Below are 57341 nucleotides of genomic sequence, written 5' to 3'. Positions count from 1 at the left end.
GTGAAACAAAAGGCCCCGCAAGACACGGGCGAGCCGGAAATGCCAGGGTTAGCCCGAACCCCGTCCGGGCATCCGCACGGGCTAACGTGCCGCGGCGGCCTTCCAGCGCCGGGTGACACTGCCCTGCCCGTCCGCGCTCTCGAGGTAGACGTCGAATCCCCAGAGGCGAGCAACGTGCTTGAGCACGTCTGCCGTGCCCTCGTCGAGCGGCCGGGCATGGTGCTGGGTGTGGCGCAGCGTCAGCGAACGGTCGCCGCGCAGGTTCACATTCCAGACCTGGATGTCCGGCTCGCGGCTGCCGATGTCGTACTGGCGCGAGAGCGCTTCACGCAGCTCGCGATACCCGCTGTCGTCGTGGATGGCCGCGACCTCGATGGTCGGTTCGCGATCGTCGTCGCGCACCGCGAACAGCCTGAAATCGCGCATCACCTGCGGACTGAGGAACTGGCCGACAAAACTCTCGTCCTTGAAGTTGCGCATGGCGTAGTCCAGCGTCTTCTGCCAGTCGCTGCCGGCGATGTCGGGAAACCAGCGGCGGTCTTCCTCGGTCGGCTTCTCGCAGATGCGCTTGAGGTCGCTGTACATCGCAAACCCCAGCGCATACGGATTGATGCCGCTGTAGCCCGGGTGCCCCACCGGCGGCTGGTAGACCACGCTGGTGTGCGACTTGAGCCATTCGAGCATGAAGCCGTCGCCCAGCAGGCCGCGGTCGTACAGGGTGTTGAGCAGGGTGTAGTGCCAGAAGGTCGCCCAGCCTTCGTTCATCACCTGCGTCTGGCGCTGCGGATAGAAGTACTGCGCGATCTTGCGCACGATACGGATCACCTCGCGCTGCCAGGGCTCGAGCAGCGCCGCGTTCTTTTCGATGAAGTACAGCAGGTTCTCTTGCGGCTCGGCCGGAAAGCGCTTGCTGGCCTCGGCACCGGCCGGGTCTTCGGTGCGCCGCGGCAGCGTGCGCCACAGGTCGTTGACCTGCTGCTGCAGGTAGGCCAGACGCTCGGCACGGCGGTCGGCCTCGTCGGCCAGCGTGCGTTTCTGCGGCCGGCGATAACGATCGACGCCGTAGTTCATCAGTACATGGCACGAATCGAGCAGATCCTCGACCGCCTCGACGCCATGGCGCTCCTCGCATTCGGCCACATAGGCGCGGGCATAGACCAGATAGTCGATGATGGCCGAGGCATCGGTCCACATGCGAAAGAGGTAGTTGCCCTTGAAGAAACTGTTGTGCCCATATGCCGCATGCGCGATCACCAGCGCCTGCATGGGCATGCTGTTTTCCTCCATCAGGTAGGAAATGCAGGGGTCGGAATTGATGACGATCTCGTAGGCCAGGCCCATGTGGCCGCGGCGGTAGTTCTTTTCGGTGGCGATGAACTGCTTGCCGTACGACCAGTGACGGTAGAACACCGGCATGCCGACGCTGGCGTAGGCATCCATCATCTGCTCGGCGCTGATGATCTCGAGCTGGTTGGCATAGGTGTCGAGCCCGTAGGCATCGGCCGTCCGGGCGATCTCGGCGTGGTACTCGGCAATCAGGTCGAACGTCCAGTCGGACGGGCTGGGCAAGGGCTGTGCGGCCCGGTTCGCCAGCAGTTCCTTGAGCGCGGGGCGTGTGGTCATGCTTTCACCCCTTCCTTCTTGAACAGATCGCGGAACACCGGATAGATGTCGCCCGCACTCGAGACCTTGCGCATGGCGAAGTTGGGCTGCGCGCCTTGAAGCCGTGCGTACTCCTGCCACAGGTTCTGCTCGACGTCGGCCACCTGCACATAAGCGAAATAACGCACCAGCGGCAGCAGCGACTGCTCGAGCAGCTCGCGGCAGCGGCCGCTGTCCTGGAACCAGTTGTCGCCGTCGCTGGCCTGTGCGCCGTAGATGTTCCACTGGTCGCTCGGGTATCGCGCCTTGATCACCTCGTGCATGAGCACCAGCGCGCTGGAGGCCACCGTGCCGCCGGTCTCGGTGGCATGGAAGAACTCGTCCTCGCTGACCTCCTGCGCCTGCGTGTGATGGCGGATGAAGACCAGCTCGATGCGTTCGTAGTGTTTCGTGAGGAACAGGTACAGCAGCATGAAGAAGCGCTTGGACATGTCCTTGCGTGCCTCGTCCATCGAGCCGGAGATATCCATCAGGCAGAACATCACCGCCTTGGCACTGGGAACCGCCACCTGCGTGCGGCTGCGGTAGCGCAGGTCGATGGGATCGAGGTAAGGCACATGGCGCGCGGTCCGGCGCACGCGGGCGATCTCTTCGCGCAGGAGCAGGATCTCGGCCTCGTCCTCGGCGCGCAGCGGCCGGCGGGCGGTGCACTCGGCCAGGGCCAGTTCGAGCTGGCGCAGCGTGCGCCTGTCCTCGCCGCCCAGCGCGATGCGACGCGCCAGCGCGCCCCGCATGGAACGCACCACATGCAGGTTGTTGGGCGTGCCCTCGCTGCTGATGCCCGAGCGCTGCGAACGCCACTCGGGCACCTCGGCCAGTTGGGTGCGCAGCAGATTGGGCAGGGCCAGGTCCTCGAAGAAGACCTGCATGAACTCCTCGCGCGTCAGGCGGAAGACAAAGTCGTCCTCGCCCTCGCCGCTGTCGCTGGCCTGCCCGCTGCCCGAGCCGCCACCGCTGCCTCCGCCCTTGGGCCGCTCGATGCGGTCACCCCGCACGAACTCGCGGTTGCCCGGATGCACCATCTCGCGACGGCCGCCCGAGGCGTGGCCAAAGGCCGGTTCCGAAACATCGCGGCGCGGCAGCGTCACGTCCTCGCCTTGTGCCAGGTCGCGGATGCCGCGGCCGCTGACGGCCCGTCGCACCGCTTCCTGCACCTGGGTTCGGTAACGCCGAAGGAACCGCTCGCGGTTGCCGATCGACTTGTTCTTGCCCGACAGTCGCCTGTCGATGATTTGCTGCAGTACGGCCAAGGTCCAGCCTCCAAGCCAGTTCAGCCCTATGAAAAAGCAGGGCCGGGAAAACGGTCGGCTCGAGAAATTGCAGGCCCTCTTCAGGAGCTCTTGCGCACACGCAGGTACCACTCGCACAGCAGGCGGACCTGCTTGGGTGTGTAACCTTTCTCGACCATGCGGGTCACGAAGTCTTCGTGCTTTTTCTGCTCGTCGGCGCTGCTCTTGGCATTGAAGCTGATGACGGGCAGCAGCTCCTCGGTGTTCGAGAACATCTTCTTCTCGATCACGCTGCGCAGCTTCTCGTAGCTGGTCCACAGCGGGTTCTTGCCCGAATTGCCGGCCCGCGCACGCAGCACGAAATTCACGATCTCGTTTCGGAAATCCTTGGGATTGCTGATTCCGGCCGGTTTCTCGATCTTCTCGAGCTCGCCGTTGAGCGAACCGCGGTCGAAGATCTCGCCGGTGTCGACGTCACGGTATTCCTGATCCTGGATCCAGTAATCGGCATACGTCACGTAACGGTCGAAGATGTTCTGCCCATATTCCGAGTAACTTTCGAGATAGGCGGTCTGGATTTCCTTGCCGATGAACTCGGCATACCGCGGCGCCAGCATCTCCTTGATGTAGCCGATGTACTTCTGTTCGATTTCCGGAGGGAACTGTTCGCGTTCGATCTGCTGCTCGAGCACGTACATCAGGTGCACGGGATTGGCGGCGACCTCGGCCGAGTCGAAATTGAAGACCTTGGAGATGATCTTGAAGGCAAACCGCGTGGAGACCCCGCTCATGCCTTCGTCCACGCCCGCGTAGTCGCGGTACTCCTGGATGGAACGGGCCTTGGGGTCGGTGTCCTTGAGGCTCTCGCCGTCGTACACCTGCAGCTTGCTGAAGATGCTCGAGTTCTCGGGCTCCTTGAGCCGGGTCAGCGCCGAGAACTGCGCCATCATGCGCAAGGTCCCGGGGGCGCAGGGAGCCTGAGACAGCGAGGAGTTGCGCACCAGCTTGTCGTAGATCTTGATTTCCTCGGTCACGCGCAGGCAGTACGGCACCTTGACGATGTAGATGCGGTCGAGGAAAGCCTCGTTGTTCTTGTTGTTGCGGAACGCCTTCCACTCGCTTTCGTTGCTGTGCGCGAGCACCACGCCGTCGAAGGGAATCGCACCGAACCCCTCGGTGCCCTTGAAGTTGCCCTCTTGCGTGGCGGTGAGCAGCGGATGCAGGACCTTGATGGGCGCCTTGAACATCTCGACGAATTCGAGCAGCCCCTGATTCGCCAGGCACAGGCCGCCCGAATAGCTGTAGGCGTCCGGATCATCTTGCGCATACGACTCGAGCTTGCGGATATCGACCTTGCCCACCAGCGAGGAGATGTCCTGGTTGTTCTCGTCGCCCGGCTCGGTCTTGGCCACGGCGATCTGCCGCAACACCGACGGATAGCGCCGGACCACCTTGAACTGGCGGATGTCGCCGCCGTATTCCTCGAGCCGCTTGACGGCCCAGGGCGACAGGATGCGCTGCAGGTAGCGCTGCGGAATGCCGTATTCCTTTTCGAGGATCGGGCCGTCCTCGGTGGCATCGAACAGGCCCAGCGGCGATTCGTTGACGGGCGAACCCTGGATCGCATAGAACGGCACGCGTTCGATGAGCTGCTTGAGACGCTCGGCGATCGAGCTCTTGCCGCCCCCGACAGGGCCGAGCAGATAGAGGATCTGTTTCTTTTCTTCGAGTCCCTGCGCCGCATGCCGGAAATACGAGACCACCTGTTCGATGGCGTCTTCCATGCCGTAGAACTCGCGGAACGCCGGGTAGATCTTGATCACCTTGTTGGCGAACAGGCGCGAGAGCCGGGAGTCGTTGCGTGTATCGAGCAGCTCGGGCTGTCCGATGGCTTCGAGCATGCGCTCGGCGGCCGTGGCATACGCCTTGGGATCGCGCTTGCACAGGTCGAGATACTCCTGCAAGGACATGACATCCTCGCGGGTGCGTTCATAACGGGCTGCGAAGTTTCCGATGACATCCATAGAAAGACCTTCCGCGTACTACCATGACGAACAGCACCTGATCCCGCCGGGGCCGGACCAGTTGCCAGCATGCGCCGCCCCGCCAAAAACGAAGCAGCAATTGCACAGTGAGCTTGGAACCATCCTACACCTGCTTGTGGATTCCCGCATGCCGCATCCAACCAAAAGCAAGCAAGTTCACAACAGATGCGCAGAAGGACTACAGCCCCTCGGCGCGTGCTGCGCACGCGGGGTTCAGACTCATGCATGTCCCTAAGCACAAGACATGCCTGAAGCGGTAAAAGTTCAGTGCTTCGTCGAAAAATTCCGTGCGGCGAAGGCCATTGACGCATCGAAGCCACAGGCCGTTGGGCCCGCATGGTTTTTGGCTGGCGTCAGGCGGTCTTCTCTTCCTCGAGCCCCAGCCGCTGCTTCATCTCGTCGCGGATCTTGAATTTCTGGATCTTGCCGGTGACCGTCATCGGAAAGGCATCGGTGAAGACGATGTGCCGGGGGATCTTGTAGTGGGCGATCTGGCCCTGGCAGAAGGTGCGGATCTCGTCTTCGTCCAGCGTCGCGCCGGGGCGGGCGATGATCCAGGCACACAGTTCCTCGCCGTACTTGCGATCGGGCACGCCCACGACCTGCACGTCCTGCACCTTGGGGTGGCGATAGAGGAACTCCTCGATCTCGCGCGGGTAGATGTTCTCGCCGCCCCGGATGACCATGTCCTTCATCCGCCCGACGATGTTGACGTAGCCCTGCGCGTCCATCACCGCGAGATCGCCCGTGTGCATCCACTGCTCGGCATCGATGGCCTCGCGGGTCTTGGCCTCGTCGCCCCAATAGCCGTGCATGACGGAGTAGCCGCGCGTGCACAGCTCGCCCGACTGCCCGACGGGCACGCACTCGCCGCTTTCCGGGTCGACGATCTTGACTTCGAGGTGGGGCTGCACCGTGCCCACGGTGGCGACACGCTTGTCCAGCGGCGTGTCGGTCGAGCTCTGGCAACTGACGGGGCTGGTTTCGGTCATGCCGTAGGCGATGGTGATCTGCGAGAGATTCATCTCGTTGACCACGCGTTTCATGATCTCGATCGGGCAGGGCGAGCCGGCCATGATGCCGGTGCGCAGGGTCGACAGATCGAACTCGGCGAAACGCGGATGGTCGAGCTCGGCGATGAACATGGTGGGCACGCCGTGCAGTCCGGTGCAGCGCTCGGCCTGCACGGTCTGCAGCACCGCCAGCGGGTCGAAACCGTCGCTGGGATAGACGATGGCCGAGCCGTGCGTGAGGCAGGCCAGGTTGCCCAGCACCATGCCGAAGCAGTGGTACAGGGGCACGGGGATGCAGAGCCGGTCGCCGGGGCCGAGCTTCATGCATTCGCCGATGAAAAACCCGTTGTTGAGGATGTTGCGATGCGTGAGCGCCGCGCCCTTGGGAAAACCGGTGGTGCCGCTGGTGAACTGGATGTTGATGGGATCGTGCGGATCGAGGGAACCGGCAATCCGGGCCACGGCTGCATCCTCGGGATCGCCCTGTGCGAACAGGTCGGAGAAACGCAGCATGCCGGCCTCGTCGTCGCCCTGCCCGGCGACGTCGATCCAGCACACCAGGCGCAGCAGGGGCAGGCGGCGCGCGGCGAGACGGCCCGCCGGGCAGGTGGCCAGTTCGGGTGCGAGCTCGCGCACCATCTCGAGGTAGCGGCTGGTCTTGAAGGCACGCATGGACACCAGCGCCTTGCAGCCCACCTTGTTGAGCGCGTATTCGAGTTCGCTGGTGCGGTAGGCGGGGTTGATGTTGACCAGCACCAGACCGACCTCGGCCGTGGCCAGTTGCAGCAGCACCCATTCGGCATTGTTGTGCGACCAGATGCCCACCCGGTCGCCCGGCTGAAGACCCTGGCGCAGCAAGGCGCTGGCCAGTTGCCGCGCGGCCTGCTGCAGCTGTGCGTAGGTGTAGCGCAGGCCCTGGTGCACGCACACCAGCGCCTCTGCAGCGCCATGGCGCGCGACCATGCCGTCCATGAAAGCACCCAGGGTCTGCTCGATGAGCGGCGGGTGCTGCGCGCCCCGCGCGTAGCTCGACCCGCTGTGGAAATCTTGCGCCTCGAGGGCGGGCGAGGACAAAGTCCGAGGGGTGGCCTGCATGGTGAATGTCTCCTGATCGGTTGGGCGCGCGGGCATGCAGCGGCCCGCCTGGCCTATGGAAACATTCTGGTTAACGTTTACGTCAACGTCAATCCAATACAGGGGGCTCCGGCATCGGTAGATGCCCTAGGCCGACCGATGCACCCCGAGAGGACTGCGGCCCGATCAGGCCAGTCGAATCAGGTCGCCGAGCTGCGTCATGCGCGTGAAGGTCTGGCTGGCGCCGGCAGCCAGCAAGGCCTCGCCGCTGCCCGAGGGCGCATAGGCAAAGACGGTGGCGCCTGCGGCAACGCCCGCCGTCACGCCGGTGACGGTGTCTTCGACCACCGCACATCGGCGGGGATCGACCTGCAGGGCCGCAGCCGCGGCGAGGTACACATCCGGCGCCGGTTTGCTGCGCGGCATTTCGTGGCCGCTGAAGATGCGGCCCTCGAAGAAATGATGCAGACCGACCTTGCGCAGTTGCAGTTCGACCTTGAAGCGATCGGCCCCCGAGGCGCATGCGATGCGCCCCTGGCTGGCGCGATGCAGCGTTTCGACGGCACCGTGGATGTCGGGAATGGCCGTGAGACGCGACTCGAGCTGCAGGTTGCGACGCTCGCGAAAGCCCGTGAGCCAGGCTTCGGTGACCGGCTTGCCGGTGTGATGCTGGATGCGCGCGGACTCGTCCTTGACGGCCTTGCCGACAAAGATCTCGAAACACTGCTCGGCCGTCAGTTTCCAGCCTTCTTCCTCGAGCATGTCGCGCAGAACACCGTTGGTGATGGGCTCGCTGTCGACCAGCACACCATCGCAATCAAAAAGCACCGCATCGAAAGTCAACACCGCTACCTCGCGAATTCAGGAATCCGTCATGTTAAGGCAGGGCGGCCGAAGCGGTGCGATCGAGGCTCAATAACCCGACCCGCGGACGGCCGGAGCCGGCGTGGTGGGATTTGCGCCCGGTGTCGGCACCGGCAGGGGCGGCAGCTCGCGAACACCCGGGGTACCGGGGCCTGCGGGCGGCTGCGGTGCCGGGGAGATCGTGGTGGTCTCGCTGCGGCGGATGATGCCGCCACCCTGCACGCTGCCGCTGGCCGCGCCCTCGCCGCGCACGCGCGATTCGCAATCGGTGCGCTGCTCGGCGGGCAGGCGGGCACAACGCTGCAGTGCGTTGGACTGGTAGTCGGCGCCGCGGTCGTCGAGATTGCCGCGTTTGCCCTCGATGGCCGCAGCGGCGGCCTCGCGGCGTTCGGTCACGCTCAGGCCGGCCCGCTCCTGGGCCGTCGGCACCTGTGTGGAAGGGGTCTGGGCGCGACTCTCGCCCCAGGCCACCAGGCCCGCCATCACGACCACGGTTGCGGCACCCAGCCGCAGCATCTGGCCCAGACGTGCACCCCGGCGGGAGCCGGAACGGGCGTCATCGGGATGTTCATGGGCACGCAAGGCTGCTGCAGACGCGCCGGGTCGGCGCGTTCTTGCCGTACGGGAGTAGGAAGTCATGGCGGGTCTCCGGGTCAATCCAGCAGTTTGGCGTCGAGCACGATCTCGGGCACGCTGGCCAGCGCCTTCGACAGCGGGCAGTTGCGCTTGGCACCGTCGGCCAGCGTCTTGAACTGGGCTTCGTCCAGGCCCGGCACCTTGGCCTCGAAGGTCAAGGTGATGCGGTCGATGACAAAGCCTTCGGCATCCTTGGCCAGGCGCACCTTGGCCTGCGTGTTGGCCCGGTCGACGGCAAAGCCGGCGCCTTCGGCCGCGAAGGCGAAGGCCATGGTGAAGCAGGCGGCATGCGCGGCCCCCAGCAGCTCTTCGGGATTGGTGCCGCTGCGGTCGTCACCGAATCGTGTACCGAAGCCATAGGGCTGGTCCTTGAGGACGCCCGTTTCGGTGCTGATCTGGCCCTTGCCGGTCTTGCCGGCACCCAGCCAGGCAACGGTGGCGATTTTTTCGGACATAGGCTTTCTCCTGAGATGGAATCGATGGACAGGGCTTGCGGACGGCACATGAAGGCACCGGCCCACAGGCCCGAGGACATCCCCAGAATATCGATTGCCTCGCCGCTTGTCTCGCCCGGGACGCCGAGCCGGCGACCTGTCCTACAGCCGGCCGGATCCGTTGTACGGGCACGGGCTCGGAGGCTGTAGGCCAGCCCTGCACGAGCCCGCCGGACCAGGGCCACGGGCACGGCCCGGCAGCGGGCCCACACCGGCCTGTAGCGCGTGAAAGCCGGCCGTCAGGGCTGCGGCACCGGGTCGATGTCGCCATCGACATAAAACCAGCGCCCGTCACGTCGCTCGAAACGGCTGCGTTCGTGCAGCCGCACGGCTCGGCCGGCTTCGCGCCAGCGCGCCACGAACTCGACTTCGGCCTGCGTGGCGCCGAGCGTGCGGTGACGGCGCACCTCCAGCCCCAACCAGCGGATGGACGCATCGAGTGCGAGATCGGCAGGCACATGCGCGCTGTCCCAGGTGGCGCGCAGGTAGTCCTCGCGCAGCAGGACAAAGGCGCTGTAGCGCGAACGCATCAGGCTTTCGGCGTCGGGGGCCGGATGGCCCGCCCAGTCCGCCAGATACGGCGCACAGCAGCCGCCATGGCTCAGCGGCCGGCGGCGGGCGTCGAGGCGTCCGCAGGGACAGGGCTGGGTCAGGGGATCGGCAGGCAGCGCGCGGGAACGGGAAGACATGCCCGCGAGTGTAGCCAGTGCGAACCGTCTCTCAGCGGCGGGCGGCCAGCTCGCGGGCGATGAGCAGCTTCTGGATATCGGAAGTGCCCTCGTAGATCTGGCAGACCCGCACGTCGCGGTAGATGCGTTCGAGCGGAAAGTCCTGGACATAACCGTAGCCGCCCAGCGTCTGGATGGCGGCGCTGCACACCGTCTCGGCCATCTCGGTGGCATACAGCTTGGCCATGGCGGCTTCCTGCAGGCAGGGGCGGCCGGCGTCGCGCAGCGCGGCGGCATGCCAGATGAGCTGGCGCGCGGCTTCGATGCGGGTGGCGCATTCGGCCAGCCGGAAGGACACGGCCTGCTGTTCGTAGATGCTGCGGCCGAAAGCGGTGCGTTCGTGTGCATAGGCCAGCGCAACCTCGAAGGCGCTGCGCGCCATGCCCACGCTCTGCGCGGCGATGCCGATCCGTCCGCCTTCGAGCGCACCCAGCGCGATGCGGTAGCCCTCGCCCTCGGCGCCGATGCGCTGCTCGACCGGGATGCGGCACTGGTCGAACTGGATCAGCGCGGTGTCGGTGGAATGCTGGCCCATCTTGTCTTCGAGGCGGGCCACGGTATAGCCCGGCGTATCGGTGGGCACCAGAAACGCGCTGAGGCCTTTCTTGCCGGCCGCGCGGTCGGTGGCGGCGATGACGATGGCCACCGAGCCGTTGCGGCCGCTGGTGATGAACTGCTTGACGCCCTCGATCACGTAGCTGTCGCCTTCGCGCACGGCGGTGGTGCGCAAGGCCGAGGCATCGCTGCCGGCCTGCGGTTCGGTCAGGCAGAAGGCCCCCAGCATCTCGCCCTGCGCCAGCGGGACGAGCCAGCGTCGCTGCTGCTCGGGGCTGCCGTCGCGCATCAGGATGGCATTGACGGGGCAGTTGGTGACCGAAATGGCCGTGCTGGTGCCGCCGTCGCCCGCGGCGATCTCTTCGAGCACCAGGGCCAGCGTGAGGTAGTCCAGCCCTGCGCCGCCCAGCGATTCGGGCACGCAGATGCCGTAGGCCCCCAGTTCGGCCAGGCCCCGGTGGGCTTCGTGCGGAAAATGGTGTTCGCGGTCCCAGCGCGCGGCATGGGGCCAGAGTTCACGCTGCGCGAAGTCGCGCACGGCGTCGCGGATCTGCTCTTGCTCGGCGGTCAGCAGCATGGCGGGTCTCCTGCCCGGCAGGTGCGGGCCCTGTCGGCCCTGCCCCACCGGTGTCGTGTTGAAGAATAGGCTGCGCGTTCAGGCGTCCAGCAGTTCGAAGGCCATGGCGACGGCTTCGCCGCCGCCGATGCACAACGTGGCCACGCCGCGCCGGCCGCCCCGGGCCCGCAGGGCATGCAGCAGCGTGACGACGATGCGGGCACCGCTGGCCCCGATGGGATGGCCCAGCGCGCAGGCGCCGCCATGGACGTTGACGCGGTCATGGGGCACGTCGAGATCGTGCATGAGGGCCATGGGAACCACGGCAAAGGCTTCGTTGATTTCCCAGAGGTCGACATCGGCGACCTGCCAGCCGGCCTGATCGAGCAGCTTGCGGGTGGCGGCGACCGGGGCGGTGGTGAACCATTCGGGGGCCTGCGCATGCGTGGCATGGGCCACCACACGCGCCAGCGGACGGCTGCCCAGGCGCGCGGCCGTGGACTGGCGCATCATCACCAGGGCGGCAGCCCCATCGTTGATGGACGAACTCGATGCGGCGGTGATGGTGCCGCCGTCCTTCTTGAAGGCGGGCTTGAGGCTGGCGATCTTGTCGAGCCTCGCCTTGGCCGGCCCCTCGTCGCGCGAAACGACGACGTCGCCGGCGCGGGTCTTGAGTGTCACCGGCGCGATCTCGGCATCGAACGCGCCCGAAGCGGCTGCCGCCTGCGCACGGGTCACGCTGGCGGTGGCAAAGGCGTCCTGGGCCTCGCGGGTGAAGCGGTACTGGGCGGCGCAGTCCTCGCCGAAGGTGCCCATGGAGCGGCCGGCCTCGTAGGCGTCCTCGAGGCCGTCGAGCATCATGTGGTCGTAGACCTTGTCGTGCCCCATGCGATAGCCGTTGCGGCCCTTGTTGAGCAGGTAGGGCGCATTGGTCATGCTCTCCATGCCGCCGGCCACCACCACCGAATGGGTGCCGACGGCCAGCAGGTCGTGGGCCAGCATGGCGGCCTTCATGCCGGAGCCGCACATCTTCGAGAGAGTGACCGCACCGGCGCTCTGCGGCAGGCCGCCCTTGAAGCCGGCCTGGCGGGCGGGGGCCTGGCCCTGGCCGGCCATCAGGCAATTGCCGAAGAACAGTTCGTCGACGGACTCGGGCGCGATGCCCGCGCGTGCGACGGCGGCACCGATGGCGACACCGCCGAGATCATGCGCAGCCAGGCCGGCGAAGTCGCCGTTGAATGCGCCCATGGGCGTGCGTGCGGCACCCGTGATGACCACGGGATCGTCGGCGAGCGAGGAAAGGGGAAGTGGGCGGCTCATGTCTGTCTCCTGTTAGAGGTCTGGGAAAAACGCCAGGAGACCGGTCGGCCCCGGCGGTCATGGCCGCCCGCCGGTGTCCGTACCCGAAGGCACGGCAGACCCGCGTGCGGCATGTTTCGCACAGCCTGAGAGGAAACGCGGTGCATCCCCGGCCTGGAGCCCGGGGATGCACCGCGCCGCCCGCGCGGGATCAGGCCGCGCCGTACTTGCTGCGGACCTGGGCCAGCGCCTCGGCCCGGCTGTCGCGCAGTTGCTGCAGCGTGGAAACGGTGAGCTTGAGGTCCTGCAGCAGGCCGTCGTGCACACCGAAGGCCCAGCCATGGATGGTCACGGGCTGGCCGTTGCGCCAGGCGTCTTCGATCACCGTGCTCGTGCACACGTTGGCCACCTGCTCGATCACATTGAGCTCGCAGAGGACGTTGGCCTTCTGGTCTTCGGGCACCAGGGCCAGCAGTTCGGCATGCTGGTCGCGCACGGCTTGGATGTGGCGCAGCCAGTTGTCGGCCAGGCCGATCCGGGCACCCTCGAGCGCGGCCTGCACGCCCGAGCAGCCGTAGTGGCCCACCACCATGATGTGCTCGACCTTGAGGCGCTCGACGGCGAACTGGATGGTCGACAGGGCATTGAGGTCGGAATGCACCACGATGTTGGCGACATTGCGGTGAACGAACACTTCCCCCGGGTCGAGGCCGGTGATCTGGTTGGCGGGTACACGGCTGTCGGAGCAGCCGATCCACATGTAGCGTGGCGTTTGTTGTTTGACGAGACTGGTAAAGAAGCCCGGCCGGTCGTGCTCCACCTGAGCTGCCCAGTCGCGGTTGTGCTGGAACAGGTTGTCGAGTTTGTCGAGAGGATTTGTCATGGGGCGTAATGGTAGCGGCTGCGCGGCACTCCCGCCGGGGCACACCCGCATGCCGGGGTTTCAAGCGGGGCCGACAGGGCGACATCACAGGGTCTGCGCAAAGAGTTCGCGGCCGATCAGCATGCGGCGGATCTCGCTGGTGCCGGCGCCGATCTCGTAGAGCTTGGCATCGCGCCACAGGCGGCCGAGCGGGTATTCGTTGATATAGCCGTTGCCGCCGAAGATCTGGATGCCCTCGCCGGCCATCCAGGTGGCTTTCTCGGCGCACCACAGAATCACGCTGGCGCAGTCCTTGCGCACCTGGCGGACGTGCTCGCTGCCCAAGGCATCCAGATTCTTGCCCACGGTGTAGAGATAGGCCCGGCCGGCCTGCAGCACGGTGTACATGTCGGCCACCTTGCCCTGGATGAGCTGGAACTCGCCGATGCTCTGGCCGAACTGCTTGCGGTCGTGGATGTAGGGCACGATGTTGTCCATGACCGACTGCATGATGCCCACCGGCCCGGCGGCCAGCACCGCCCGCTCGTAGTCCAGTCCGCTCATGAGCACCTTGGCCCCGCCGTTGAGCGTGCCCAGGATGTTTTCGGCGGGCACCTCCACGTCCTGGAAAACCAGTTCGCCCGTGTGGCTGCCGCGCATGCCCAGCTTGTCGAGCTTCTGCGCGACGGAAAAGCCCTTCATGCCCTTCTCGACCAGGAAAGCCGTGACGCCGCGCGCGCCCAGTTCGGGCTCGGTCTTGGCATACACCACGAGGGTGTCGGCATCGGGGCCGTTGGTGATCCAGAACTTGCTGCCGTTGAGCAGGTAGTAGCCGCCCTTGTCCTCGGCCTTGAGCTTCATGCTGATGACGTCGCTGCCGGCGCCCGGTTCGCTCATGGCCAGCGCACCCACGTGTTCGCCGCTGATCAGTTTCGGCAGGTACTTCTGCCTTTGGGCCTCGCTGCCGTTGCGCTTGATCTGGTTGACGCAGAGGTTGCTGTGCGCGCCGTACGACAGGCCGACCGACGCGCTGGCGCGGCTGATCTCTTCCATGGCCACCATGTGCGCCACGTAGCCCATGTCGGCTCCGCCGTAGGCTTCGGGCACGGTGATGCCCAGCACGCCCAGGTCGCCCATCTTGCGCCAGAGGTCCATGGGAAACTGGTCGCTGGCGTCGATCTGTGCGGCGCGCGGCGCGATCTCTTGCTGAGCAAAGGCGCGCACGGCGTCGCGTAGGGCTTCGACGTCCTCGCCGAGCTGAAAGTCGAGTCCGGGCAGGTTCATGGCGTTGTCTCCTGAGGGCCGCTGAGGGCTGTTGTTGCCCCCATTCTATTGACGTTTACGTCAACGTCAATAATCGTGCGCCACCGGCTTGGCGGAAGATCGCAGCAAACAAACCATGAATAATCAAAATACAAGACAACAACAGAGGGTTTGCACGATATTTTTTGTCTATTTATTTATCAACAATAACTATAAACAACCGGAGACCGACTTGAACTTGCTATCCAGAACCAGCGGCGCCCTGGCCGTGCTGACGGCCGCCGTGCTGCTGCCCCTGTCGGCATGCGGCGGCGGCGGCGGCCATGCAGACGACACCGCGGCGCCCCCTCCATCCGTCGCCACGCCGCCCAGCCTGGCGCCGGCCGTGGGCGCGGCGCTGCAGGGATCGTGTGAATCGCTCGGCGGCTACACCTATGCCAACACCCGCATCACGGCAGCCACGACGGTGGCTGCCGGCACGCTCACGGTCGCCGGTCGGGACGTGGCCGCCCATTGCCTGGTGACCGGCGCCATGAACACCCGCGTCGGCCCGATCGATGGCCAGACCTATGCCATCGGCTTCGAGATGCGTCTGCCGCTGGCCTGGAACGGCCGTTTTCTCTACCAGGGCAACGGCGGCACCGACGGCGCGGTGGCCACGGCCGTCGGCGCCGTCGGCAGCGGCGGACCGCTCACGCATGCCCTGCACCAGGGCTTTGCGGTGGTCTCGTCGGATGCCGGACACAACGCGGCACAGAATCCGCTGTTCGGGCTGGATCCACAGGCGCGCATCGACTACGGCTACGGCGCCGTGCTGGCGCTCACGCCCATGGCCAAGTCGCTGATCAAGGCCGCCTACGGCAAGGGCCCCGATCGTTCGTATGCCGGCGGCACCTCGAACGGCGGACGCCATGCGCTGGTGGCCGGCACCCGCCTGCCGCAGGAATACGACGGCATCCTGGCCAGCACACCGGGCTTCAACCTGCCACGCGCCGCCGCTGCGCAGCTCTACACCGCGCAACAGCTGCGCCGCGTGGCCACCGATGAAAACGACCTCGGCACGGCCTTCTCGATGGCCGAGCGCCAGGTGCTGGCGCAGGCCATCCTGCAGCGCTGCGATGCGCTCGACGGCGTGGCAGACGGCCTGGTCCAGGATGTCGAGGGCTGCCGCAGCGCCTTCGACATCCGGCAGCATGTGCCCGTCTGCAGCGGCGCACGGGACGGCAGTTGCCTGAGCGCAGCGCAGATCGATGCGCTGGCCAACCTGTATCGCGGCCCGGTGAACGGCCAGGGCCAGGCGCTCTATGCCACCCAGGCCTTCGATCCGGGCCTGGTGGGCAGCAACTGGGCCAGCTGGAAGTTCGTGTCGTCGGTCGGAAACGCCCGTGACCCGGTGGCCGTGGGCATCATCTTCCAGGTGCCGCCCGACGCCACGGTGGCGACCCGCTCGCGCCAGTTCGCCTTCGATTTCAACTTCGACACCGACTTTGCCCGGCTGTCGGCCACCGATGCGACCTACACCGAAAGTGCGATGTCCTTCATGGTCCCGCCCGGCATGACGCAGCTCGATGCGCTGCGCGACCGTGGCGCCAAGGTGCTGGTGGTGCAGGGTGTGGCCGACGGCGTGTTCTCGTCCGACGACACCCGCAACTGGTACGAAGCCCTGACCCAGGCCTACCGCGGCGATGCGCGGGGCGAAGCGGCGAGTTTTGCGCGCTTTTTCCTGGTTCCGGGGATGAACCACAGCCGGGGCGGCATCGCCACCGACCAGTTCGATGCATTGAGCGCGCTGGTCGACTGGGTCGAGCGCGGCGTGGCGCCCGAGCGCATCGTGGCGGCGGCGCGCGGCGCGGGCAATGCGGGCGGCGTCAACACCGAACTGCCGTCGGACTGGTCGCCCACCCGTACCCGGCCGCTGTGCCCCTACCCCGCCGTGGCCCGCTACAGCGGCCAGGGCGACAGCGAGCAGGCCGAGAACTTTGTCTGCCGCTGAGCAACGGCCACCGGACGCGCCGGCCGTGGGCCGGCGCCGGCGGCTCAGCCGGCGGGCACGGACTGGCGGGCTCGGTCCAGCGCCTCGCGCGCTTCGTCCTCATGGGCCCGCACTTCGCGGATGGTGGCCTGCAGCTCTTCGTGCTGCTGCTCGAGCCGTCCCCTGTGGCGCGAAAGCACGTCGATGAACTTCTCCAGTTGCGGCACCGTGTCGCGCGGGCTGTCGTACATGTCCAGGATTTCCTTGGCCTCGGTCAGACTCAGGCCGAGCCGCTTGGCCCGCAGCGTCAGCCGCAGGCGGGCGCGATCCATGCCGGAATAGACGCGGCTGCGGCCACCCGCCCCTTCGCGCTCGGGCGTGAGCAGGCCCATGTCCTCGTAGAAACGGATGGCCCGGGTGGTGAGGTCGAACTCGCGGGCCAGTTCGCTGATCGTGTAGGTCTGGCTGCTGGCCATGCTGACTCCTGCTGTGACGCCGAGGCCCGCAGCAAAAACGGCGGCCGTGGGGCGAGATCGTGGTGGGGGCACTGACGCGTGACCGACAGCGCATCGGAACGCTCGGCCCTACAATGGGGCACGTCCAATGACGTTGACGTAAACGTCAATAATTCGGCATTCTAATCGGAGCGCGATGTCCGTCCAGGCGTCCCCCGAATAGCTGCACGCCAACACAGAACGACCATGAACGACAACGAAAAAGCACTCGACTACGTCCTGGGCGACACGCTTCCGCAGCCGGGACGTGCCGTCACCGTCGCACCCGGCATCAAGTGGCTGCGCATGGCACTGCCGTTTGCGCTCGACCACGTCAACATCTGGCTGCTGCGCGACGAGACCGTGGACAGCCAGGGCCAGCGGGTGCAGGGCTGGACGGTGGTCGACTGCTGCATCGACAAGCCCGAGCCCCGTGCGCAATGGCAGACGGTGTTCGTGCGGGAGCTCGAAGGCCTGCCCATCATCCGGGTGCTGGTGACCCACATGCACCCCGACCACGTCGGCCTGGCGCACTGGCTGTGCGCACGCTGGCAGGCGCCGCTCTACATGAGCGCCACCGACTATTACACGGCGCGTCTGGGCGTGCAGCAGGCCATCAGCGGCGCGGGCGGCCAGGCCGCGGCCGATTTCTTTGCTTCGCACGGGCTGACCGATCCGCTGGCCCTGCGGCAGATCAGCCAGCGCACCGATTACTACCGGCAACTGGTGCCGGCCGTGCCCGACCAGTTCCGGCGGCTGATGGACGGCCAGTCCCTGGCGCTGGGCCAGGGCCCGAACCGCACCCCCTGGCATCTGGTGAGCGGTTTTGGTCACGCGCCGGAACACATCGCGCTGCATGCGCCGGCGCGCGGCATCCTGATCGCGGGCGACATGGTGCTGCCGCGCATCTCGACCAACGTGAGCGTGTACGACAACGACCCGGAGTCGGATGCGCTGGGCCTGTTTCTCGAGTCCATCGACAAGTTCAAGCCGCTGCCGGCCGATACCCTGGTGCTGCCTTCGCACGGCAAGCCCTTCAAGGGCCTGCACACCCGGATCGAGCAGTTGCACGCCCATCACCGGGACCGCCTGGCCGAGGTGCTCGCGGCCTGCCGCCGGCAGCCGCAAAGCGCGGCCGACGTGTTGAAGGTGCTGTTCTCGCGCGCGCTCGATGCACACCAGGTCACCTTCGCCATGGGCGAATCCATCGCCCACCTGAACTGGCTGATGCACCGTGGCCAGGTCCGGCGGCAGCGCGACGCGGAAGGCGTCCACCGCTTTTCGGCTTGACGGGCGGGCCGAGACCCCGGCTGGGGTGATGGCCCATCGCCCATCGCCTGTCGTTTGTCGTTTGTCGCCCTGGGATCAGTCGCCGCAGGGCAGGCCCTTGCCGCTTGCGTCGTCGGCCGCCGGCGAGGGCTCGAGCCGTTCGAGGTCGCTGTCGTCCTTGAGGCCGACACCGCTCGCCCCCAGACGCGTGGCCTGCTGCAGCAGCCAGGCCAGCTTGTAGGCGGCCTGTGCATACGAAAGGCCTTCGGCGCGGATGTTCGAGATGCAGTTGCGCTGGGCGTCGCTGCAGCCCCGGCGCGGCGCGTGGGTGAGGTAGATGCCCAGGCTGTCGGGCGAACTCAGGCCCGGGCGCTCGCCGATGAGCATCGCCACCTGGCGCGCGCCCCAGGCGGCGCCGACATCGTCGGCCAGTGCCACCCGCGCCTGCACCGCGATGGTCACCGGGGCATACACCGTCTGTGCCGGCAAGGCCAACCGGATGGCATCGAGCAGCGCGGGCGCGTGGCGCTCGATGGCCAGCGACGACAGGCCATCGCCCACCACCAGCGCGACATCGGGCTGCGGCAGCGTCCTCGCGGCGTGGCGCAGCTCGGCCTCGCAGTGCGCATCGAGCAGGCGGCCCAGGTCCGGCCGCCGCAGGTAGGCCGTCCGGTCCGGTGCCTGGCTGTGGACCTGGCGCACGTCCCAACCGGCCTGGTGCAGGCGTTCGCCCAGCGCAGCGGCATCCAGCGGCGCGTGGATGGCGTCGCGCGCCATGGCGTGCGCCCAGCCGAAGGCGAGGGTCTCGGCCGTCGGCAGGGCCACCCCGGCCCGCCCCAGCGCGATGCGGGCCGAGGTATGCCGGCGCAGCGCCGCCCAGGCGTCGGGCACGGTCAGGTCGCCCGGTGCCGGCTGGGACTTTTGCGGTGCATCGTCGCTCATGCAGTGCCCTCGTGTGGCTGACGGGGCCGGCGGCCCAGATCGGGGCCGGCCTGCAGCAAACGCTGGTCGGGCCGCGCCGGCAGCAACTGTCCCTCGGCCCCTGTGATGCGCATGCGCTGCAGCCAGTCCTCGAACTCGGGTGCACGCGCCAGACCCAGGGTCTGCCGCAGAAACAAGGCATCGTGGAACGAGGTGCTCTGGTAGTTCAGCATGATGTCGTCGGCCCCCGGCACGCCGATCACGAAACTCAGGCCGGCCGCGCCCAGCAGCACCAGCAGGTTGTCCATGTCGTCCTGGTCGGCCTCGGCGTGGTTGGTGTAGCACACGTCGCAGCCCAGGGGCAGCCCCAGCAGCTTGCCGCAGAAGTGGTCCTCGAGTCCGGCCCGGACGATCTGCTTGCCGTCGTACAGGTACTCGGGGCCGATGAATCCCACCACCGTATTGACCAGCAGCGGCCGGTAGCGCCGCGCCACGGCATAGGCCCGGGCCTCGCAGGTCTGCTGGTCCACACCGTGGTGGGCGTTGGCAGACAGCGCACTGCCCTGCCCGGTCTCGAAGTACATCACGTTGTCGCCCAGGGTGCCGCGGCCCAGCGCCAGCGCCGCGGCATGGGCCTCGTCGAGCAGGTCCAGGCCGATGCCGAAGGAGCGGTTGGTGGCCTCGGTGCCGCCGATGGACTGGAACACCAGATCGACCGGCACGCCCCGCTCCATCAGTTTGAGGGTATGGGTGACATGGGTGAGCACGCAGCCCTGGGTGGGGATGCCGTGGCCCTCGATCAGCCCGTCGAGCATGCGGTTGAGGTCCCCCAGCACGCTCAGGCTGTCGGAGACCGGATTGATGCCGATGACCGCGTCGCCGGCCCCCAGCATCAGGCCATCGAGGATGGAAGCGGCCACGCCGCGCAGGTCGTCGGCCGGATGGTTGGGCTGCAGCCGCACGGCCAGCCGGCCCGGCAGCCCGATGGTGTTGCGAAAGCGCGTGACCACCCGGCATTTGCGCGCCACGGCAATGAGATCCTGGTTGCGCATGATCTTGCTGACCGCGGCCACCATCTCGGGCGTGAGGCCCGGCGCCAGCGCGGCCAGGGTGTGCGCGTCGGCGGCATCGCCCAGCAGCCATTCCCGAAACCCGCCCACCGTGAGATGGGCCACCGGCGCATGGGCCGCCGCATCGTGGCCGTCGAGGATGAGGCGGGTCACGTCGTCGGCCTCGTAAGGCACCAGCGCTTCGTCGAGAAAGATGCGCAGCGGCAGATCGGCCAGCACATGGCGCGCGGCCATGCGCTGCTGCGCGGTGGCGGCACCGATCCCCGCCAGGTAGTCGCCGGACCGGGCGGGACTGGCCGCGGCCATCACGTGGCGCAGGTCGTCGAACGCAAAGACAAAACCACCGAGCGTGGTGCGGTAGGTCATGGGCAGGCGGGCCGAGGCCCGGGTGGGATGAAACAGGACTGCCGACCAGGCAAGCATATTCCAAGCCAGTCGAGCGCCCTGAACGGGCACGCCCTCAGGTCACGCCGCGTCGGCCGGGCTCCAGTCCGGAATGGGGGTCTGGCGCAGGGCCAGCCGGCGCGCCGCGTAGTCGGGCATGACGGATTCGACCGTGCGCCAGAACAAGGGGCTGTGATCCATCACCCGCAGGTGGCTGAGTTCGTGGGCCACGACGTAATCGATGATCGCCGGATCGAAATGCATCAGCCGCCAGTTGAGGCGGATGCTGCCGTCGCGGCTGGCACTGCCCCACCGGGTGCCGGCGTTGCTGAGCGTGAGACGGGTGCAGCGCACGCCCAGCGGTGCCGAGAAATGCTGCAGCCGCTGCGGGAACAGGATACGGGCCTGCTGCAGGAACCAGGCCTGCGTGAGCGCGCGCCACTGCGGTTCGCCGGCCCCAGACGGCACGTCGAGCCACAGGGTCGAGGCCAGGCCCGGCCCGGCTGCCGCCTGCCAGTGCGCCGTCACCCGCACCCGGCCTTGCCGGAGCTCGCAGGGCTCGGCCGGATCGCCGATGACCGGCCGGCCCCGGCGCACGGACAGGGCCCGGCCCAGGTAGGGCAGCGTGGCACCGTCCTGCCAGATGACCTGCAGCGCCTGCCGCTGGCCCTGGCGCGCACGGGCTTCATCGAGCTTGCGCAGGATCCATCCGGCCTTGTCCTGCAGCACGCGTTCGATGTCGTCGACCGAGACCCAGCGCGGCGCACGCACGCTCAGGCCCTGCGCATCGACCGCCATGCCGATGCTGCGGCGCGCCGCCCGTACCAGCACGTAGCCGACGGTACGGCCGCCCAGCACCGCGGCCCGGTTGGCCTGCGGATGGGCATCGCCTGCAGCGGGAGGCGGCGTCATGGCTCAGCGATAAGCCTCGGCATCCAGGCGATGCATCTCGGCCTCCACCCATTGCTCGACTTCGCGGACGAGCTCATCGGGCTGACGGCCGACGCTGGGAATGGCCGGACCGAAAGAGAACTCGACCACGCCGGGGTACTTGACGAAGCCCCGGGCCGGCCAGCAGCGTCCCGAGGTGATCGCCACGGGGTACACCGGGGTACCCGTCTGGATCGCCAGGCGCGCACCGCCGGATTTGTACTTGCCCTTCTCGCCGCGCTTGATCCGGGTGCCCTCGGGGAACATCAGCACGATGACGCCCTGGTCCAGCAGACGCCGGCCCTGCTTGGCGACCTTGTTGAAGGCCTGGGCGCCCTGCTGACGGTCGATGTGCACCATGTCCAGCCGGCCCAGGGCCCAGCCGAAGAAAGGAATGCGCAGCAGCTCGCGCTTGAACACGAAGGCAACCGGGCGCGACACCAGCAAGGGCATCACGATGGTCTCGTAGGCGGACTGGTGCTTGGCCAGCAGGATGACCGGCTCGCCGCCGCTGGGCAGGTTCTCGAGCCCGGTGACACGGGTCTGGATGCCGAGGATCACCTCGGAGCCCCAGCGCACCATGGCGTTCCAGACGATGGTCAGGCGGTACAGCCGTTCCCCGCGCGTGAAGATGGAGGCCACCATCACGATGAGGGCCCAGGGGATGACCGTGACGATGAGCCACAGCATATGAAGCACGGAACGGATGAACGGCATGATCAGGACAAACGGACGTTGGGGTCAGGACGGGGCCGGGTCTCGACGAGACCCGGCCGGGAAGGGGAAAAGCGGATCAAGAGACGGCCGCCGGAGGGGGCGTGGCGGCCAGCAACACGTCGGCGAAGGCGGCCAGATCGCGGTGCACGGCCACGCCTTCGGGCCAGCCGGCAGGCAGCACGCCGCCGGGCGCCGCGCCGCTGCCTGCCATGCCGCTGAGCACCAGATGGGGCGTGCAGCCTGCCGCCACGGCGGCCTGGATGTCCTCGAGCGAGTCGCCCACCATGGGCACGCCCTGCAGGGGAATGCCGTAGCGCTCGGCCACGCCCAGGGCCAGGCCGGGCCGGGGCTTGCGGCAGTTGCAGGCCTCGGTCGGACTGTGCGGACAGAAGAACACGGCTTCGATGCGCCCGCCGGCCTCGCCCACCAGGCGATGCATGCGGGTGTGGATGGCATGCAGCGTGTCGACACCAAAAAGCCCGCGGCCGAGCCCCGGCTGGTTGGTCACCACCACCACCCGCCAGCCCGCCTGGTTCAGGCGCGCCACGGCTTCGAGCGCGCCCGGCAGCGGCTGCCAGTCGTCGGGCGACTGCACGCCGTTTTCCACATCGGCATTGAGCGTGCCGTCGCTGGCGACGATGATGAGCTGGGCGGAGTTGGCCATGGCGCGGAGGTCCGGTCGGGTTGAGGCGGGCGGCAGCCCGTCAGGCAGCCAGCCGCGACAGATCCGCGACCTGGCTCATGTGCCATTGCAGGCCCGACAGCAGGGCCAGGCGCTGCTGGCGCAGCACCGGATCGTCGGCCATCACCATCACGTTCTGGAAGAACGCATCGACGGCCTGGTGCAGGCTGGCCACGAGCCGGAGCTGCCCGGTGTAGTCGCCGGCCGCCAGCTTGGCTTCGCACTGCGGATAGAGCGTGTTCATCGCCTGCAGCAGGGCGATCTCTTCGGGCGCCTGCAGCAAGGCCAGCGTCGGGCGTGTATCGGCCAGCAGCTCGGCGCCGTTCTTCTTCAGGATGTTGGACACACGCTTGTTGGCTTCGGCCAGCGCGGCGGCTTCGGGCAGTGCGGCAAAGGCACGCACGGCATCGAGGCGCAGTTGCACTTCGGCCAGGCGCTGGGGACGCTGGGCCAGCACGGCTTCGACTTCCTGTGCGCTGTAGCCCTGCTCGCGCAGGCTGCCGGCCAGGCGGTCGTAGATGAATTCGGCCAGTTGCGCACTGGCATCGTTGAAGACGGTATCGGCCGGAATGCGCGAGGCAAACACACCGAAGGCGGTCTGCAGCAACCAGCCCAGTTCGATGGACGAGCGCTGCTCGGCCAGGATGCGGATCACGCCCAGGGCATGGCGGCGCAGCGCGAACGGATCCTTGTCGCCCGTCGGCAGGTTGCCGATGCCGAACATGCCGGCCAGGGTCTCGAGCTTGTCGGCCAGCGCGGCGACCGCACCGACATCGCTGCGCGGCAGGGCGTCGCCGGCAAAACGAGGCTTGTAGTGGTCTTCGATGGCTTCGGCGACCTCGACCGGCAGGCCGTCGTGACGCGCGTAGTAGCCCCCCATGATGCCCTGCAGCTCGGGAAACTCGCCCACCATGTCGGTCAGCAGGTCGGCCTTGGCGAGCTGGCTGGCCAGGTCGGCGCCTGCGGCCAGGGCTTCGTTGTCGAGCTGGGCGCCGATGGCGCGGGCAATCGCGCGCACGCGCTCGACCCGGTCGCCCTGGGTTCCCAGCTTGTTGTGATAGACGACTTTGGCCAGGCCGGGCACACGGTCGGCGAGGGACTTCTTGCGGTCCTGGTCGTAGAAGAACTTGGCGTCGGCCAGACGCGGGCGGATCACCCGCTCGTTGCCGCCGGTCACTGCGCTGGCATCGCCCGGGCTGATGTTGCTGACCACCAGGAACTGGTGGGTCAGGCGGCCCTCCACGTCGAGCAGCGGGAAATACTTCTGGTTGGCCTTCATGGTCAGGATCAGGCATTCCTGGGGCACATCGAGGAATTCCTTCTCGAACTGGCAGACCAGCACGTTGGGACGCTCGACCAGAGCGGTGACTTCGTCGAGCAGCGCATCGTCGTCGATGGGACGCACGCCGCCGCCCACCCGCTCGGCGGCCGCCTGCAGCTGGCGCACGATGTCGGCACGACGTTCGTCGAAGCCGGCAATCACCGCGCCCTGCTCGCGCAACTGCTCGGCGTAGTCGTCGGCGCTGCGCAGCACGATCGGATCGACCAGCGCCTCGAAGCGGTGGCCATGGGTGTGGTTGTTGGCCTTCAGGCCCAGCGCGCCCACGCTGAGCAGCACTTCGGTGCCGTGCACGGCCACCAGGTTGTGCGCCGGACGCACGAAGTTCACGCTGCTCCAGCCGTCGGCCAGCTGGTAGGTCATGACCTTGGGAATGGGCAGCCGGGCGATGGCTTCGTCGAGCGCCTTCTGCAGACCGTCGGACAGCGTCGCGCCCTTGACCGTGTGGTCGTAATAGAGCGCTTCGGCCTTGCCCTCGCCTTCGCGGCGCAGGCCGGCGGCAGCACCGGCGTCGGCACCGATGGCGGCCAGCTTCTTGAGCAGCGCCGCGCTGGGCGCACCCGCCGCGTCGAGGCCCACGGCCACCGGCATGAGTTTCTGCGACACGGCCTTGTCGGCCGCCTGGCTGGCGACTTCGGTGATGTGGGCGGCCAGCCGGCGCGGCGAGGCATAGGCCGTCAGGCGCGAGTCGGCGCCGGTCAGGCCCTGCGCCTTGAGTTGTTCGAACAGCACGCCCGCAAAGGCGTCGCCGAGCTTGCGCAGCGCCTTGGGTGGCAGTTCCTCGACAAAGAGTTCGACCAGCAGATTGGAATCAGTCATGTTGTGATGTCTTCGTGGACCCTGGCGCCTGCAGAGGCAGTCGCGGCCAGGGCCCTGTGGATGCGTGGGACGGGTTCAGGCAGCCTTCTTGCTCTGCTGCTCGGCGGCGCGGGCGATGTCGGCCAGGACTTCATCGGCCCAGGCGCGCGGCGCCATGGGGAAGCCCAGGCGGGCCCGGCTGTCGAGGTAGCTGCGGGCCACGGCGCGCGCGAGGTTGCGGATACGGCCGATGTAGGCGGCCCGCTCGGTGACCGAGATGGCGCCGCGCGCATCCAGCAGGTTGAAGCTGTGGGCGGCCTTGAGCACCTGCTCGTAGGCGGGCAGGGCCAGTTGTTCGCCCATCAGGTGCTGGGCCTGCTTTTCGTGGGCGGCAAAGGCCGTGAACAGGAAGTCCGCATCCGAATGCTCGAAGTTGTAGGTCGACTGTTCGACTTCGTTCTGGTGGTAGACGTCGCCGTAGCTCAGACCGTCGGTCCAGGTCAGGTTGTAGACGTTGTCGACACCCTGCAGGTACATGGCCAGGCGCTCGAGCCCGTAGGTGATCTCGCCGGTGGCAGGCTTGCAGTCGATGCCGCCGACCTGCTGGAAATAGGTGAACTGCGTCACCTCCATGCCGTTGAGCCAGACTTCCCAGCCCAGGCCCCAGGCGCCCAGCGTGGGGTTTTCCCAATCGTCCTCGACAAAACGGATGTCGTTCTTCTTGAGGTCGAAGCCCAGGGCTTCGAGGCTGCCGAGGTAGAGCTCGAGGATGTTGTCGGGTGCGGGCTTGAGCACCACCTGGAACTGGTAGTAGTGCTGCAGGCGGTTGGGGTTCTCGCCGAAACGGCCGTCCTTGGGGCGGCGGCTGGGCTGCACATAGGCGGCTTTCCACGGCTCGGGGCCGATGGCCCGCAGGAAGGTGGCGGTGTGCGAGGTGCCCGCGCCGACCTCCATGTCATAGGGCTGCAACAGCGCGCAGCCCTGGTCGGCCCAGTACGACTGCAGTTTCAGGATGATTTGCTGGAAGGTCAACATGCTTGTGCCGCGCGCGGCACTGGACCACGCCCGTCGGTTCTCGGGTATGAAGGGATCAACGACAAAGCGCCACCCCGGCAACCGGGGACTGGACGCAACAGGCTGATTTTACGGGCGCAGGAGGCGACCGCGGCAGGCCGCGGTCATCCCGACCCGGCCAGAACCCGAAAACCGGCGGCACGACGCCGCACGCAAGCCGCGACGCAGCGGCCTGGCAGGCTTACTTGGCGAACAGGCGGTCGATGTTGGCAAAGGCCTTGATTTCGAGCGCATTGCCGGCCGGATCCAGGAAAAACATCGTGGCCTGCTCGCCCACTTCGCCCTTGAACCGGATGTACGGCTCGATCACGAAGGCCACCTCCCGCTCGCGCAGGCGGGCGGCCATGGCTTCCCAGTCGGCCATGGGCAGCACGATGCCGAAATGGCGCACCGGAACGCCGTGGCCGTCGACCGTGTTGCGCCGGTCCCCGCCGCATTCGCCGGGGGCCAGATGGGCCACGATCTGGTGACCGTAGAAGTTGAAATCGATCCATTCGTCCGAACTGCGGCCTTCCGGGCAGCCCAGCAACTCGCCGTAGAAGGCACGGGCACGGGTCAGGTCATCGACCGGGAAAGCCAGGTGGAAAGGAGACATCAGGGTGGGGTTGGTCTTGATTTCGATCATGGGGACTCCGGGGCGCAGGCAACGCTCTGCCGCGCGGGAAAAGGAAGGAAAGGAAGGCGGAACGCTCGGCGGTGCACAGTGAATGCGGCAGCCGATGCCCGAAGTCTAGAAACATCGAATGAAAAATAAAATCAATATATATTTGTGGCGAGCATCACTTTTATTTGTCATTCATGATCCGCCAACTCAAGACCTTCGTGGCCGTGGCCCAAGAAGGGACGTTTGCCGGCGCGGGCCAGAAGATCGGACTCACGCAGGCCGCCGTGAGCGCCCAGATCCAGCGCCTCGAAGAACACCTGGGCTACAGCCTGTTCGACCGCACCGGCCGCTCGGCCCAGCTCAACCGGCAGGGCCAGGAAGCCTTGATGCAGGCCCAGGAACTGGTGCGCCTGTACGAGGAAATGGGCGACCGGCGGCGCCGTGCCGAACAGCCGGGCGGCACCGTGGCCATCGGCGCCATCGCCTCGGTCCAGACCACCGTGCTGACCGGGGTGCTGGCCGACTTTCACCGGCGCCACGGCAACTACCGCAGCCACATCGTGCCGGGTGTGTCGTTCGGCTTGCTCAACCTGGTCGATGCGGGCGACCTCGACATGGCGATCCTGATCCGCCCCGCGTTCGCGCTGCAGGCCGACCTGCGCTGGACCACGCTGTCGCACGAGCCTTTTCGCCTGCTGGTGCCGCAGGCGTGCAGCGAGCCGGACTGGCGGCAGGCGCTGGAAACGCTGCCCTTCGTCCGCTACGACCGTTCGTCGTTCGGCGGCCGGCTGGTAGAACGTTTCCTGCGCGATGCGCGGCTGACCGTGCGCGAATGCATCGAGATCGACGAGATCGACGCCATGATCGAACTGGTCGCCCGGGGCGTGGGGGCCGCGCTCGTGCCCCAGACGCACAGCCGTACAGACTGGCCAGCCGGGGTGCGCGCCATCGACCTCGGTCCCCGCACCTTCTATCGGGACATCGGCCTGCTGCAACGCGCCAGCCGGCTGCAGCCCGCGCCGGTCCACGATTTCGTGCGGATGGTCGAACAGGCCTTCGGGCGCCAGGCACCGCCGGCCGCGCCGGACTGAGCCGGCCGCCCCATCTTTATCCACAGGACAAAAACCGGCCGCGCCTGTGGATAAGGGCCGCGGCAGCCGGGCGGCAAGCTCGCTACACTCGGCCCTGCCCCGGCGCACCCATTCCTCCATGACACCCAACAACATCGCCTTCCGCGCCATCCTGACGGTCCTGCTCGGGCTGGGCGGTCTGGTGTTCCCCCTGCTGTTCCTGCTGGCTGCGCTGGTCGGATGGGCGCTCGTCGCAGATCTGCGCCGGCCACCGGAGCCCGAATCGGACGCCTGGTTCGTCCGCCGCCATACGGCCACCGCGGCCGATCCGAACTGGAAAAGCTACTACCTGCCCCTGTGCGAATCGCCGGCCGAGACCGCTTTTCTGGAGGCCATGATCGGCGCGTTCGGACTGGTTGCCGACAAGGGGGTTCTGAGAGGCTCGGGGCTGACGCTGGATCTGCAGGTCGTGATGAAACCCTACCGTGTCGATTTTCTGGTCGACGACTGGCTGGTGGTTGAAATCGACGGTGCGGCCTACCACTCGTCGCCGGAAGCCGTGGCCCGGGACCAGGAACGCGATCGCGTGCTCCAGGCGCGCGGCTACCGCGTGTTGCGCATTCCCGCCCGGGTCGTCTTCTCGAACCCCGGCAAGGCCGTGGCGGATGTGCGCTCGGCCCGGGCGGCGGGTCGCAGTCCGGCTGCCACGCCGGGTCCGCGCCCGCAGCCGGCCGAAACGGCGGTGCGCTCGCTGTCCCAGATCTTCGCGTCGATCAACAAGACCGTGGCGGACATCGGCGCGAACGTCTCCCGGCAGGCGGCCGTGCAGCAGGCCGGCAGCGAGGGCAAACGGGCTTTCCATGCCGAACGGACGGCCATCGAATGCGCTTTCCGGAATGCCGAATCCAGGCTCCAGTCAGAGCAGTTCTGCGCGCAGAGCGACGAACACCGCGCGCTGTATCTCCAGGCCCGCGCAGACCTTGAAAAAGCCCTGTCGAGCCGGCCCGACGGAGCCGGCCCCCCGGCCCCGCCCGTGATCGAGATTCTCCCGATCACGGCCCCCCCTTCGCATCCCGATCCCGACATCGACGAGGCCATCCGCCGCGCACATGGCGAGCTGATGGCGCACAGGGCGGCGTTTTTCGCTCAGGCCCGGCAACGGCTCGTTGCCCAGTCCGCGCTGCGGGGCTTCGTCGAAAACGAGCTGCAGCAGATGGGCTGCTCTTCGTGCTGGGCTCACATCGCCTGATTCCGCCAGCAGCCGGGCCTCGCCGCCGCGCGAGACCTTCGGCAGGCCACGGCCGCGTGTAACATGCGGACCTGTGCGGAACAAGCCGCCCCCGGGTCCGCGGGAAGGGTCGAGCCCACTTGCCTGTCTTTTCTTGCCTGTTCACCAGCCTTTGTGCTGCCGGATTTGCGGACCCTCGGCATCCATGCATGGAGGTTCCCCGTGAAACGCATTCCCGCCCGTCCCGATCCCGACCATCTCCGGAAACAGGCCAAACAACTGCTGGCCGACTACCGGCGCGGCCACCCCGAAGCCCTCGACCGCTTCCGCACCCACCTGCCCGCTGCGCGCGGCGCCACGGACAAGACCCTGGCTGCCCTCGATCTGCGCCTGCACGACGCGCAGTCGTGCCTGGCCCGCGAGCATGGATTGGCCCGTTGGACCGACCTGATGGGTTTTGTCGAGGCCCGCCTGGCGCAGGCGGCCGATCCCACCGAGGCTCGCCGCCAGTGGTACCGGCTGGTGTATGCGGGCGATGTGACCGGCGGCATGCAAAGTCCCCAGCCCGCTGTCGCGGCACGCCTGCTGGAATCGTCCGGCCCATCCGCTGATGGGCACGACGACGATCCCTGGCTGGCCTGCGCGACCGGTGACCTCGCACGGCTCGCGCGTGCCGTGGCCGACGACCCGGGCTGGCTGCATCGGGCCGGCGGACCGCTGGCGCTGCCGCCGCTGGTCGCCGTGACGCACTCCAGCCTGCTGCGCCTGCCCGGCTTCCGCGACCGCCTGCGGGCCTGCGCACAATGGCTGCTCGATGCCGGGGCCGATCCCGATGCCGGCATCGGCAGCCGCTGGCCGCCCGACTCCCTGCAGACGCCGTCGGACCAACACCGGCTGTCCGCGCTGTACGGCGCGGCGGGCCGGAACCGGGATGCGCAGCTCACGCAGCGCCTGCTGCAGGCCGGTGCCAATCCAAACGACGGCGAATCGCTGTATCACGCGCTGGAAAGCCCGGCCTGCACGCAACGGCTGCTCGAAGCGGGCGCCCGCATCGCCGGCACCCATGCGCTGTACCGGGTGCTCGATCTGGACCGCCTCGACGTGCTGAATGCGCTGCTGGCCCACGGCGCCGATCCCAACGAGGCCCCGCCCGGCGAATCGGCCGCCACGGCCTGGGGCCACCCGCTGCTGTGGGCCATCCGGCGACGCCGGTCCGCCGCCCACATCGAGGCCTTGCTGAAGGCCGGCGCCGATCCGGCCGTGCGCACGGCAGACGGCACGGATGCGGCCACCCTGGCCCTGAACTTCGGCCTGCCCGAGATCGCCCGCCGGCTCGAGCAGGCCGGGATTCATCCCCAGGACACGCCTGTCCAGCGTTTCCTGGCGGCCTGCGCGCGAGGCGACGAAGCCACTGCCCGCCAATGGCAAGAGCGCCACCCCGACCTGCCGCACAGCCTGTCGCCGCCCCACCTGCGCCTGCTGCCCGAACTGGCTGCGCAGGGATGCAGAGAAGCGGTGGCCTGCATGGCCAGGCTGGGCTGGCCCATCGCCGTGGCCGGCGGCGATTGGTCGGCTTCGGCCCTGAACCAGGCCGTGTTCCGCGGCGATGCGGCGATGACCCGGCTGCTGCTCGAACACGGCGCACGCTGGACCGAGCGGCATGCTTACGACGACGACTGCAGCGGCACGCTGTCGTGGGCCTCGTGCAATGTCGCAAACGATCGGCCGGACGACTCGGCTGGACCGGACGACACGGACGCCGCCGACGTGTTCGACCGGCCCGATGCGCATGGCGGCGGCGACTGGCTGGGCTGTGCCCAGGCCCTGGTCGACCACGGCATGCCCGGTGCACAGCCCGATCCGCAGGATGCGCAGACCGTGCTTCATCAGGGGCGGCGCATGCGGTTCGCCGACGACGTCGCCGACTTTTTGCTGGCGGCCGGCGCGCGAGGCCACTGACCGACATCCGCTGCACGCCGGCGCTGCCCGCCGCCGCCCGTCGACGCTAAACGCCGGTCAGCACCGTGCCGAACAGCCGGTCGATCCCGCCCAACAGATGCGCCTCCATGGCCTGGCGGGCGCGCTGGGGATCGCGGGCCGCGATGGCGGCTTCGATCGCCGCGTGCTCGTCCAGCACCGCGGTCGTTCTGCCGGCCGAAGGCCGCCCGGACAGATCGCGGATCAACTGCACGCTGAAACGCATCTGCTCGGCCAGCGCTTCCATGGTCAGCACGTAGAACCGGTTGCCGCTCGCCCGGGCCACCGCGATGTGGAAAGCCAGGTCTTCCTCGATGCCCGACCGATGGCTGGCCACCGCAGCACTCATGCGCTGGTGGGCCATCTTGATCTGGACATGCGACTCCTGGTTGGCCTGCGCCGCCAGCGCCGCGCTTTCGACCTCGATGTTGACCCTGAAACGCAGAAAGTCGCGGACATCGGCAATGCTCGACAAGGCGCCGAAGGGCACCGCCGGTTTCTGGCTCGCCACGTCGCTCACGTAATGCCCCGATCCCTTGCGGGAGTAGATCCGGTCCTCGGCCCGCAGGCGCTCCAGCGCCTGCCGCAGAACCGGCCGCGAGACGCCTGCGGCCAACGCCATCCGGTCTTCGCTGGGAAGCCGCGCGTGAGGGCCGTAGCCGCCGCTCGCGATCAGGTTCATCACCTGCACATAGGCCTGGTTGCTGAGCGAGGGCAGCGGGTCGTCGTGGTTCATCGTCGGGGCTGTGGGATGAGGATGGGGCCGGCCTGTCTGGCAGACAGATGTGCATAGATTTTTACAGAAATCGGGATCTGTTCGACGGCATTTTTCACTGGATCAAGTACAGCCAAAGGTTTGAACACTCCCCTGACTTACCTGTCTTTCGATCACTCGGCCAGACAGAAATTAACTCCTTTTGACAATCCAAAAACCCGCCCGGACACGGCCCCCGACTCGAGCTGCGGGACGTAGAGGCTGGGGAAGCCGTGCTCCAGGCACGTGCAGGCATTCAGGCCCGGAGCGTGACAGTCGCCACACGCCTACACAATCCCTGACATTCACGCCGCACCGGAGGTCGTGCCATGGGCTAAATTGAATGCAGATCTGCAGCGCTGGACCCAAACCCCAAGGCATCGCCTCGAGACCGGGAGCCCGCTCAGCCCATCTGGCCGACCCTCGCGCCTAGCATCCCTGTCTGCTTCAGGGACACGCTCCTCACCGCCGATACGGCGCTGGCGTTGCAGCCTCGACCCTGCACGGACTGACTTGCCCAGCCAGACAGAGCGCCCCGAAAACTGCATGAGGAAGATGAAATGGCCTTTGTCAACGAAGTCCCGACCCGGCACGACATCGAAACATACGGCCTGCCCTTCGAGGCCGACCTCGGACTGCCCCTGGACATCCGGCGAATCTGGACCGTGGACCGCGAGAGAAAGTGCCATCTCTGGAACCTGGGCCCGTCCGGCCCACCGGCCTCCGGCAGCAACGTCCACACCATCGCCCACGTCTACATGGACGGCATCCGGGTCCAGGCGCACATGCACTCGGGCATCCACTCGGTCGATTTCGACGACGACCCGTTCTACATCCGCTGGGAGACCCTGTTCTCGGTCGAGGCCACGCCTCGTCACGGGAAGACCGCCATCGCCCTGCCGCATACCGCATGGGACTACCCCGACGAACCCCAGGGCCTGCTGGACAACCTTTCCCTCGACGAATTCAGAGCGCTGCTGAAAGAGGCGCTCTGGGTCCACAAGAAAGGCAATTCGAACCGGTTGATCACCGGCACCGTGGTCGTCGAATTCGAGTTCTAGGCAGGCCGATCGGCACCGACCGGCGTCAGCACCGGTCGCCCCTCGGCATAGGCCGCCAGGTTGTCCAGCAGCAACTGCCCCATGGCCTGGCGCGTGTGGTGCGTCGCACTGGCGGCGTGCGGCTGCAGCACCACGTTCGGCAGTTCGAAGAACGCCGGATTCACGTGCGGCTCGCCCTGAAAGACATCCAGTCCGGCCCCGGCCAACTGCCCGCTGCCCAGCGCCGCCAGCAGGCCGGCCTCGTCGACCGTGCTGCCGCGCGAGATGTTGATCAGGTAACCCTCGGGCCCGAGCGCCTGGATGACACCGGCACCGATCAGCCCTCGGGTTTCGGGTCCGCCCGGCGTGGCCACGACCAGCACCGTCGATGCATGGGCCAGCTCGGTCACGTCGGGCACATAGTCGAAGGCCACGTCGGCCTGCCTGCGGCGGCCGCTGTAGGCCACCGACATGCCAAAGCCTTCGGCGCGCCGGGCGATCGCCTTGCCGATGCGGCCGAGGCCGACGATGCCGAGCCGTTCACCCCAGACCTTGCCCGTCAGCGGCGCCGGGCCCTGCGGCCACCGGCCCTCGCGCACAAAACGGTCTTGCCACACGGTGCGGCGCACGGTCGACAGGATGAGTGCCCAGGTGGCATCGGCCACGCATTCCGACAGCACATCGGGCGTGTTCGTGACCACGATGCCGCGCCGCGACGCAGCCGGCGTGTCGATGCCGTCGTGGCCCACGCCGAACGATGCGATCAACCGCAAGGCGGGCAATTGCGCCAACAGTTCGTCGGTGATGCGGTAATCGCCTCGCGTGGCCATCGCCGTGTGGCCGGCCGCTGCCGCCTGTGCGAGGAAAGCCGGCTTGTCGGCCGCCAGATCGTAGCGGTGCGTGGTGTAAAGGGCTTCGAGCCGGGCCTGGGTCGGCGCGTGCAAGGGCCCCATCATGAGCAGATCGGGTTTCATCGCTGCCTCATGCCCGCAATGCGGCCAGCGTCTGCGTGGCCGTGGCGCGCATCATGCGTGTATCGGCCATGATGCTCACCAGGCGAAAGCCCTGGGTCACGCGGCGTTGGGCCTCTGCGGTGCTGGTGGTCTGGATGCCGGCGAACTTTCCGGCTTTCTGCGCCGCCTGCTGGATGGTGCCGATCGCGGTCTCCACCTCATCGGCCAACTGCGGCAGATCGGGCGAATAGCCCAGCGAGATGCCCAGGTCCATCGGCCCGACGAAGACGCCGTCGACACCCGGCACCGCCAGGATCTCGTCCGCGTTGCGCAGGCCTTCTGCCGACTCGATCATCACGAAGGTGAGCAGCGTCTGCGCCGAATGGCGGAAATAGTCGGCACCGCCGTACAGCAGCCCGCGCGCCGGTCCCCAACTGCGATTGCCCTCGGGCGCATAACGCACCGACGCCACCACCGCCTCGGCATCCTGGCGGTTGTTGACCAGCGGCACGATCACGCCGTAGGCCCCCATGTCCAGCGCGCGCTGGATGAACACCGGCAGCCCGGCAGCCACCCGCACGAAAGGAGTGGCCGGCGTGCTGCTCAGGGCCTGGAACATCACCTGGGCGTTCTCCAGGTTGTTTTCACCGTGCTGGAGATCGACGATCACGAAGTCGTAACCCGAGTGGCCCAGCGTTTCCACCACCAGCGGACTGGCGGCGTTGCACATGGTGCCGAAGGCGGACTGTTGAGCCTTCAGGCGTTCGAGGGTCTGGTTGACGCGCATGGCGTGTTCTTTCTTTCAATCGAAACCGCAGGACTGCGGAGAGGGGGACAGGGAGCCTGGGAGGCCGAAACGGGCCCATGGAAAAACCGCGGAGCCCTGCATGACGCGGGACGGCTTCACTCCGCGCTCATGCCGGTGGCTTTCACCAGGGTGGCCCAGCGGGCCACTTCGGCCTGCAGCATGGCGCCGTAGGCCTGGGGCGAGCTCACCGTCAGGTCCGCGCCCAGACTGGCCAGCTTGTCTTTCACTTCGGGTGCGGCCATCACCTGGCGCAGGCTTTCATTGAGCTTGTCGATGACGGGCCGGGGCGTTTTCGCGGGTGCCAGCACGCCGTACCAGGTGCTGAAGTCGTAGCCGTTCAGGCCGCTCTCGGCCATCGTGGGCACATCGGGCAAGGCGGCCAGGCGCCGCGGCCCCGTCACGCCGATGGCGCGCAACTGGCCGCTCTTGACCTGCATCTCCACCGGCGCGTAACCCGTGAACAGCATCTGCACGCGGTTCGTCAGCAGATCCGTCAGGGCCGGGCCGTTGCCCTTGTACGGGATATGCGTGATCTGCACGCCTGCGGTGTGCTTGAAGAACTCGCCGGACGCGTGGTTGCTGCCGCCGCTGCCGCCCGAGGCAAAGTTCAGTTCGCCCGGCTTGGCCTTGGCCAGCGCGATCAGCTGCTGCACGTTCTGCGCCGGCACCTGGGGATTGATCACCAGCACATGCGGGTAGCTGGCAATCAGGGCGACCGGCGAAAAATCCTTGCCCGCGTCGTACGGCACTTTCTCGCGCACGGCCGGGTTGAGCGTGAACTCCGGCGCCGTCAGCAGGATGGTGTATCCGTCCGCAGCCGCCCGCGCCGCGATCGAAGTGCCCACGATGGCCCCCGCGCCGGGCCGGTTGTCGACGATGACCGGCTGGCCCAGCACCGCCCCCAGCTTGTCGGCCAGCACGCGGCCGACGTAATCGGACGTGCCGCCGGGCGGATACGGCACGATCATCGTCACCGGCTTGTCGGGCCACGGGGCGGCTTGGGCGGCCACGGGGATCACCGCAGCAGCCAGGGCCAGGAACACGGAAGAAACGGCGGCGAAGGTGGGCATGTTCATGATGATGATCCTTGGGAGGACGGGGTAGGCCTGTTTATTTGATATTTGATCAAATATTAGGACATAAAAGCGGCCCGGCTGTCTGGGGATAACCCGATCAAGACAAGATCTTCACTGACGTACGGGCCGATCCGGCAGCCGCGTCGCATCCTCACATGAGAATGGTTGTCAATTCATATACAATCGCACACCCCCTATCTGCAACCTGCCCATGCCTGAAGCCACCGAAGCGCTCGGACCGAATACATCCACCGCCGTGGATTCGACCTGTTCGGCAATGGCTGTCCTCGATAGCTGGTTCCGCAGCCATCACGGCTGGCTGCTGACGCGCATACACAACCGTCTGCGCAATCGCGCGGAGGCGGAAGACCTCGCGGCGGAGTCCTTTGCCCAAGCCGCAGCCATCCAGGCCAAGCGTGCAGGACTTGAAGAGATCCGCGAGCCCAGGGCATTTCTCACCACCATTGCCAAACGGCAGCTTTTTCAGTTCTGGCGCAGACGTGACCTCGAGCAGGCCTATCTCGACGCCTTGGCGGCCATGCCGGAAGACCTGGCGCCTTCCCCGGAAGAGCGTCACACCTTTCTGCAGGCCCTCGAACAGGTTTACGGCGCCTTGGAAGGCTTGTCCGCCAAGGCTAGGCAAGCCTTCTTTTACAGCCAGATCGACGGACTGACCTACTCCGAAATCGCCGTCCGGCTGGGCGTCTCGCCGAGCATGGTGCGTCAATACATGGCCCAGGGTTTCCGGCGGATTGCCGATTTGCAGTCGCCATGAAAACCGCCGGCTCGCCCGCCCCGCTGCACGAAGCCGCCATCGACTGGCTGGTCGTCTTGCGTTCCGGAGAGGCCACGCCGGATCAGCTACACGACTTCGACCGATGGCTGGTCGCCGATCCGTCGCACGCCAGGGTATGGGATCGGCTCACGGCCCGTGTCGACAGCCGGCTTGGCGGTCTGAAAACGCCTGCCGGCGGTTCTGCCGACACGCTGGCCAGCACCGTCGCGCAGGCGCAGATCCAGTCGCGCAACCGCCGGCGCATGCTCAAGGGCACATTGGCCGTGGGCGGTCTGAGTACCGCCACAGCCGGATTGATGCTCGATCGAGCCATGCCGCTCGCCCAGTTGTTCGCGGACTACCGGACCGGAACCGGTGAACGCCAGTGGGTGACGTTGGCAGATGGCAGCACGATTCAGCTGGATGCACGTTCCGCCATCGACATCCTGTTCACGCCCGAGCTGCGACTCGTGGTCCTCAGAGAAGGGGCTCTGCTGGCCGACGTGGCGCCGGCAAACACCGGCGGCAGGAACAGACCCCCATTCGTCGTCCGCACCGCTCAAGGCACGGTCCGCGCACTCGGCACCCGTTTTGCCGTCCGGCAGCGCGACGACCACACCGAGGTGGCGATGCTGCTGCACCGTGTCGAACTGTCGCCCGAGCAGGGTCTTGCGCACCCGCTGGACGAAGGCCAGGTGGCACGCATGACGCGGCAAGGCGTCACGCCGATCGACCGGTCTGCGCACGCCGCGTCGGCATGGCAAGGCGGACTGGCTGAAATGCACGATCAGCCGCTGGCCGATCTGGTGGCCGCATTGAAGCCCTACACCCGGGGCTATTGGCACATCAGCCCGCGGGCTGCCGAATGCCGGGTCTACGGCAGCTATCCGCTCGACGATCCCGATCGCACATTGCAATTGATGGCCGAGACTCTGCCGCTCCGGATCCGCCGCTACACCGGCGGCTGGCTGGTCCGCATCGCGATGCGGGACGAATCCTGACCCCGATGCCGACTCGCCGGCAGGGCGTCGGCCAGCCTCTTCCGTCTCTTCTCTGTGACCGGGACTGTCACTTTTCTTGCGTCGATACACAAGCCTCATGAAGCCATTCTTCAACACGCTTACATGAGAAAGACGCCATCATGCACCCCGTCAACAGCTTGAAGCCGATCATGGCGGCCGCGCTCGTCATGACCGCCCTGCCCATCCAGGCCCAGCAGCCCTCCGCGGACGCCTCCCTGGACACCAGGCGTTCGTACGATATTCCGTCGCTTCAACTGGGCAGCAGCCTTGCCCGCATCGCCCGCGAAAGCGGCCAGCCGATCTCGATCGATGCGGATCTGGTCCGTCACCTGCAGGCTCCGCCGGTCCAGGGGCGATATACACCCGAGCAGGCTGCCCGCGCCGCATTGGCCGGCAGCGATTTGTGGGTGGTGCGCACCCCGAGCGGCGGCTGGTCGTTGCAAAGGGCCGCCGGCGCCTCGAAGAACGGGGCGGCGACCCTGCCCGAGGTGCGCGTCACGGCACAGGCCGACACTGGCGCGACGACCGAAGGAACGGGCTCCTACGCAGCCATGGGTTCGAGTTCCACCGCCACGCCATTGGCGCTGACCTACAAGGAGACACCTCAGTCGCTCACCGTCCTGACTCGCCAGCGGCTGGACGATCAGAAACTGGACAACGTGATGGATGCGCTCGAGGCGACGACCGGCATCACCGCCTTTCGCCAGGGCATGGGAACCGACCTGAGTGGCTTGTGGTCGCGTGGCTTCAATGTCTCCAACTTCCTGGTCGACGGCAGCCCCAGTGCGTTCGGCGCATCCAACTATGTCCAGAGCACGGCGCTCTTCGATCGCGTCGAAGTGCTGCGCGGCGCCAGTGGCCTGATGAGCGGCGTGGGCAGTCCGGCCGCCAGCATCAACATGGTCCGCAAACGGCCCACCGCCGAGAACCAGAGCAGCATCACTGTCGAGGCGGGCAACTGGCAGCGCTACGGTGCGGGAGCCGACGTCTCGGGACCGCTCAATGAGGCGGGCAACGTGCGGGGACGGCTGGTCGCGGACTACAAGGATCAGAAATCATGGCTGGATCGCTACGCCAAGCAGTCCGGCCTGATCTACGGCATCGGCGAAGTCGACGTCGACCGGGATACCCGGCTCGGTGCAGGCTTCAGCCACCAGTCCGAGAACAACGATTCGCCGCTTCGAACCGGCGTTCCGCTGCGGTTTGCCGACGGAACGTCGACCCGCTTTGCCCGCTCGACCAATGTCGCGCCCGACTGGAGTTTCTTCGATACGCGGCTGACCCATTTCTTCGTCAATGCCGAACATGACTTCGGCGACGGCTGGCAAGGGCGGGCAGAGCTCGGCCACAGCCGCTACCAGTACGACAGCGCGCTGTACTTCCTGACCGGCAGCCTGGACCCATCGACGGGCCTGGGCGGTGTACTGTGGCCCGTGCGCTGGGCCAGCGTCGACAGACAGAACAGCCTGGATGCCCGGATCAAGGGGCCGTTCACCCTCGGAGGCCGTCAGCACGAGCTGGTGGCCGGCGTGACGCTGTCCCGAACCAGCCGCGATACGCCCGATTACGGCGGCTGGGTCGGACCTTGGACCGGTTACGACGGTGCGATCGGCAATCCCGCGACATGGGATGGACGAGCCGACGGGCCGGCGTTCACGAAGGCCGGGGACACGAAGTCCGTGGAGACCCAGAACAGTGCCTATCTGACGACACGCCTGCATCTGGCCGAGCCGACCCGCCTCATCCTGGGTGCCCGGATGACCGACTGGAAACGCACGGCCGACGCCACCACCGTCGCAGGCATCCGGAGCAGCACGAAGATCAAGGAAGACGGCGTCTTCGTGCCGTTCGCCGGGATCGTTCACGACATCGACAAGCAGTGGTCAGCCTACGCCAGCTATACCCGAATCTTCAACCCGCAGTCGGCATCGATCCGGGACACCGACAACAACGTCCTGGCTCCCGAGCGAGGCAACAGTCTGGAAGCCGGTGTCAAGGCGAGCCTGGCCCAGAACCGGCTAGACCTCGGCCTGGCGGTGTTTCGCACCCGCCAGGACAACCTGGCCACCTACAGCAGCACGCTGGGCGCCTATGAAGCCCTGCAGGGCATTTCGACCAAGGGCTTCGAAGCCGAGATCACCGGCCAGATCGCACCGGGCTGGAATGTGAGCGCCGGATACACGTATACCGCCAGCCAGGATGCCGATGGCCTGCGTGCGGTGACGCAGATCCCCCGCAACAGCGTGAAACTGTTCACCGCGTACAGGCTTCCGGGCGACTGGCATCGCCTGACCCTGGGCATGGGAATGAACTGGCAGAGCCGGTATGGTTATGTCGACGAGGCCCAGCAGGGGAGCTACAGCGTCTACAGCCTGCTGGCGCGCTACCAGGTGGATCGGACACTCCAGGTGTCGCTCAATGTGGCGAACGTCCTCGACAAACGCTACTACAGCGGCCTCGGCAATTACGGTGGCGTATACGGGTCGCCGCGGGGTGCGATGCTGAGCGCCAAGTACCAGTTCTGACGATATCCGTTTGCGGCAACGTCTGTCTCTAATGCTGGATCAGCTCCAGCAGATCGTCCCGCGCACGGATGCAATGCTGGCGCGCCCGTTCGCCCGCCTGCGCCACGTCCCCGCGGGCGATGGCATCGACCAGATCGAGGTGTTCCTGGGCGATCAGCGCGGCCTGGCCCGGGCCGAAGCCGAAGCGCAGGCGCAGCGCCTGCACCAGCAGGCGGCCCTGGCCCAGCACCCGCACGGCTTCGGGGTTGTCGGCCACCTCGTTGATCGCCGCATGCAGCTTGAGGTTGGAGGCGATCATGCCGTGGCTGTCGCCTCGGCTCGCGGCCTCTTCGAACGCCTGTGCGGTCGTCCGCAGCACCGAAATCACGGGGGCGGTGATCGCCGCTGCGCAGCGTTCCGTCAGCATGCCTTCGATGGCCGCACGCAGGTCGTACATGTTGCGCACAAAACGCACGTCCACGCCCCGGATCTCGGCACCGCGATGGGGGAAGACCTGCAGCACGCCCTCGGCCTCCAGCTCCTGCAGCGCGGCCCGGACCGGCATGTGGCTGACGCCGAACAGCGTGGCGATGTCGTCGATCTTGAGCCGCTGCCCTGGCGCGAACTCGCCGTTGAGGATGCGCTGGCGCAGATCGGCGGCCACGCGCATGGCCGTGGTCGCGCCGATGTTCAACGAAGTGGGAGTGGTGGTCACGGGAGGATTGTGGGGTATCGGTTCACACAGACCGCGATTGTGGCCTGTCTTGTCCCTCCGGCGTGATCCGGCAAGCGGCCGTCGTCCGGACGGCACCGGTTCAGTCCGGCCGCTCGCCGCGGGCCAGGCGGGCGGCGATGTCGTCGAGCACCGGCTGCAGATCGGCGACCGAGTCCACGACGTAGTGGGCGCCGGCCTGGTACAGCCTGTCTGCCGCCGCCGCACGCCGGCGCTGCTGTTCCTCGCGGGTCAGGGCCTGCCATTCGGCCAGCGGCAGTCCCATCGCATTGCCGCTGACGGCCAGGCCGACGGCCCAGCTGCCGGCGGCCAGTCCCTCCTGCACACCGACCTCGGTGTCGTCCACCTTGACCACGGTGCAGGGCCAGCAGATGCCCAGGTCGGCAAAACAGCGCCACATCATCAGCGGCGTGGGCCGGCCGGTGGCCTGGTCGCCGGCGCAGACCAGGTTGTCGGGTTCGTATCCGCCCTGGGCCGCGATGGCCGTCACCACGGCCATGATGGGCCGGTTGTAGCCCGTCGTCGATCCGATCTTGAGGCCGCGTGCACGGATGGCCGCGACGGCCTCGAGCGCCCCCGGGATGAAGTCGCAGAAGTCGGGCACCACGGCGGCATTCAGCGGCGTGAAGACCTCGTACAACCGATCCACATCGGCATCGGTGAGGCTGTGCCCGTATCTGCGCTCCCACTGCGCGGCGACGGCAGGCAGGCGTCCCAGGGCCTGGATGTGGTCCCATTTGGCCATGCCCATGGGGCCGCGGGCCTGTTCGATGGTGAGGTCGATACCGAACTGCTCGAACAGGCGCACGAAGGCCCCCATGGGCGCGCACGAGCCGAAATCGACGATGGTGCCGGCCCAGTCGAAGACGACGGCGCTGAGGGCATCGGGTGCCGAGGAAACGGCGGGAGGGGGGGTCAGGGAAGTGTTCATGTTCTTACGGTTGAATGGCGCGCTCACCAGCCTGCGAAGACTTCTTCGGCAATGCCGAAAGCCGTGCTCGCACCGGTGCCGCTGGTGACCAGCACCACGCGCGTGGCGTCGTCCGGTGCGTCGATCAGACAATCGGTATCGGGCGACGAGGGATAGGTGCCGACCCAGCGCGCGGTGACCGTGGCCTCGCGCAGCCTGAGGGTCTCGCGCAGATGGCGCAGGATCAGCGTGTCGACGTGCTCGCTGGCGAAGGGCTCGGGTGCGGCGCCGTAATGGTGAGAGTCGCCGACCACCAGCGAGCCGTCGGCGCTCTGCACCACGATCAGATGGATGCCGTGCGCCAGCGACTCGCCTTCTTCGCGTTGGATCTGCTCGAGCAGCGGCGCGGCCTCGGGCAGCTTGCTGTAGCCGTGGTAGCGCACCAGGCTCAGATCGGCCATCACCGAACCCGGCAGCCTGAAGCCCGGCTCGGGCATCACCCGCAACATCTGCAGTTGGCACAGGCGCAGCGCATGCGGGGCCAGCCGCTCGGCGAACAGGCCGTGCAGCTCGGTGTTGGTACAGACCACCACCCGGTCGGCCTGCAGGACGGCCCGCGACGTGCGCACATGCGGCGTGGCCACCTCGAGCACCGCCTCGCCGAAACGGAACACCACGCCGTGCGCTTCGGCCAGCCAGCGTGCCAGCAGCCCGATCGCGGTGCGGGATTCCACCCGCATCTCGTGCGGGCTGTAGAGCACGGCCTGCGCGCCGTCGAGCTGCAGCGCGGGGGCGCGGCGGGCCGCTTCGGCCGGCTCCAGCAGAGCGCAGCCCTCGCCCATCTCGGTGCGCAGAAAGGCTTCGATCACCGTGCGCGCCTGAGGCCGGAAGGCCGTGAGATACAGGCCCTGGTGAATCGCCTCGATGCCGGCCTGCGGCGCAACCTCGCCCCAGACCTCGCGGGCACGCCAGGCTCGGCGCCAGGTGTCGCCGGCGCCCTGGCCGGTCACGGTGATGAAACCGAAGTTGCGGATCGAGGCGCCGACGCAGGCCGCATCGCGCTCGACCACGCAGACCTTCAGGCCGCGCTGTGCCGCCGTGTAGGCATGGGCCAGTCCGACGATGCCGGCGCCGACCACGACCAGGTCGAAACGAGAGGAACTTTGGAGAGTCATGTTTTTTTGGAGGTCAGGAAATGCGGTGGATACGCAGAACGGGCCAGCCCGCCCGCCCGGCCTCGGCCAGCAGGAACGGATCGGGGTCTACCACACAGGGGAATCCGACGGCGCGCAGCAAGGGCAGATCGTTGCGCGAGTCGCTGTAGAACACGGCACGCGCCATTTCGGCCTCGGGATCGAGGCCGCGTTCGGCGATCCACGACCGCAAACGCACCACCTTGCCTTCGCGCATGTTCAGGGTGCCCAGGGGAGCCCCGGAGAACCGGCCGTCGGGCAGTTGCTCGAGCTCGGTCGCGATCACATGCGCAAAACCCAGAGCACGTGCGCTCGGCTCGGTCAGGAAACGGCTCGAGGCCGTGGTCAGCACCGGCAGGTCGCCCGCCTCGCGGTGCTGCTGCACCAGGGCCTGCGCGGCGGCGGGTATGCGCGGTGCCAGCACACGATCGAAGAAATCGTCGCGCTGCGGCTGCCATTGCGCAGGGGTGCGGCCCGCGAAGGTCGCGGCATAGAAACCGCAGAACGTTTCGGCCGTCACCTCGCCGGCCCGGTAGCGGCGGTCCATCTCGGCGTTGCGTGCCGACAGCGCCGCATCCAGCAGGCCGCGGTCGCGCAGGTCGTCCAGCCACAGCACTTCGCTGTCGCCGGTCAACAGCGTGTTGTCGAGGTCGAAAAGGGCGAGCCGGCTCATCGCTGCGGCGCCCTCCACGCCTGCGTGCGCCGGTCGACCAGCTTGCCCAGGCCCAGGTACAGCAGAGTCACCACGGCCGACGTCGCCGCGATCAGCACCGCCATGGCCGCCGCCGGCCCGGTGTCGCCGGCCTCGTCCAGGTTCAGGATGGCCAGCGAGGCCAGCCTTGTGTCGGGCGAGTACAGGAACACCACCGCCGAGATCGTCGTCATGGCGTTGATGAAGAAGTAACGCGACACATCCAGCAGAACCGGCAGGCAGATCGGCAGCGTCACGCGCCAGAAGGTCTTGTACTGCGGCACCTTGAGCGAAGCCGAGACGGCCTCGAACTCGCCGTCGATGGCCTTGAGTGCCGTGACCATGGTGATGTGGCCGGTGGTGTAGAAATGCACCACCGTGCAGAGCACCATCAGCGGCAGCGTCTGGTACAGCACATTCAGCGGATTGCCCGCCGCATTGAAGAAAAAGATGTAGCCCAGGCCCAGCACCAGACCGGGCACGGCCATGGGCAGCGTGGCCATCAGCCGCACGGCGGGCCGCAGCATGTCGAGGCCCCGCGTCTTCTCGAGCAGATAGGCGCCCAGGAAAACCACCAGCGTGCCGACCACGGCCGTGGCCGTGGCGAGCTTCAGGCTGTTGATCAGCGACGTGGCCACGCCCGCATCGACCAGGCCGGCCACGTAGTGGTTCAGGCTCGGGGCAAGGTTGTAGGGCCAGAAGGTCGCGAACGAAGCGAACACCGCCATGCCGAACATCGCCAGCACCAGGCCTGCGACGACCCCGCAGTACAGCGTCATCGCGAAGTCGAACCCCCGCGAGCGCCGGGGCACCAGGGCCACGGCGCGGGCCGTGAGCGTGGCGGTCTGCTTGCGCTGCACCAGCGCATCGACGCCAAAGGTCAGCACCGCAGGGGCCAGCAGCAGCAGGGCGACCACGGCACCGCGCTGAAAGTCCTGCTGTCCGATCACGAGCTTGAACACATCGGTGGCCAGCACGTTGAAGTTGCCGCCGACGACCTTGGGAATGCCGAAGTCCGTGATGACCAGCGTGAAACACACCAGCGCTGCCGAGATCAGCCCGTACTTCGCACCGGGCAGCGTGATGGTGAAGAACTGGCGCACCGTGCCGGTCCCCATGGCCGCCGCCGCTTCGTACAGCCGGGCATCGGCCAGCGAGAGCGCCGTCACCAGAATCATCAGCACATGCGGAAACGTCGCAAAACACTGCGCCAGCACGATGCCCGGAGCGCCGTAGATGCCCTCGAAACCCAGCGCCAGCCAGAAGTCGCGGGCCACGCCCTGGTTGCCGAACCAGTAGATCATGGAGATGGCCGACAGCAGCGAAGGCGCCAGCAACGGCAGCAGCATCACGGTGCGCAGCAGCGGCTTGGCCGGCATGCAGCTGCGGGTGATCGCGTAGGCAAAGGTGAAGGCCAGCGGCACCACGATGAGCGTCACCAGCAGCGACACCCAGACGCTGTTCCACAGGCTGCCCAGCAGGGCCGGCGAAGCCAGATAGGAGGTGAAGGCGGCCAGGCCGGCCGCGCCGCTGGCCGAGGGATTCAGCGACTGGGAAAGAATGGCGACGAGAGGCGCGACCAGGCCCAGGCCCAGCAGCAGCAGCACGATGCCCAGCAGGCCCAGGTGCGACACCCGGTCGCTCCACGGCAGCCTTTGCGCAAGAGCAGGACCGTTGACGACGACGGTGGCGGCGGCGTTCATTCGGTCTCCTCGCCGGCGGCGAACACACGCAGCCGGTCGGTGCGCAGCGCGAATCGCAGCGGCGCGCCCTCGCGCACGCCGAACTCGTCCATCTGGTTGAGAGAGAACTGCAGTTGCAGAGGCTGCCCGGGCAGGCCCTCGACCTCGATCTCGGCCAGGCAGTTGCCGCCCAGGAACTCGATGCGGCCGACGCGGCCCGTGCACAGGGCGGGGTCGTCCTCGCGCAGATCGCCGACCACACGGTCTTCGGGCCGCAGGTACAGCGCCACGGGCCGGCCGGGACGGAAATCGGCGCCCGCCGCGGGCGCACAGCGCAGGCGCTTGTCGCCGCAGCGAAACCAGTGATCGCCCTCCGACACGCCGCGCAGCCGATTGACCTTGCCGATGAATTGCGCGACGAACGGCGAAGCCGGCTCGCGGTAGATCTCTGCCGGGGTGCCGACCTGCTCGATCACGCCGTGGTTCATGACCACGATGCGATCGGCGACCGACAGCGCCTCTTCCTGGTCGTGCGTCACCATCACCGTGGTCACGCCCAACTCGCGCTGCAACGCCCGGATCTCGTTGCGAAGGCGCACGCGCACCAGGGCATCGAGCGCCGACAGGGGTTCGTCGAGCAGCAGCAGGCCCGGCGACGTGGCCAGCGCACGCGCCAGGGCCACCCGCTGCTGCTGTCCGCCCGACATCTGCGCCGGGTACTTGGCCCCGCTGCCCGGCAGCCCCACCAGCGCCAGCAGGCCCTGCACCCGCTCGGCGATCTGCGCCCGCGACTGGCGCCGATTGACCAGTCCGTAGGCCACGTTGTCGGCGATCGTGAGATTGGGAAACAGCGCGTACGACTGGAACACGATGCCGTAGTCGCGCTGCGCCGGCGGCAGCACCGAGATGTTGCGGCCGGCCTGCCAGATCTCGCCGACCGTCTGCGTTTCAAGCCCCGCGATGATGCGCAGCAGCGTGGTCTTGCCGCAGCCCGAAGGCCCGAGAAAACACACGAACTCGCCGCGAGCGATCGACAGGTCGATCTGCTCGAGCGCCGTGAAGGCGCCCCAGCGCTTGTGAACGCCCTTGAGCTGCAGATAGGAGTCAGGGCGCATGTCGGATTCTCCGGCCGGCAGCGGGAGGATCCCGCTGTCCGACGCATCGCGTGGGGCGTACATCACTTCTTCGCTTCGCTCTTGGCGTCGTAGCGGCGCGTCCACTCGGCCAGCACGCGGTCGCGGGAGGCGGCGGACTGATCGAAGTCCATCTTGATCAGGCGGGCTTCGTAGTCGTCGGGGATGTACTGGAGCTTGGGCGCCACGCCAGGCTGTGCCGTGACGGCGAAGTTCTTGCCGTACAGCACCATCGCATCCTTCGACGAGGCCCAGTCGGCCAGTTTCTTCGCCGCGTCGAGCTTTTTCGTGCCCTTGTAGATGGCGAAGCCTTCGAGATCCCAGCCCAGGCCTTCCTTGGGGAACACGAGCTCGATCGGCGCGCCCTTGGCCTTGTTGGTGTGCCCGCGGTACTCGAAGGAGATGCCGGCCACGTACTCGCCCGATGCCGCCATGTTGCAGGGCTTGGAGCCCGAGTGCGTGTACTGGGCGATGTTCTGGTGCAGCGCATCCATGTACTTCCAGCCGCCGCCCTTGCCGTCTTCGTCGCCCCACAGCTGCAGCCAGGCCGCCACATCGAAGTAACCGGTGCCCGACGAAGCGGGATTGGGCATGACCACCTGGCCCTTGAATTCCGGCTTGAGCAGATCCTGCCAGGTGGTCGGCAGCGGGATGTTCTTCTTCTGCGCTTCGACCGTGTTGAAACACACCACGGCACCGAAGACATCCATGCCCCACCAGGCCGGCGGCGTCTTCTTGTCACGGTATTGGGCCTGGATCGCCCCGAGGTTGGCGGGCGCATAGGCTTCGAGCATGCCGTTCTTGTCGAACAGCGCCAGGCTGGATGCCGCGACGCCCCAGATCACATCGGCCTGCGGATTGCCTTTTTCTGCCAGCAGCTTGGCCGTCACCACGCCCGTCGAATCTCGCACCCACTTGATCGCGATATCGGGATGAACCTTGTTGAAGGCCTCCTGATAGGCCTTGAGCTGATCCGTCTCGAGGGCCGTGTAGACCGTGAGATCGGTTTGCTGCGCATGAGCGCCGGTTGCAAGGGCCAGGCCGATAGCCCAGGCGACAAGATGTTTTGCAGGTTGCATGAAAAGGCTCCAGGTCAAGAAAGAACGCCGAATGTGCCGATACGACAAGTCATCTTCATGACATATCCCTCATGCAAAATGCGAGCCAATTCTGTTTATTGTCGATTGCAGATCGTAGATCGTAGACAATCTTCACTCTGAGATGTACGATTTGGACATGTCGACTGCTTTCCCTCCCCACCTCACCATCGCACAACTCCAGGGCAATTCTCTGCCCAAGCTGGTGCAGAACGAAATCGAACGCATGATTCTGGACGGCCAGCTGCTGCCCGGGGCCAAGCTCACCGAATCCACGCTCGCCGACCAGCTCGGCGTCTCGCGCGGACCGGTGCGCGAAGCCTTCCGGCTGCTCGAGGAAGCCGGCCTGGTCCGTACCGAAAAGAACCGTGGTGTGTTCGTGCGGGACGTGCCGATCGAAGAAGCGCTCGAGATCTTCGAAGTCCGCGCGGTGATGGACCTGTACGTGGGCCGCAAAGTGGCGCAAACCGCCAACACCACGCAGGTGCGCGAGCTGCGCCAGCTCGTCGAGGCCATGGACCAGGCCGTCAAGGGCGGCAATGCGCAGGATTACCACAGCTTCAACCTCCGGTTCCACGACCGGTTGCTCGAACTGGCCGGCAACGCCAAGCTGCTGAGCACCTATCGCAAGCTGGTCAACGAGCTCTCGCTGTTCCGGCGGCAGAACCTCACCGAGGAGTCGATGGCCGTCTACTCGCGTGAGCACCGCGCCATCGTCAAGGCCATTGCCGCAGGCGACGCCGAGGCCGCAGGACAGGCCATGCACGACCACGTCATGAACAGCCGCGAGCGCACCCGGCTCAATTACGAAGCCCGGCGCGCACCGCATTCGGCCCCGGCCCCGGTCGCCACGCCGGCACCGTCGCGCACGCTGCGCCGAACGGTCACCGCCTGAGCTCGGCATGGGACTGAGCGGAACCGTCGTGCTGGCCGTGCTCTTCGGCGCCTTGCTGCACGCCAGCTGGAACGCGCTGATCAAGTCGTCGACCGACAAGGAACTCGATACCGCGCTGATCCACAGCATCGGGGTCGTCTTCGCGGTGCCGATGCTGATCGTCACGGGGCTGCCCGCTTCCGCGGCCTGGCCCTACATCCTGGCCTCCACGCTGGTCCACGTGGGTTACTACATCGCGCTGGCAGGCGCCTACCGGCACGGCGACCTCGGCCTCACCTATCCCGTGATGCGCGGCTGCGCCCCTTTGCTGGTGGCGCTCGGCAGCCATGGCCTGCTCGGCGAAAGCATCTCGTGGCAAGCCTGGTGCGGTGTCGCCGTCATCTGCATCGGCGTGCTGCTGCTGGGCCTCTCCCGTACCGCATCGGCACCCGCGGCCAAACGCAGCAAGGCGCTTCGTTTTGCCCTCGGCAATGCCGCCATCATCGCGGCCTACACCGTGATCGACGGCCTGGGTGTACGGGCCTCGGGCGACGCCACGGCCTACGTGGCGGCCCTGTTCCTGCTCGACGGCATTCCCTACATGCTGCTGGTGCTGTGGCAGCGCGGCCCCGCCGGGCGCCAGGGCGCCTGGACGTACATGGCCCGCCGCTGGCACATGGCCAGCCTGGGCACCCTGGCCTCGCTGGGCAGCTATGGCATCGCCCTTTGGGCCATGACCCGCGCGCCCGTGGCCGTGGTCGCGGCGCTGCGCGAAACGTCGGTGCTGTTCGCCGCCCTGCTCGGCACCCTGTGGCTGCGCGAACCCTTCGGCCCGGCCAAGGCCTTCGGCGTCGGTCTGATCGTGGCCGGCATCATGGCGCTGCGTTTCGGCTGACCGGCCGACCCGAGCCGGCCACGCAGTCCCGCTAGCCCTGTCGCCAGCGGGTTCTGATTCGTTCGGCCATGACCTGCAGCTCCATGTCGCTGGCCCGCGCGCCGTCATGCGACGAGATATACCCTTCATAACAATTGAAGAACTTGTCGATCTTCGATCGGACAGGTTTCCAGTGCCTGGGGGCGCCGTACATGGGGAACAGCTTGACATGGGCATGGTCGATTCCATACCCCTCCGCAATCAGCCCCGTCCGCCCGACGCCTTCCAAGGAGGCCTCCAGCAGCAACGCCACTTTCTTGGCCGCCCCCATCAAGTCCAGAAAAACCTCGCCATCCAGCCCGCACACGTGGCTGGAATGATGGGCCTTGGTGATGACGACCGAAAATCCCGGCGTATTCGGATAGATCGACAGAAATGCCAGGTGCCGGTCGTCCTCCCATATCCTGTGGCAAGGCGCCAAACCGGCAGCGATACGACAGAAGACACACTCATCAGCCATCACACGGATCTTTCTTGGGGAATTTTGGGGGAAACGGAATCGAACGCAGAAAAGGCCCCGACAGACCTTGAACGGCATCGGGGTCCGTCGATGCCGTGTGGCACCGGCCAAACCGTTCGCCCATGCGTCATGCGGGTGACCCTCACATGCACCGCCATCGCGAACCAGATCGATGCCAATAAATAAATCTTTGCATACTATTCACAGGCAACTCAAGTGCGAAGAATAGTCAAATAATATCAAGGCCTATTGCACAGCAACATATCGAAAAGGCCGTCATTCCTGCAACCCTGACAAACAGGTGGCATTCGTTCTCTGCTCGATCCGAGCGGACAGGCTGAATCTTAAGGCCCATCCACACCTTCCGTCCGTTGAAAACGAGGTAAATATTTCTTGATCGGCAGCGCCATGGTCTGCCGAGACCATGCCTTTTCAGGCCAACCCGAAAGCGCCATCGCAACCCCGTCACCCCGAGACGATGCCGCACGCGGGCACGCCCAACCTTATCGCAACGGGTGATTTCTATTTTCGATTGCGGTGAGAAAGGACTGGATGAGCAGGCTGTCCCGGCGCTCCCTGGAATAATAAATATAGGTCTTCGTGGCTGCGGGCTCGCCCGTAATCCGGATGGACTTGAATCTCGGATCCGGTATGAATTCGGCTTCGGAAACAGCGCCGATACCCAGACCTCGGGCCACGGCTTCACGCAACATTTCCCGGCTGCCGACCTCCAGCGCACATTTTGTCTGAACCTTCGCTTCGGCCAGGGCCGCATCCAGCGTGGCCTGTGTGGTGGAGCCCTCTTCCCGGCGCAGCAACTCCATTCCGGCCAGGCTGGCAAGCGGGACTTGATCGTACCGGGAAAGTGGATGCTCCCGATGCGCAAACAGGATAATGGGGTGATGGGCGTAAAGAACGGCCTCCAGATGGTCGCTGTTGTGCAGCCCGGCCAGCACCCCGATGTCGGTGGTATACCGCTCGATATCCGACAACACCTGCTGCGAGTTTCCCATGCGAATGGACAACTTCATGCTCGGGTATTGCTTTCGGTAGGCGGAAACCATCTCGATGACATGAAAAGGGCCGACCGCGCTCAAGCGCAACGCACCTTGATTGAGTTTCCCCGAATCTCTCAGAAAAAACTCCGCCTCCGCCTCCATCGTCAACATGCGCTGCACCATGGCGAAGAGCTGTTCCCCCGCCTTGGTCAGGCTCATCCGATAGCCCCGGCGATAAAACAATTCCACCTTGCTGGTCGCTTCCAGGGCATTGATCTGCGCGGAAATCGTCGGCTGGCTGACATTCAAGGATCTGGCCGCGGCACTCATGGAACCCTGATGGGCAACGGCGACGAAGGCGCGATACCGGGCGAGAGACATCTAAAGGTTCTTCCTATGGATTGGTACGCATAGGAATTTAAAACTTTCATATGAAAGAAATATGTCGTCCCTACTATTGCGGCTGACCGATCCCCCAACACAACCGCTACCAGGAGAACCCATGAAGATGACTCGCCTCGCTTGGATCAAGGTGACCTGCGCAACAGCGCTTTCGATCACTGCTTTTTCCTCCGCCATCGCCCAGCCCGCCGAACTGCGCGTCGGCCTGATCCCTTCGGAAGACGCCCAGGCCATGATTCGGGCCAGCCAGCAGATCATGGATCAGTTGGCCGAGAAGTCGGGCATGAAGGTGCGGCCCTTCGTCGCCAACGACTACAACGGCGTCATCGAAGCGCTGCGCTCCGGCAAACTCGACATCGCGTATCTGGGCCCGTTCTCGTATGTCCTGGCCAGCGAGGTGGCAAACGCAGAAGCCTTCGCCGTCGCCGTGACGAAGAAGACCGGCACCAGCTCGTATCAGAGCCTGCTGATCACGCGCAAGGACTCCGGGCTCGACAGCGTGGCCAAGCTCAAGGGCAAGACCTTCTCGTTCGTCGATCCCAGCTCTGCATCGGGCCACCTGTTTCCGAAGGCCGGTCTGCTGGCCGAGGGCTACGATCCCGACCTGTACTTCTCGCGTGTCATTTTCTCGGGCTCGCACGACGCCAACATCATGGCCGTGGCCAATGGCAAGGTCGACGGTGCGGCGGTGGCCGATCGGATCCTCGCCTCGGCCATTGCCAAGGGCGTGGTGAAGGCCGACGACTTTCAGGTGGTCTGGCGTTCGCAGCCCATTCCCGAGTCGCCCATGGTCTGGCGCAAGAGCCTCGATGCGGCGACCAAACAGAAGGTGGCGGCCGCATTGGCAGACATCAAGGATCTGCCCTGGGGCGACCAAGGCGTGCTCAACGGCTTTGCCCCGACCAACGATCAGGCTTACGACGTCGTGCGGCAGACCGCAAGATCGTTGAAACTCGACCTCGGACGGATGAAATGATCCACACGCGCCAACTGCGCAAAAGCTTCGGCAGCAATCAGGTCCTGCACGGAATCGATCTCGATGTGCAGCCTGGCGAGTTCGTCGTGATGCTCGGCCTGTCGGGTGCCGGCAAGTCGACGCTGCTGCGCTGCATGAACGGACTGGCCCGGCCGGACAGCGGCACGCTGCAGGTGGGGGGCATCGACCTCATGGCACGGCACTCGCGTCGAGACCTGGCACGCCAGGCGGCCATGGTGTTTCAGCATCACAACCTGGTTCCCCGCCTGTCCGTGCTGAAAAACGTGCTGACCGGACGGCTGGGCGCCCTGCCGACCCTCCCGTCTGTGTTCCAACTGTTCCGCCAGGCCGATCTCGATCTGGCTCGCGAGTGCCTGGATCGGGTGGGCCTGTCCCACAAGGTCGATGAGCGAACCGAGGCGCTCTCGGGCGGGCAGATGCAGCGTGTGGGCATCGCAAGAGCCCTGGCGCAACAGCCGAAAGTCATCCTGGCCGATGAACCTGTGGCCAGCCTGGACCCCAAGACCGCACGCACGGTGCTGCAATACCTGCGCGATGCCACGCGCGAGCTCGGCATTGCCGTGGTCTGCAACTTGCACCAGGTCGACTATGCCCGGGAGTTCGGCGATCGCATCGTCGGTCTGGCACACGGCCGCATGGTCTACGACGGCACGGTCGAGGGCCTGACGGAGCCGGCCTTGCAAGCCATTTATCACCCCCTGGTTCACCCCGAACCGTCCGCAAAGGCCGATGGCCGGCTGCAGACCTCGATCATCGGAGGCCTCTCGTGAACACCGCTACACCGACGAACGCCTACCGATGGACCGCTGCCCGCCCCGAAGGGCCGACGGGATGGCTGGCCTATGCCGCGCTGGCTCTCGCATTGGGGTGGCTGCTGCAATGGAGCGCGGAAGGCTCGCAGATGAGCTGGGGCGAACTGGCCAACGGCCTGCCTCAGATCGGCGACTTTCTCTCGCGCTCCTTTCCCCCGGACTGGACCATCCTGAGCCGTCTCTGGAAACCCGCGATCGAGACGATCCAGATTGCGGTCTGGGGCACGTTGCTCAGCATCGTTCTGGCACTGCCGCTCTCGTTCATTGCAGCCGGCAACCTCCATGGATGGAACGGGCTGCGCATCGCGACCCGGCAATTCCTGAACGTGATACGCAGCATCAACGAACTGATCCTTGCGCTGGTTTTTGTCTCTGCCGTGGGATTGGGGCCTTTCCCAGGCGTCCTCGCCTTGGCACTGCACGGCATGGGCATGCTGGGCAAGTTCTTCGCCGAAAGCATCGAGGAGATCGACGCCGGGCCGCTCGAAGCCCTGCGCAGCGCAGGCGCCAGTCAGCTCCAGATCATCGTGTTCGGCGTCGTTCCGCAAGCCATCACGGCCTGGATCGCGGTCATTCTGTACCGCTTCGAAGTCAACCTTCGCTCGGCCACGGTCCTCGGCATGGTGGGCGCCGGCGGTCTGGGGTTCGAACTGGTGAGCAGCCTGAAACTCTTCCGTTATCAGGAAACCGCGACTTGCATCATTCTGATCACGGCGATGGTCATCCTGGCCGACATGCTCTCCAACCTTCTGCGACAGCGCATCCAGCGCGGTAGCCGGCACTGACTCTGCCGGTCGGCGGGGCCCCCTGACCTCGCCGCCACCTGCCACTCGGCACCTCCCCGAACCGCAACCCGAGCCGGCCTCCAGGCCAGGCCCTTTCCTGACGACACCGGACTCGGGCAGCGGAGCCGTGGGCGCCCCCCGACCCTCTTTCACTTTCGACGACAAGGCATCCCATGGAGTGGATCTTTCACAACCCCGTCAAGATTTTTGCCAAGCCTGGCGGAATCCAGCAACTGCCCGCAATCCTCGCCGGGCGCACCTGCATCCTCGTGACATTCGCCGAGGCGCAGGAGATCGGGCTGCTCGACCGGGTGCGTGCGATGCTGGGCGCGCAACTCGTGCGCGTGATCCAGGACGTCCAGCCCAACCCCGATGTGGACTGGTTGGGTCCGCTCTACGACAGCGTCCAGCGCGAGCAGGCCGACGTACCCTGCATCGTCGCGCTGGGCGGCGGCAGCGTCATCGACACGGCCAAGGCCTTGATGTGCAGGACACCGACCGGTCGATTCGACGAACTGCTGGCCTCGCTCCAGGCCGGAGAAATCCTGCCCGCCGGCGCGCACAGAGCCCTGATCGCCGTGCCGACGACGGCCGGCACCGGCAGCGAAGTGACGCCCTGGGCCACGATCTGGGATCGGCGGGCCGGCCGCAAGCACTCCCTTCACCAACCCTGGACCTGGCCGGAAGCAGCGGTGCTCGACGCCGAGCTGATGCTCAGCCTGCCCGGCGGAACCACGCTGGCCAGCGGACTCGATGCACTGTCGCACGCGCTGGAGTCGATCTGGAACGTGAACCGCAATCCGGTCTCGACCGGTCTGGCCGTGACCGCTGCCCGCCGCATCATGAACGTGTTGCCTGCACTCATGCGCGACACCGCCAACCTCGCCCTGCGCGCCGAAATGGCCGAAGCGGCAGTGCTGGCCGGACTGGCGTTTTCCAACACCAAGACCGCGCTTGCACATTCTCTGTCTTACGAGATCACCCTGCAGCACGGCGTGGTGCACGGCATCGCCTGCTCGTTCAGCCTGCCCCGCGTGCTGGAGCTGGCCTTGGGCGCCGACGCCGCCGCCGACGAGGCTCTGCTGTCGATTTTCGAGACCGCTTCGCGTGACGTCGCCGTCGCCCGTCTGCAGACCTTCCTCCATGAACTGGGGGTGGAGACGGACCCTGCCCATTACGGCGTGGGAGCCGATCAGTGGGACCAGATGATGCGCCACGCTGCACAGGGACCGCGCGGCCGCAACTTCATACGCGCAGGGGTTCACGCATGAGCAGCGCCTGCCTCCTGCCCCTGCACTGCCTTCCCCCCTCTCTTCAACCGACCCGCGATCATGTCCCAGACTCACACTCAGTCCTCTCCCGCAGTCTCTCTGTCCGGCTCCGCCGTTTCGTGCGGCGATCTGTCGCCGCTGCAAGCCGTCATCTTTGACTGGGCGGGCACGCTGGTCGACTTCGGTTCGCTGGCGCCCACTCAGATCTTCGTCGAGGCTTTCCAAGCGTTCGGCATCGAGGTCACGCTCGCGCAGGCCCGGGGTCCGATGGGTCTTTCCAAATGGCAGCACATCCACCAGTTGCTCGAGGAGCCGGTCATCCGTGCCCAGTGGCAGGACCGTTTCAATCGGGAACCCACCTCTGCAGACATCGATGCCGTCTACGAACGCTTCATGCCGATGCAGATCGCCAAGGTGGGTGAATACTCCGAACCCATCGTCGGCGCCGCCGAGACCTTGCAGTGGCTTCGGTCGCAAGGGATCAAGATCGGATCGTGCTCCGGCTATCCGCGCGTGGTGCTGGATCGGCTCCTGCCCCAGGCCGCCGAGGCCGGCATTGCGCCCGACCATGTCGTGGCCGGCGACGAGCTCGAAGCCGGGGGCCGACCTGGCCCCTACATGGCGCTGGCCAATGTTCTGGCCCTCGCGATCGGCGACGTCAGGTCCTGCGTCAAGGTGGACGATACGGTTCCCGGCATCGAGGAAGGCCGCAGGGCAGGCATGTGGAGCATCGGCTTGAGCCTGTCCGGCAACGAGGTGGGCTACTCGCTGCAGGAGCTCGCCGATGCCCCCGTGGACGAAGTGGACCGCCGCATGGCCCAGGCCGAACACAAGCTCAAGGCCGCCGGCGCGCACGCCGTCATCCGCAGCGTGGCCGAGCTGCCGGGTGTGCTGCGCGAGCTGGCCCGCCACATGCGCAACGGGGCCACCCCCGATACGCCCGCCCGATAAACGCCCTCGGGCAAGCCGGCAGACGACGGCCTTGGCCCTGAACACCGTTTTCTTTCGATCCCGCCCTCGCAAGCATGAACCCCGCTTGACGAGCCTCCCAAGAAACGACCACGTCCCGGACGTGAGGTCGAAGCACGATGAGTTGTTATGTCCAGAGTATCTGTCGATTCCTCCCTGAACGCCCCAGCGTCGTTCATCGTTTTCAACGGCCAAGAACCGGTTGGCCCGGTGCGGTTTCCGCGATCGCTCCGGCGGCGAAGCTGGGGCTCCACCGGTGCCGCCTTGGCGCTGGTGCTCGCCGCTTGCGGCGGCGGTAGCGGAGGTGCAGGCGACGAAGCAGAGCCGCCGGTCCAGCCCCCGACGACGGAAGTTCCGGCCGGACCGACCGTCAATCGAACCCTGCTGATCGACCTCGACGCTGCGACTTACGACGCCGTACAGCGCGGCATCGCGCAAGGGCAACTGCCCAACCTGGCCCGACTTCATCTGCAGATGGCCTACAGCGGCGGCGTCGCCGGATCGCCCAGCCAGCAGCCCACACTCGATGCGCCGGGCTGGGCGACACTGCTGACGGGGCAGTGGGCTCATCGGCACCGCGTGCTGTCGGCCGCCCCGCAGCAGGTCATTTCAGGGCAGACCGTGTTCGCCCGCATCGACGACCGCATCGGCAGCACCGGTGCCGTCGTCGCCTCGACGGGCCTGGCGAAGATGCTGTCCCCTCTGCATGAAACCGGGGCGCTGGATACCCTGTATGACTGCGGCAGCAGCGCGACCGCAACCGCGTGTGTGACCGGTCAAGCCGAGCAGATGATCGGCGCAGGGACGTACGCCAGCGTCCTGGCGCAATATCACGCGGCCAGCGATGCAGCGTTGAACCATGGCATCGCATCGCCGGAATATGCAGCCACGCTGGTATCGCTCGATCGTGCCGTGGGTCAACTGCTGGAGGCGGCGGCGCGGCGCGATTCGGATCGCTGGCTCGTGGTGGTCACCGGCAACCATGGACTCAGCGACAACAGCCAGGACGACGGACTGCCCCTGATTCCCGAGTCGACCACATTCGTCGCGCTCAACGAAGCACCGAACACCGGCACGCTGGGGGTCGGGGCAGAACGGCCCGACGAGCTGGCCACGCTGTACACGCACACCGGCATTGCCGATATCGCGCCCACGCTGCTGGCCCATCTGAACAGCCTGCCGCCTGCGGAAAATCATGCGCTCGACGGTGCCGCTCTCATCGGCGCACCGGCCGTGACCCAGCTGACCGCGTCGGTGGCCGACAACCAGTCGTCCGAAGCGCGGGTCGAGCTGAGCTGGGCGGCTCCCCAAGGGGCCTCGGTCTCCATCCTGCGGGATGGCACGCCGATTGCCAGCGACCTGCCCGCCGAAAGCACCGCGTATACCGACGAAAGCGTCGCGGCCACGCTGCCGGGCAAGGGCACATACGCGTTCAACTACACGATCACGGCCAAGACCGCGGCAGGCGCCGCATCGCGTTCGACCCTCAGTCCGCCGCTGACCTATCTGCCACCCGTTCCGCTGGCCCCCACGCTCGCCAACGGCCTGGTCACCTACTACCCGTTCGGCGCCAGCTTGCCGCCTGTCGACGCCAAGGGCAACAGCGAGATGGCACCGTTCTCCGCGCAGTTGCCGGCCCAGGCCGGACTGGTCGTTCCA

51 protein-coding genes (1 of these 51 running past the window's edge) are annotated in these 57341 nt (G+C 66.7%); 17 read left to right on the top strand and 34 right to left on the bottom strand.

Translation table 11 applies throughout. The annotated features are described in order from the left end of the window. Positions 1–81 precede the first annotated feature (81 nt). The 12 genes from EC845_RS07020 to EC845_RS06965 form a co-directional block, all read right to left on the bottom strand. Entirely contained in the window at positions 82–1623 is a 1542-nt protein-coding gene (locus EC845_RS07020; protein ID WP_123296605.1) for a SpoVR family protein, read from the bottom strand. Beyond that, the gene (locus EC845_RS07015; RefSeq protein WP_123296603.1) at positions 1620–2912 is read right to left on the bottom strand and encodes a YeaH/YhbH family protein; all 1293 of its coding nucleotides are present in this window, start codon (positions 2910–2912) and stop codon (positions 1620–1622) included. The genes EC845_RS07020 and EC845_RS07015 overlap by 4 nt, the downstream gene beginning before the upstream one ends. An 80-nt stretch (positions 2913–2992) precedes the next feature. Then, complete coding sequence (locus EC845_RS07010) at positions 2993–4915, bottom strand: PrkA family serine protein kinase (RefSeq protein WP_123296601.1); 1923 nt, start codon at positions 4913–4915, stop codon at positions 2993–2995. A 374-nt stretch (positions 4916–5289) separates the two neighbouring features. Next, a complete protein-coding gene (locus EC845_RS07005; protein WP_123296599.1) occupies positions 5290–7044 on the bottom strand; it encodes an AMP-binding protein in 1755 nt (584 codons plus the stop codon). 165 nt (positions 7045–7209) lie between these two features. Continuing rightward, positions 7210–7866: an HAD family phosphatase gene (locus tag EC845_RS07000; protein WP_123296597.1), complete on the bottom strand. Its 657-nt coding sequence runs from the start codon at positions 7864–7866 to the stop codon at positions 7210–7212. 69 nt (positions 7867–7935) lie between these two features. Then, complete coding sequence (locus tag EC845_RS06995; RefSeq protein WP_148077265.1) at positions 7936–8526, bottom strand: hypothetical protein; 591 nt, start codon at positions 8524–8526, stop codon at positions 7936–7938. 14 nt (positions 8527–8540) lie between these two features. Continuing rightward, positions 8541–8978: an OsmC family peroxiredoxin gene (locus EC845_RS06990; RefSeq protein ID WP_123296593.1), complete on the bottom strand. Its 438-nt coding sequence runs from the start codon at positions 8976–8978 to the stop codon at positions 8541–8543. A 278-nt stretch (positions 8979–9256) separates the two neighbouring features. Continuing rightward, positions 9257–9706, bottom strand: coding sequence for a YchJ family protein (locus tag EC845_RS06985; protein ID WP_123296591.1), 450 nt, complete (start codon positions 9704–9706; stop codon positions 9257–9259). Positions 9707–9737: 31 nt separating this feature from the next. Further along, positions 9738–10877, bottom strand: coding sequence for an acyl-CoA dehydrogenase family protein (locus EC845_RS06980; RefSeq protein ID WP_123296589.1), 1140 nt, complete (start codon positions 10875–10877; stop codon positions 9738–9740). A gap of 78 nt (positions 10878–10955) precedes the next feature. Then, on the bottom strand, positions 10956–12176 hold the full coding sequence (locus EC845_RS06975) for an acetyl-CoA C-acyltransferase (RefSeq protein WP_123296587.1): 1221 nt from the start codon (positions 12174–12176) through the stop codon (positions 10956–10958). A 190-nt stretch (positions 12177–12366) separates the two neighbouring features. Beyond that, the gene (gene can, locus EC845_RS06970) at positions 12367–13038 is read right to left on the bottom strand and encodes a carbonate dehydratase (protein WP_123296585.1); all 672 of its coding nucleotides are present in this window, start codon (positions 13036–13038) and stop codon (positions 12367–12369) included. 84 nt (positions 13039–13122) lie between these two features. Beyond that, positions 13123–14301 (bottom strand): isovaleryl-CoA dehydrogenase, encoded by a 1179-nt coding sequence (locus EC845_RS06965; protein WP_123296583.1) that lies wholly within the window; start codon positions 14299–14301, stop codon positions 13123–13125. Positions 14302–14518: 217 nt separating this feature from the next. On the opposite strand from EC845_RS06965, the gene EC845_RS06960 reads away from it, so the two are divergent. After that, positions 14519–16273: a tannase/feruloyl esterase family alpha/beta hydrolase gene (locus EC845_RS06960; protein WP_370451291.1), complete on the top strand. Its 1755-nt coding sequence runs from the start codon at positions 14519–14521 to the stop codon at positions 16271–16273. Between the two features lie 44 nt (positions 16274–16317). On the opposite strand, the gene EC845_RS06955 is transcribed toward EC845_RS06960, so the two are convergent. Continuing rightward, positions 16318–16728, bottom strand: coding sequence for a MerR family DNA-binding transcriptional regulator (locus tag EC845_RS06955; protein WP_123296579.1), 411 nt, complete (start codon positions 16726–16728; stop codon positions 16318–16320). A gap of 225 nt (positions 16729–16953) precedes the next feature. On the opposite strand from EC845_RS06955, the gene EC845_RS06950 reads away from it, so the two are divergent. Next, positions 16954–18036 (top strand): MBL fold metallo-hydrolase, encoded by a 1083-nt coding sequence (locus EC845_RS06950; RefSeq protein ID WP_123296577.1) that lies wholly within the window; start codon positions 16954–16956, stop codon positions 18034–18036. Positions 18037–18111: 75 nt separating this feature from the next. Here the strand turns inward: EC845_RS06950 and eutC are convergent, their stop codons facing one another. From eutC to EC845_RS06910, 8 genes are all read right to left on the bottom strand, one after another. After that, positions 18112–18957 (bottom strand): ethanolamine ammonia-lyase subunit EutC, encoded by an 846-nt coding sequence (gene eutC, locus EC845_RS06945; protein WP_123296575.1) that lies wholly within the window; start codon positions 18955–18957, stop codon positions 18112–18114. After that, complete coding sequence (locus EC845_RS06940) at positions 18954–20372, bottom strand: ethanolamine ammonia-lyase subunit EutB (RefSeq protein ID WP_123297936.1); 1419 nt, start codon at positions 20370–20372, stop codon at positions 18954–18956. Before EC845_RS06940 ends, eutC begins: the two co-directional genes overlap by 4 nt. A gap of 99 nt (positions 20373–20471) precedes the next feature. Beyond that, a complete protein-coding gene (locus tag EC845_RS06935; RefSeq protein ID WP_123296573.1) occupies positions 20472–21302 on the bottom strand; it encodes a M48 family metallopeptidase in 831 nt (276 codons plus the stop codon). Between the two features lie 3 nt (positions 21303–21305). Then, positions 21306–22037 (bottom strand): 1-acyl-sn-glycerol-3-phosphate acyltransferase, encoded by a 732-nt coding sequence (locus tag EC845_RS06930; protein WP_123296571.1) that lies wholly within the window; start codon positions 22035–22037, stop codon positions 21306–21308. A 76-nt stretch (positions 22038–22113) separates the two neighbouring features. Next, positions 22114–22701, bottom strand: a complete 588-nt coding sequence (gmhB, locus tag EC845_RS06925; RefSeq protein ID WP_123296569.1) for a D-glycero-beta-D-manno-heptose 1,7-bisphosphate 7-phosphatase — start codon at positions 22699–22701, stop codon at positions 22114–22116. Between the two features lie 40 nt (positions 22702–22741). Then, positions 22742–24877 carry a glycine--tRNA ligase subunit beta gene (glyS, locus tag EC845_RS06920; RefSeq protein WP_123296567.1) on the bottom strand — a complete coding sequence of 712 codons (2136 nt, stop codon included), beginning with the start codon at positions 24875–24877 and terminating at the stop codon, positions 22742–22744. Positions 24878–24952: 75 nt separating this feature from the next. Beyond that, positions 24953–25891, bottom strand: coding sequence for a glycine--tRNA ligase subunit alpha (glyQ, locus tag EC845_RS06915; RefSeq protein ID WP_123296565.1), 939 nt, complete (start codon positions 25889–25891; stop codon positions 24953–24955). A gap of 220 nt (positions 25892–26111) precedes the next feature. Further along, positions 26112–26555 (bottom strand): VOC family protein, encoded by a 444-nt coding sequence (locus tag EC845_RS06910; protein ID WP_123296563.1) that lies wholly within the window; start codon positions 26553–26555, stop codon positions 26112–26114. A 173-nt stretch (positions 26556–26728) separates the two neighbouring features. Here EC845_RS06910 and EC845_RS06905 point away from each other — a divergent pair, with 173 nt between their 5' ends. The 3 genes from EC845_RS06905 (at position 26729) to EC845_RS06895 (ending at position 30791) form a co-directional block, all read left to right on the top strand. Then, on the top strand, positions 26729–27625 hold the full coding sequence (locus EC845_RS06905) for a LysR family transcriptional regulator (protein ID WP_123296561.1): 897 nt from the start codon (positions 26729–26731) through the stop codon (positions 27623–27625). 118 nt (positions 27626–27743) lie between these two features. Beyond that, positions 27744–28853, top strand: coding sequence for an endonuclease domain-containing protein (locus EC845_RS06900; protein WP_123296559.1), 1110 nt, complete (start codon positions 27744–27746; stop codon positions 28851–28853). A gap of 201 nt (positions 28854–29054) precedes the next feature. Then, positions 29055–30791, top strand: a complete 1737-nt coding sequence (locus tag EC845_RS06895; RefSeq protein ID WP_123296557.1) for an ankyrin repeat domain-containing protein — start codon at positions 29055–29057, stop codon at positions 30789–30791. A 46-nt stretch (positions 30792–30837) separates the two neighbouring features. Here EC845_RS06895 and EC845_RS06890 read toward each other — a convergent pair whose 3' ends face one another. Continuing rightward, positions 30838–31545, bottom strand: coding sequence for a FadR/GntR family transcriptional regulator (locus tag EC845_RS06890; RefSeq protein WP_123296555.1), 708 nt, complete (start codon positions 31543–31545; stop codon positions 30838–30840). Between the two features lie 578 nt (positions 31546–32123). On the opposite strand from EC845_RS06890, the gene EC845_RS06885 reads away from it, so the two are divergent. Continuing rightward, entirely contained in the window at positions 32124–32624 is a 501-nt protein-coding gene (locus tag EC845_RS06885; RefSeq protein WP_123296553.1) for a hypothetical protein, read from the top strand. Here EC845_RS06885 and EC845_RS06880 read toward each other — a convergent pair. The 3 genes from EC845_RS06880 to EC845_RS06870 all read right to left on the bottom strand — a co-directional run bounded on the left by EC845_RS06880 (position 32621) and on the right by EC845_RS06870 (position 35440). Continuing rightward, positions 32621–33577: a 2-hydroxyacid dehydrogenase gene (locus EC845_RS06880; protein WP_123296551.1), complete on the bottom strand. Its 957-nt coding sequence runs from the start codon at positions 33575–33577 to the stop codon at positions 32621–32623. The genes EC845_RS06885 and EC845_RS06880 overlap by 4 nt on opposite strands. A gap of 7 nt (positions 33578–33584) precedes the next feature. Further along, positions 33585–34343, bottom strand: a complete 759-nt coding sequence (locus tag EC845_RS06875) for an HpcH/HpaI aldolase/citrate lyase family protein (protein WP_123296549.1) — start codon at positions 34341–34343, stop codon at positions 33585–33587. A gap of 116 nt (positions 34344–34459) precedes the next feature. Next, positions 34460–35440 (bottom strand): tripartite tricarboxylate transporter substrate binding protein, encoded by a 981-nt coding sequence (locus EC845_RS06870; protein ID WP_123296547.1) that lies wholly within the window; start codon positions 35438–35440, stop codon positions 34460–34462. Between the two features lie 211 nt (positions 35441–35651). Here EC845_RS06870 and EC845_RS06865 point away from each other — a divergent pair, with 211 nt between their 5' ends. The 3 genes from EC845_RS06865 (at position 35652) to EC845_RS06855 (ending at position 39762) form a co-directional block, all read left to right on the top strand. Then, positions 35652–36215 (top strand): sigma-70 family RNA polymerase sigma factor, encoded by a 564-nt coding sequence (locus EC845_RS06865; protein WP_233597969.1) that lies wholly within the window; start codon positions 35652–35654, stop codon positions 36213–36215. After that, complete coding sequence (locus tag EC845_RS06860) at positions 36212–37216, top strand: FecR domain-containing protein (protein WP_123296543.1); 1005 nt, start codon at positions 36212–36214, stop codon at positions 37214–37216. The genes EC845_RS06865 and EC845_RS06860 overlap by 4 nt, the downstream gene beginning before the upstream one ends. A gap of 140 nt (positions 37217–37356) precedes the next feature. Then, complete coding sequence (locus EC845_RS06855) at positions 37357–39762, top strand: TonB-dependent siderophore receptor (protein WP_123296541.1); 2406 nt, start codon at positions 37357–37359, stop codon at positions 39760–39762. A gap of 28 nt (positions 39763–39790) precedes the next feature. On the opposite strand, the gene EC845_RS06850 is transcribed toward EC845_RS06855, so the two are convergent. The 7 genes from EC845_RS06850 to EC845_RS06820 form a co-directional block, all read right to left on the bottom strand. Beyond that, complete coding sequence (locus EC845_RS06850) at positions 39791–40456, bottom strand: GntR family transcriptional regulator (RefSeq protein WP_148077264.1); 666 nt, start codon at positions 40454–40456, stop codon at positions 39791–39793. A 100-nt stretch (positions 40457–40556) separates the two neighbouring features. Then, positions 40557–41405 carry a phosphonoacetaldehyde hydrolase gene (gene phnX, locus EC845_RS06845; protein ID WP_123296537.1) on the bottom strand — a complete coding sequence of 283 codons (849 nt, stop codon included), beginning with the start codon at positions 41403–41405 and terminating at the stop codon, positions 40557–40559. Positions 41406–41428: 23 nt separating this feature from the next. Continuing rightward, positions 41429–42559: a TIGR03364 family FAD-dependent oxidoreductase gene (locus EC845_RS06840; protein ID WP_123296535.1), complete on the bottom strand. Its 1131-nt coding sequence runs from the start codon at positions 42557–42559 to the stop codon at positions 41429–41431. A gap of 13 nt (positions 42560–42572) precedes the next feature. Next, on the bottom strand, positions 42573–43250 hold the full coding sequence (locus EC845_RS06835; protein WP_123296533.1) for an HAD family phosphatase: 678 nt from the start codon (positions 43248–43250) through the stop codon (positions 42573–42575). Next, the gene (locus EC845_RS06830) at positions 43247–44971 is read right to left on the bottom strand and encodes a putative 2-aminoethylphosphonate ABC transporter permease subunit (protein WP_123296531.1); all 1725 of its coding nucleotides are present in this window, start codon (positions 44969–44971) and stop codon (positions 43247–43249) included. Before EC845_RS06830 ends, EC845_RS06835 begins: the two co-directional genes overlap by 4 nt. Next, complete coding sequence (locus EC845_RS06825) at positions 44968–46065, bottom strand: putative 2-aminoethylphosphonate ABC transporter ATP-binding protein (RefSeq protein WP_233597968.1); 1098 nt, start codon at positions 46063–46065, stop codon at positions 44968–44970. Before EC845_RS06825 ends, EC845_RS06830 begins: the two co-directional genes overlap by 4 nt. A 62-nt stretch (positions 46066–46127) precedes the next feature. After that, a complete protein-coding gene (locus EC845_RS06820; protein ID WP_123296527.1) occupies positions 46128–47162 on the bottom strand; it encodes a putative 2-aminoethylphosphonate ABC transporter substrate-binding protein in 1035 nt (344 codons plus the stop codon). A gap of 157 nt (positions 47163–47319) precedes the next feature. Between EC845_RS06820 and EC845_RS06815 the strand changes: the two genes are divergently transcribed. Both EC845_RS06815 and EC845_RS06810 read left to right on the top strand, forming a co-directional pair. After that, a complete protein-coding gene (locus EC845_RS06815; RefSeq protein ID WP_123297934.1) occupies positions 47320–48075 on the top strand; it encodes a phosphonate utilization associated transcriptional regulator in 756 nt (251 codons plus the stop codon). 7 nt (positions 48076–48082) lie between these two features. Continuing rightward, positions 48083–48949, top strand: coding sequence for a DMT family transporter (locus EC845_RS06810; RefSeq protein ID WP_123296525.1), 867 nt, complete (start codon positions 48083–48085; stop codon positions 48947–48949). Between the two features lie 31 nt (positions 48950–48980). On the opposite strand, the gene EC845_RS06805 is transcribed toward EC845_RS06810, so the two are convergent. Beyond that, positions 48981–49448, bottom strand: coding sequence for an HIT family protein (locus EC845_RS06805; protein WP_123296523.1), 468 nt, complete (start codon positions 49446–49448; stop codon positions 48981–48983). A 503-nt stretch (positions 49449–49951) separates the two neighbouring features. Beyond that, on the bottom strand, positions 49952–50827 hold the full coding sequence (locus tag EC845_RS06800) for a LysR substrate-binding domain-containing protein (RefSeq protein WP_123296521.1): 876 nt from the start codon (positions 50825–50827) through the stop codon (positions 49952–49954). 121 nt (positions 50828–50948) lie between these two features. Here EC845_RS06800 and phnD point away from each other — a divergent pair, with 121 nt between their 5' ends. The 6 genes from phnD to EC845_RS06770 form a co-directional block, all read left to right on the top strand. After that, positions 50949–51824 (top strand): phosphonate ABC transporter substrate-binding protein, encoded by an 876-nt coding sequence (phnD, locus tag EC845_RS06795; protein WP_123296519.1) that lies wholly within the window; start codon positions 50949–50951, stop codon positions 51822–51824. Next, a complete protein-coding gene (gene phnC / locus EC845_RS06790) occupies positions 51821–52615 on the top strand; it encodes a phosphonate ABC transporter ATP-binding protein (protein ID WP_123296517.1) in 795 nt (264 codons plus the stop codon). The genes phnD and phnC overlap by 4 nt, the downstream gene beginning before the upstream one ends. Continuing rightward, positions 52612–53442: a phosphonate ABC transporter, permease protein PhnE gene (gene phnE, locus EC845_RS06785; protein ID WP_123296515.1), complete on the top strand. Its 831-nt coding sequence runs from the start codon at positions 52612–52614 to the stop codon at positions 53440–53442. Before phnC ends, phnE begins: the two co-directional genes overlap by 4 nt. A gap of 173 nt (positions 53443–53615) precedes the next feature. Beyond that, positions 53616–54713, top strand: coding sequence for an iron-containing alcohol dehydrogenase PsrA (gene psrA, locus EC845_RS06780; protein ID WP_123296513.1), 1098 nt, complete (start codon positions 53616–53618; stop codon positions 54711–54713). 60 nt (positions 54714–54773) lie between these two features. Further along, the gene (gene phnX, locus EC845_RS06775) at positions 54774–55664 is read left to right on the top strand and encodes a phosphonoacetaldehyde hydrolase (protein WP_123296510.1); all 891 of its coding nucleotides are present in this window, start codon (positions 54774–54776) and stop codon (positions 55662–55664) included. A gap of 147 nt (positions 55665–55811) precedes the next feature. Next, positions 55812–57341 carry the 5' portion of an alkaline phosphatase family protein gene (locus EC845_RS06770; protein ID WP_123296508.1) on the top strand. 705 nt of this gene lie beyond the right edge of the window, so the window shows 1530 of its 2235 coding nt (coding positions 1–1530); its start codon is at positions 55812–55814; its stop codon lies off the right edge, out of view.

The organism is Comamonas sp. BIGb0124 (assembly GCF_003752175.1).
Classification (GTDB): Bacteria; Pseudomonadota; Gammaproteobacteria; order Burkholderiales; family Burkholderiaceae_C; genus Comamonas_F.
The sequence above is the reverse complement of the archived record's forward strand: the minus strand, read 5'-3'. Positions and strand labels throughout refer to the sequence as shown.

Bases quoted from the DNA above. Each gene is read 5' to 3' on its own strand.
- EC845_RS07020 (WP_123296605.1), bottom strand. From the start codon at position 1,623: ATGACCACACGCCCCGCGCTCAAGGAACTGCTGGCGAACCGGGCCGCA.
- EC845_RS07010 (WP_123296601.1), bottom strand. From the start codon at position 4,915: ATGGATGTCATCGGAAACTTCGCAGCCCGTTATGAACGCACCCGCGAG.
- EC845_RS07005 (WP_123296599.1), bottom strand. From the start codon at position 7,044: ATGCAGGCCACCCCTCGGACTTTGTCCTCGCCCGCCCTCGAGGCGCAA.
- EC845_RS06995 (WP_148077265.1), bottom strand. From the start codon at position 8,526: ATGACTTCCTACTCCCGTACGGCAAGAACGCGCCGACCCGGCGCGTCT.
- EC845_RS06990 (WP_123296593.1), bottom strand. From the start codon at position 8,978: ATGTCCGAAAAAATCGCCACCGTTGCCTGGCTGGGTGCCGGCAAGACC.
- EC845_RS06985 (WP_123296591.1), bottom strand. From the start codon at position 9,706: ATGTCTTCCCGTTCCCGCGCGCTGCCTGCCGATCCCCTGACCCAGCCC.
- EC845_RS06980 (WP_123296589.1), bottom strand. From the start codon at position 10,877: ATGCTGCTGACCGCCGAGCAAGAGCAGATCCGCGACGCCGTGCGCGAC.
- EC845_RS06975 (WP_123296587.1), bottom strand. From the start codon at position 12,176: ATGAGCCGCCCACTTCCCCTTTCCTCGCTCGCCGACGATCCCGTGGTC.
- can (WP_123296585.1), bottom strand. From the start codon at position 13,038: ATGACAAATCCTCTCGACAAACTCGACAACCTGTTCCAGCACAACCGC.
- EC845_RS06965 (WP_123296583.1), bottom strand. From the start codon at position 14,301: ATGAACCTGCCCGGACTCGACTTTCAGCTCGGCGAGGACGTCGAAGCC.
- EC845_RS06955 (WP_123296579.1), bottom strand. From the start codon at position 16,728: ATGGCCAGCAGCCAGACCTACACGATCAGCGAACTGGCCCGCGAGTTC.
- EC845_RS06950 (WP_123296577.1), top strand. From the start codon at position 16,954: ATGAACGACAACGAAAAAGCACTCGACTACGTCCTGGGCGACACGCTT.
- eutC (WP_123296575.1), bottom strand. From the start codon at position 18,957: ATGAGCGACGATGCACCGCAAAAGTCCCAGCCGGCACCGGGCGACCTG.
- EC845_RS06940 (WP_123297936.1), bottom strand. From the start codon at position 20,372: ATGACCTACCGCACCACGCTCGGTGGTTTTGTCTTTGCGTTCGACGAC.
- EC845_RS06935 (WP_123296573.1), bottom strand. From the start codon at position 21,302: ATGACGCCGCCTCCCGCTGCAGGCGATGCCCATCCGCAGGCCAACCGG.
- EC845_RS06930 (WP_123296571.1), bottom strand. From the start codon at position 22,037: ATGCCGTTCATCCGTTCCGTGCTTCATATGCTGTGGCTCATCGTCACG.
- gmhB (WP_123296569.1), bottom strand. From the start codon at position 22,701: ATGGCCAACTCCGCCCAGCTCATCATCGTCGCCAGCGACGGCACGCTC.
- glyS (WP_123296567.1), bottom strand. From the start codon at position 24,877: ATGACTGATTCCAATCTGCTGGTCGAACTCTTTGTCGAGGAACTGCCA.
- glyQ (WP_123296565.1), bottom strand. From the start codon at position 25,891: ATGTTGACCTTCCAGCAAATCATCCTGAAACTGCAGTCGTACTGGGCC.
- EC845_RS06910 (WP_123296563.1), bottom strand. From the start codon at position 26,555: ATGATCGAAATCAAGACCAACCCCACCCTGATGTCTCCTTTCCACCTG.
- EC845_RS06905 (WP_123296561.1), top strand. From the start codon at position 26,729: ATGATCCGCCAACTCAAGACCTTCGTGGCCGTGGCCCAAGAAGGGACG.
- EC845_RS06900 (WP_123296559.1), top strand. From the start codon at position 27,744: ATGACACCCAACAACATCGCCTTCCGCGCCATCCTGACGGTCCTGCTC.
- EC845_RS06890 (WP_123296555.1), bottom strand. From the start codon at position 31,545: ATGAACCACGACGACCCGCTGCCCTCGCTCAGCAACCAGGCCTATGTG.
- EC845_RS06885 (WP_123296553.1), top strand. From the start codon at position 32,124: ATGGCCTTTGTCAACGAAGTCCCGACCCGGCACGACATCGAAACATAC.
- EC845_RS06880 (WP_123296551.1), bottom strand. From the start codon at position 33,577: ATGAAACCCGATCTGCTCATGATGGGGCCCTTGCACGCGCCGACCCAG.
- EC845_RS06875 (WP_123296549.1), bottom strand. From the start codon at position 34,343: ATGCGCGTCAACCAGACCCTCGAACGCCTGAAGGCTCAACAGTCCGCC.
- EC845_RS06870 (WP_123296547.1), bottom strand. From the start codon at position 35,440: ATGAACATGCCCACCTTCGCCGCCGTTTCTTCCGTGTTCCTGGCCCTG.
- EC845_RS06865 (WP_233597969.1), top strand. From the start codon at position 35,652: ATGCCTGAAGCCACCGAAGCGCTCGGACCGAATACATCCACCGCCGTG.
- EC845_RS06860 (WP_123296543.1), top strand. From the start codon at position 36,212: ATGAAAACCGCCGGCTCGCCCGCCCCGCTGCACGAAGCCGCCATCGAC.
- EC845_RS06855 (WP_123296541.1), top strand. From the start codon at position 37,357: ATGCACCCCGTCAACAGCTTGAAGCCGATCATGGCGGCCGCGCTCGTC.
- phnX (WP_123296537.1), bottom strand. From the start codon at position 41,405: ATGAACACTTCCCTGACCCCCCCTCCCGCCGTTTCCTCGGCACCCGAT.
- EC845_RS06840 (WP_123296535.1), bottom strand. From the start codon at position 42,559: ATGACTCTCCAAAGTTCCTCTCGTTTCGACCTGGTCGTGGTCGGCGCC.
- EC845_RS06835 (WP_123296533.1), bottom strand. From the start codon at position 43,250: ATGAGCCGGCTCGCCCTTTTCGACCTCGACAACACGCTGTTGACCGGC.
- EC845_RS06830 (WP_123296531.1), bottom strand. From the start codon at position 44,971: ATGAACGCCGCCGCCACCGTCGTCGTCAACGGTCCTGCTCTTGCGCAA.
- EC845_RS06825 (WP_233597968.1), bottom strand. From the start codon at position 46,065: ATGCGCCCTGACTCCTATCTGCAGCTCAAGGGCGTTCACAAGCGCTGG.
- EC845_RS06820 (WP_123296527.1), bottom strand. From the start codon at position 47,162: ATGCAACCTGCAAAACATCTTGTCGCCTGGGCTATCGGCCTGGCCCTT.
- EC845_RS06815 (WP_123297934.1), top strand. From the start codon at position 47,320: ATGTCGACTGCTTTCCCTCCCCACCTCACCATCGCACAACTCCAGGGC.
- EC845_RS06810 (WP_123296525.1), top strand. From the start codon at position 48,083: ATGGGACTGAGCGGAACCGTCGTGCTGGCCGTGCTCTTCGGCGCCTTG.
- EC845_RS06805 (WP_123296523.1), bottom strand. From the start codon at position 49,448: ATGGCTGATGAGTGTGTCTTCTGTCGTATCGCTGCCGGTTTGGCGCCT.
- EC845_RS06800 (WP_123296521.1), bottom strand. From the start codon at position 50,827: ATGTCTCTCGCCCGGTATCGCGCCTTCGTCGCCGTTGCCCATCAGGGT.
- phnD (WP_123296519.1), top strand. From the start codon at position 50,949: ATGAAGATGACTCGCCTCGCTTGGATCAAGGTGACCTGCGCAACAGCG.
- phnC (WP_123296517.1), top strand. From the start codon at position 51,821: ATGATCCACACGCGCCAACTGCGCAAAAGCTTCGGCAGCAATCAGGTC.
- psrA (WP_123296513.1), top strand. From the start codon at position 53,616: ATGGAGTGGATCTTTCACAACCCCGTCAAGATTTTTGCCAAGCCTGGC.
- phnX (WP_123296510.1), top strand. From the start codon at position 54,774: ATGTCCCAGACTCACACTCAGTCCTCTCCCGCAGTCTCTCTGTCCGGC.